At 67.3% G+C, this 54,795-nt stretch carries 57 protein-coding genes, 1 tRNA gene and 1 pseudogene (1 of these 59 only partly in view); 25 read left to right on the top strand and 34 right to left on the bottom strand.

The features are described from left to right. Positions 1-194, top strand: partial view of a DUF5779 family protein gene (locus tag ACP99_RS13980; RefSeq protein WP_049987194.1) — the 3' portion only. It extends 91 nt beyond the left edge of the window; the window shows 194 of its 285 coding nt (coding positions 92-285); its start codon lies off the left edge, out of view; its stop codon occupies positions 192-194. Between the two features lie 52 nt (positions 195-246). Here the strand turns inward: ACP99_RS13980 and ACP99_RS13975 are convergent, their stop codons facing one another. Beyond that, positions 247-1,032: a VOC family protein gene (locus ACP99_RS13975; RefSeq protein ID WP_049987193.1), complete on the bottom strand. Its 786-nt coding sequence runs from the start codon at positions 1,030-1,032 to the stop codon at positions 247-249. Positions 1,033-1,161: 129 nt separating this feature from the next. On the opposite strand from ACP99_RS13975, the gene ACP99_RS20995 reads away from it, so the two are divergent. Then, a complete protein-coding gene (locus tag ACP99_RS20995) occupies positions 1,162-3,468 on the top strand; it encodes a hybrid sensor histidine kinase/response regulator (protein ID WP_081927477.1) in 2,307 nt (768 codons plus the stop codon). A gap of 26 nt (positions 3,469-3,494) precedes the next feature. Here ACP99_RS20995 and ACP99_RS13965 read toward each other — a convergent pair whose 3' ends face one another. From ACP99_RS13965 to ACP99_RS13955, 3 genes are all read right to left on the bottom strand, one after another. After that, complete coding sequence (locus tag ACP99_RS13965) at positions 3,495-4,331, bottom strand: RAD55 family ATPase (RefSeq protein WP_049987192.1); 837 nt, start codon at positions 4,329-4,331, stop codon at positions 3,495-3,497. 87 nt (positions 4,332-4,418) lie between these two features. After that, positions 4,419-4,748, bottom strand: a complete 330-nt coding sequence (locus ACP99_RS13960; protein ID WP_049987191.1) for a cupin domain-containing protein — start codon at positions 4,746-4,748, stop codon at positions 4,419-4,421. Between the two features lie 65 nt (positions 4,749-4,813). After that, the gene (locus tag ACP99_RS13955; protein WP_049987190.1) at positions 4,814-6,448 is read right to left on the bottom strand and encodes a sensor histidine kinase; all 1,635 of its coding nucleotides are present in this window, start codon (positions 6,446-6,448) and stop codon (positions 4,814-4,816) included. 597 nt (positions 6,449-7,045) lie between these two features. Here ACP99_RS13955 and ACP99_RS13950 point away from each other — a divergent pair. Together ACP99_RS13950 and ACP99_RS13945 are read left to right on the top strand one after the other, a co-directional pair. Beyond that, on the top strand, positions 7,046-8,275 hold the full coding sequence (locus ACP99_RS13950) for an HD domain-containing protein (RefSeq protein ID WP_049987189.1): 1,230 nt from the start codon (positions 7,046-7,048) through the stop codon (positions 8,273-8,275). Between the two features lie 79 nt (positions 8,276-8,354). Beyond that, complete coding sequence (locus ACP99_RS13945) at positions 8,355-9,368, top strand: amidohydrolase family protein (RefSeq protein ID WP_049987188.1); 1,014 nt, start codon at positions 8,355-8,357, stop codon at positions 9,366-9,368. A gap of 184 nt (positions 9,369-9,552) precedes the next feature. On the opposite strand, the gene ACP99_RS20085 is transcribed toward ACP99_RS13945, so the two are convergent. Further along, positions 9,553-9,831 carry a hypothetical protein gene (locus ACP99_RS20085; protein ID WP_156105736.1) on the bottom strand — a complete coding sequence of 93 codons (279 nt, stop codon included), beginning with the start codon at positions 9,829-9,831 and terminating at the stop codon, positions 9,553-9,555. 160 nt (positions 9,832-9,991) lie between these two features. Between ACP99_RS20085 and ACP99_RS13940 the strand changes: the two genes are divergently transcribed. Further along, a complete protein-coding gene (locus ACP99_RS13940; RefSeq protein WP_049987187.1) occupies positions 9,992-10,441 on the top strand; it encodes a UPF0179 family protein in 450 nt (149 codons plus the stop codon). 19 nt (positions 10,442-10,460) lie between these two features. Here ACP99_RS13940 and ACP99_RS13935 read toward each other — a convergent pair whose 3' ends face one another. Next, positions 10,461-11,279 (bottom strand): succinylglutamate desuccinylase/aspartoacylase domain-containing protein, encoded by an 819-nt coding sequence (locus tag ACP99_RS13935; RefSeq protein WP_049987186.1) that lies wholly within the window; start codon positions 11,277-11,279, stop codon positions 10,461-10,463. Positions 11,280-11,339: 60 nt separating this feature from the next. Here ACP99_RS13935 and ACP99_RS13930 point away from each other — a divergent pair, with 60 nt between their 5' ends. Further along, positions 11,340-11,834, top strand: a complete 495-nt coding sequence (locus tag ACP99_RS13930; protein ID WP_049987185.1) for a DUF309 domain-containing protein — start codon at positions 11,340-11,342, stop codon at positions 11,832-11,834. Here the strand turns inward: ACP99_RS13930 and ACP99_RS13925 are convergent. From ACP99_RS13925 to udk, 3 genes are all read right to left on the bottom strand, one after another. Then, complete coding sequence (locus ACP99_RS13925; protein WP_049987184.1) at positions 11,831-12,856, bottom strand: AIR synthase family protein; 1,026 nt, start codon at positions 12,854-12,856, stop codon at positions 11,831-11,833. The two genes, ACP99_RS13930 and ACP99_RS13925, sit on opposite strands and share 4 nt — an antisense overlap. A gap of 307 nt (positions 12,857-13,163) precedes the next feature. After that, entirely contained in the window at positions 13,164-14,063 is a 900-nt protein-coding gene (locus ACP99_RS13920; RefSeq protein ID WP_394324870.1) for an alpha/beta fold hydrolase, read from the bottom strand. Continuing rightward, positions 14,060-14,749 carry a uridine kinase gene (gene udk / locus ACP99_RS13915; protein ID WP_049987214.1) on the bottom strand — a complete coding sequence of 230 codons (690 nt, stop codon included), beginning with the start codon at positions 14,747-14,749 and terminating at the stop codon, positions 14,060-14,062. Before udk ends, ACP99_RS13920 begins: the two co-directional genes overlap by 4 nt. A gap of 255 nt (positions 14,750-15,004) precedes the next feature. Between udk and ACP99_RS13910 the strand changes: the two genes are divergently transcribed. After that, entirely contained in the window at positions 15,005-16,402 is a 1,398-nt protein-coding gene (locus ACP99_RS13910; protein WP_049987182.1) for an ABC transporter substrate-binding protein, read from the top strand. Between the two features lie 114 nt (positions 16,403-16,516). Here ACP99_RS13910 and ACP99_RS13905 read toward each other — a convergent pair whose 3' ends face one another. The 5 genes from ACP99_RS13905 to ACP99_RS13885 all read right to left on the bottom strand — a co-directional run bounded on the left by ACP99_RS13905 (position 16,517) and on the right by ACP99_RS13885 (position 20,932). Next, entirely contained in the window at positions 16,517-16,705 is a 189-nt protein-coding gene (locus ACP99_RS13905; protein WP_049987181.1) for a hypothetical protein, read from the bottom strand. Between the two features lie 115 nt (positions 16,706-16,820). Beyond that, positions 16,821-17,603 carry an ABC transporter ATP-binding protein gene (locus tag ACP99_RS13900; RefSeq protein ID WP_081927476.1) on the bottom strand — a complete coding sequence of 261 codons (783 nt, stop codon included), beginning with the start codon at positions 17,601-17,603 and terminating at the stop codon, positions 16,821-16,823. After that, positions 17,600-18,502, bottom strand: coding sequence for an ABC transporter ATP-binding protein (locus tag ACP99_RS13895; protein ID WP_081927475.1), 903 nt, complete (start codon positions 18,500-18,502; stop codon positions 17,600-17,602). Before ACP99_RS13895 ends, ACP99_RS13900 begins: the two co-directional genes overlap by 4 nt. After that, positions 18,495-19,829, bottom strand: coding sequence for a branched-chain amino acid ABC transporter permease (locus ACP99_RS13890; RefSeq protein ID WP_049987180.1), 1,335 nt, complete (start codon positions 19,827-19,829; stop codon positions 18,495-18,497). Before ACP99_RS13890 ends, ACP99_RS13895 begins: the two co-directional genes overlap by 8 nt. Beyond that, positions 19,826-20,932 carry a branched-chain amino acid ABC transporter permease gene (locus ACP99_RS13885; protein WP_049987179.1) on the bottom strand — a complete coding sequence of 369 codons (1,107 nt, stop codon included), beginning with the start codon at positions 20,930-20,932 and terminating at the stop codon, positions 19,826-19,828. Before ACP99_RS13885 ends, ACP99_RS13890 begins: the two co-directional genes overlap by 4 nt. A 149-nt stretch (positions 20,933-21,081) precedes the next feature. Here ACP99_RS13885 and ACP99_RS13880 point away from each other — a divergent pair, with 149 nt between their 5' ends. Next, positions 21,082-21,525, top strand: coding sequence for a disulfide bond formation protein B (locus ACP99_RS13880; protein WP_049987178.1), 444 nt, complete (start codon positions 21,082-21,084; stop codon positions 21,523-21,525). On the opposite strand, the gene ACP99_RS13875 is transcribed toward ACP99_RS13880, so the two are convergent. Together ACP99_RS13875 and ACP99_RS13870 are read right to left on the bottom strand one after the other, a co-directional pair. Further along, on the bottom strand, positions 21,504-22,013 hold the full coding sequence (locus ACP99_RS13875) for a DUF7344 domain-containing protein (RefSeq protein WP_049987177.1): 510 nt from the start codon (positions 22,011-22,013) through the stop codon (positions 21,504-21,506). The two genes, ACP99_RS13880 and ACP99_RS13875, sit on opposite strands and share 22 nt — an antisense overlap. Before the next feature lie 191 nt (positions 22,014-22,204). Next, positions 22,205-23,050, bottom strand: coding sequence for a cytochrome b (locus ACP99_RS13870; protein WP_049987176.1), 846 nt, complete (start codon positions 23,048-23,050; stop codon positions 22,205-22,207). Between the two features lie 292 nt (positions 23,051-23,342). Between ACP99_RS13870 and ppc the strand changes: the two genes are divergently transcribed. Continuing rightward, positions 23,343-26,036 carry a phosphoenolpyruvate carboxylase gene (ppc, locus tag ACP99_RS13865; RefSeq protein ID WP_049987175.1) on the top strand — a complete coding sequence of 898 codons (2,694 nt, stop codon included), beginning with the start codon at positions 23,343-23,345 and terminating at the stop codon, positions 26,034-26,036. Between the two features lie 34 nt (positions 26,037-26,070). Here the strand turns inward: ppc and ACP99_RS13860 are convergent, their stop codons facing one another. Continuing rightward, positions 26,071-26,871, bottom strand: coding sequence for an aldo/keto reductase (locus tag ACP99_RS13860; protein ID WP_049987174.1), 801 nt, complete (start codon positions 26,869-26,871; stop codon positions 26,071-26,073). 159 nt (positions 26,872-27,030) lie between these two features. Here ACP99_RS13860 and ACP99_RS13855 point away from each other — a divergent pair, with 159 nt between their 5' ends. From ACP99_RS13855 to ACP99_RS20080, 4 genes are all read left to right on the top strand, one after another. Further along, positions 27,031-28,692, top strand: coding sequence for a CTP synthase (locus tag ACP99_RS13855; RefSeq protein ID WP_049987173.1), 1,662 nt, complete (start codon positions 27,031-27,033; stop codon positions 28,690-28,692). Continuing rightward, on the top strand, positions 28,692-29,609 hold the full coding sequence (gene guaA, locus ACP99_RS13850; protein WP_049987172.1) for a glutamine-hydrolyzing GMP synthase: 918 nt from the start codon (positions 28,692-28,694) through the stop codon (positions 29,607-29,609). Before ACP99_RS13855 ends, guaA begins: the two co-directional genes overlap by 1 nt. Beyond that, positions 29,606-29,941, top strand: coding sequence for a DUF7126 family protein (locus ACP99_RS13845; RefSeq protein WP_049987171.1), 336 nt, complete (start codon positions 29,606-29,608; stop codon positions 29,939-29,941). The genes guaA and ACP99_RS13845 overlap by 4 nt, the downstream gene beginning before the upstream one ends. A gap of 199 nt (positions 29,942-30,140) precedes the next feature. Next, entirely contained in the window at positions 30,141-30,290 is a 150-nt protein-coding gene (locus ACP99_RS20080) for a hypothetical protein (RefSeq protein WP_156105734.1), read from the top strand. 43 nt (positions 30,291-30,333) lie between these two features. On the opposite strand, the gene ACP99_RS13840 is transcribed toward ACP99_RS20080, so the two are convergent. From ACP99_RS13840 to ACP99_RS13825, 4 genes are all read right to left on the bottom strand, one after another. Continuing rightward, positions 30,334-31,371 carry a dipeptide epimerase gene (locus ACP99_RS13840; RefSeq protein ID WP_049987170.1) on the bottom strand — a complete coding sequence of 346 codons (1,038 nt, stop codon included), beginning with the start codon at positions 31,369-31,371 and terminating at the stop codon, positions 30,334-30,336. 2 nt (positions 31,372-31,373) lie between these two features. Next, on the bottom strand, positions 31,374-32,426 hold the full coding sequence (locus ACP99_RS13835; protein WP_049987169.1) for a DUF1611 domain-containing protein: 1,053 nt from the start codon (positions 32,424-32,426) through the stop codon (positions 31,374-31,376). Between the two features lie 87 nt (positions 32,427-32,513). Next, positions 32,514-33,464: a Vms1/Ankzf1 family peptidyl-tRNA hydrolase gene (locus ACP99_RS13830; RefSeq protein ID WP_049987168.1), complete on the bottom strand. Its 951-nt coding sequence runs from the start codon at positions 33,462-33,464 to the stop codon at positions 32,514-32,516. A 75-nt stretch (positions 33,465-33,539) separates the two neighbouring features. Next, positions 33,540-34,223 carry a helix-turn-helix domain-containing protein gene (locus ACP99_RS13825; RefSeq protein WP_049987167.1) on the bottom strand — a complete coding sequence of 228 codons (684 nt, stop codon included), beginning with the start codon at positions 34,221-34,223 and terminating at the stop codon, positions 33,540-33,542. A 158-nt stretch (positions 34,224-34,381) separates the two neighbouring features. On the opposite strand from ACP99_RS13825, the gene ACP99_RS13820 reads away from it, so the two are divergent. After that, positions 34,382-35,350, top strand: coding sequence for a VOC family protein (locus ACP99_RS13820; protein ID WP_049987166.1), 969 nt, complete (start codon positions 34,382-34,384; stop codon positions 35,348-35,350). Between the two features lie 58 nt (positions 35,351-35,408). Here the strand turns inward: ACP99_RS13820 and ACP99_RS13815 are convergent, their stop codons facing one another. From ACP99_RS13815 to ACP99_RS13805, 3 genes are all read right to left on the bottom strand, one after another. Continuing rightward, entirely contained in the window at positions 35,409-36,530 is a 1,122-nt protein-coding gene (locus tag ACP99_RS13815; protein ID WP_049987165.1) for a hypothetical protein, read from the bottom strand. A gap of 66 nt (positions 36,531-36,596) precedes the next feature. After that, a complete protein-coding gene (locus tag ACP99_RS13810) occupies positions 36,597-37,409 on the bottom strand; it encodes a CehA/McbA family metallohydrolase (RefSeq protein ID WP_049987164.1) in 813 nt (270 codons plus the stop codon). Between the two features lie 95 nt (positions 37,410-37,504). After that, positions 37,505-38,614, bottom strand: a complete 1,110-nt coding sequence (locus tag ACP99_RS13805; protein ID WP_049987163.1) for an NAD(P)/FAD-dependent oxidoreductase — start codon at positions 38,612-38,614, stop codon at positions 37,505-37,507. A 117-nt stretch (positions 38,615-38,731) separates the two neighbouring features. On the opposite strand from ACP99_RS13805, the gene ACP99_RS13800 reads away from it, so the two are divergent. The 3 genes from ACP99_RS13800 (at position 38,732) to dpsA (ending at position 40,677) form a co-directional block, all read left to right on the top strand. Next, entirely contained in the window at positions 38,732-39,436 is a 705-nt protein-coding gene (locus ACP99_RS13800) for an RAD55 family ATPase (RefSeq protein WP_049987162.1), read from the top strand. Between the two features lies 1 nt (position 39,437). After that, entirely contained in the window at positions 39,438-39,851 is a 414-nt protein-coding gene (locus tag ACP99_RS13795; RefSeq protein WP_049987161.1) for a hypothetical protein, read from the top strand. Between the two features lie 280 nt (positions 39,852-40,131). Beyond that, positions 40,132-40,677, top strand: coding sequence for a DNA starvation/stationary phase protection protein DpsA (gene dpsA / locus ACP99_RS13790; protein ID WP_049987160.1), 546 nt, complete (start codon positions 40,132-40,134; stop codon positions 40,675-40,677). Between the two features lie 9 nt (positions 40,678-40,686). Here dpsA and ACP99_RS13785 read toward each other — a convergent pair whose 3' ends face one another. The 3 genes from ACP99_RS13785 to ACP99_RS13780 all read right to left on the bottom strand — a co-directional run bounded on the left by ACP99_RS13785 (position 40,687) and on the right by ACP99_RS13780 (position 41,673). Beyond that, positions 40,687-40,986 carry an amphi-Trp domain-containing protein gene (locus ACP99_RS13785; RefSeq protein ID WP_049987159.1) on the bottom strand — a complete coding sequence of 100 codons (300 nt, stop codon included), beginning with the start codon at positions 40,984-40,986 and terminating at the stop codon, positions 40,687-40,689. Between the two features lie 4 nt (positions 40,987-40,990). Continuing rightward, positions 40,991-41,158, bottom strand: a complete 168-nt coding sequence (locus ACP99_RS20585; protein WP_197052464.1) for a hypothetical protein — start codon at positions 41,156-41,158, stop codon at positions 40,991-40,993. Positions 41,159-41,253: 95 nt separating this feature from the next. After that, positions 41,254-41,673, bottom strand: a complete 420-nt coding sequence (locus tag ACP99_RS13780) for a metal-dependent transcriptional regulator (protein WP_049987158.1) — start codon at positions 41,671-41,673, stop codon at positions 41,254-41,256. A gap of 203 nt (positions 41,674-41,876) precedes the next feature. On the opposite strand from ACP99_RS13780, the gene msrB reads away from it, so the two are divergent. Beyond that, on the top strand, positions 41,877-42,287 hold the full coding sequence (msrB, locus tag ACP99_RS13775; protein ID WP_049987157.1) for a peptide-methionine (R)-S-oxide reductase MsrB: 411 nt from the start codon (positions 41,877-41,879) through the stop codon (positions 42,285-42,287). A 38-nt stretch (positions 42,288-42,325) separates the two neighbouring features. On the opposite strand, the gene ACP99_RS13770 is transcribed toward msrB, so the two are convergent. Beyond that, on the bottom strand, positions 42,326-42,757 hold the full coding sequence (locus tag ACP99_RS13770) for a universal stress protein (protein WP_049987156.1): 432 nt from the start codon (positions 42,755-42,757) through the stop codon (positions 42,326-42,328). Between the two features lie 75 nt (positions 42,758-42,832). Continuing rightward, the gene (locus tag ACP99_RS13765) at positions 42,833-43,828 is read right to left on the bottom strand and encodes a PAS domain-containing protein (RefSeq protein ID WP_049987155.1); all 996 of its coding nucleotides are present in this window, start codon (positions 43,826-43,828) and stop codon (positions 42,833-42,835) included. Between the two features lie 125 nt (positions 43,829-43,953). On the opposite strand from ACP99_RS13765, the gene gatD reads away from it, so the two are divergent. The 4 genes and pseudogenes from gatD to ACP99_RS13745 all read left to right on the top strand — a co-directional run bounded on the left by gatD (position 43,954) and on the right by ACP99_RS13745 (position 48,468). Continuing rightward, positions 43,954-45,207 carry a Glu-tRNA(Gln) amidotransferase subunit GatD gene (gene gatD / locus ACP99_RS13760; RefSeq protein WP_049987154.1) on the top strand — a complete coding sequence of 418 codons (1,254 nt, stop codon included), beginning with the start codon at positions 43,954-43,956 and terminating at the stop codon, positions 45,205-45,207. Between the two features lie 65 nt (positions 45,208-45,272). Continuing rightward, positions 45,273-45,551 carry a hypothetical protein gene (locus tag ACP99_RS13755; RefSeq protein ID WP_049987153.1) on the top strand — a complete coding sequence of 93 codons (279 nt, stop codon included), beginning with the start codon at positions 45,273-45,275 and terminating at the stop codon, positions 45,549-45,551. Further along, positions 45,541-47,073: a hypothetical protein gene (locus tag ACP99_RS13750; RefSeq protein WP_049987152.1), complete on the top strand. Its 1,533-nt coding sequence runs from the start codon at positions 45,541-45,543 to the stop codon at positions 47,071-47,073. Before ACP99_RS13755 ends, ACP99_RS13750 begins: the two co-directional genes overlap by 11 nt. Before the next feature lie 91 nt (positions 47,074-47,164). Further along, positions 47,165-48,468: pseudogene (locus ACP99_RS13745) on the top strand (5'-deoxyadenosine deaminase). Positions 48,469-48,661: 193 nt separating this feature from the next. On the opposite strand, the gene ACP99_RS13740 reads toward ACP99_RS13745, so the two are convergent. Beyond that, positions 48,662-49,402, bottom strand: coding sequence for a DUF4396 domain-containing protein (locus tag ACP99_RS13740; protein ID WP_049987151.1), 741 nt, complete (start codon positions 49,400-49,402; stop codon positions 48,662-48,664). 335 nt (positions 49,403-49,737) lie between these two features. Here ACP99_RS13740 and ACP99_RS13735 point away from each other — a divergent pair, with 335 nt between their 5' ends. Together ACP99_RS13735 and ACP99_RS13730 are read left to right on the top strand one after the other, a co-directional pair. Next, positions 49,738-50,043: a hypothetical protein gene (locus ACP99_RS13735; protein ID WP_049987150.1), complete on the top strand. Its 306-nt coding sequence runs from the start codon at positions 49,738-49,740 to the stop codon at positions 50,041-50,043. 76 nt (positions 50,044-50,119) lie between these two features. Further along, complete coding sequence (locus ACP99_RS13730; protein WP_049987149.1) at positions 50,120-50,464, top strand: SHOCT domain-containing protein; 345 nt, start codon at positions 50,120-50,122, stop codon at positions 50,462-50,464. A gap of 141 nt (positions 50,465-50,605) precedes the next feature. On the opposite strand, the gene ACP99_RS13725 is transcribed toward ACP99_RS13730, so the two are convergent. The 4 genes from ACP99_RS13725 to ACP99_RS13710 all read right to left on the bottom strand — a co-directional run bounded on the left by ACP99_RS13725 (position 50,606) and on the right by ACP99_RS13710 (position 54,258). Further along, positions 50,606-51,193, bottom strand: a complete 588-nt coding sequence (locus ACP99_RS13725; RefSeq protein WP_049987148.1) for a helix-turn-helix transcriptional regulator — start codon at positions 51,191-51,193, stop codon at positions 50,606-50,608. A gap of 234 nt (positions 51,194-51,427) precedes the next feature. After that, positions 51,428-51,502, bottom strand: a tRNA-Glu gene (locus tag ACP99_RS13720). 109 nt (positions 51,503-51,611) lie between these two features. Next, positions 51,612-53,600, bottom strand: coding sequence for a 3-hydroxyacyl-CoA dehydrogenase/enoyl-CoA hydratase family protein (locus ACP99_RS13715; protein ID WP_049987147.1), 1,989 nt, complete (start codon positions 53,598-53,600; stop codon positions 51,612-51,614). Between the two features lie 94 nt (positions 53,601-53,694). Next, positions 53,695-54,258 carry a DNA-3-methyladenine glycosylase family protein gene (locus ACP99_RS13710; RefSeq protein ID WP_049987146.1) on the bottom strand — a complete coding sequence of 188 codons (564 nt, stop codon included), beginning with the start codon at positions 54,256-54,258 and terminating at the stop codon, positions 53,695-53,697. Between the two features lie 124 nt (positions 54,259-54,382). On the opposite strand from ACP99_RS13710, the gene ACP99_RS13705 reads away from it, so the two are divergent. After that, the coding region (locus tag ACP99_RS13705; protein WP_049987145.1) for a GNAT family N-acetyltransferase at positions 54,383-54,795 on the top strand (413 nt) is incomplete at its 3' end.

Genomic DNA, 54,795 nt, shown 5'->3' with positions numbered 1-54,795 from the left:
CGACCGACCCCGAGGTGTGGATCGACGCCGTCGAGTCCGACAACGTCCTCGTGCTCGCCGTCGAGGGCGACCTCAACGAGTTGGCGAAGGGGTTCGCCCGGCCCGTCAGAGACCTCGGCGGATCGCTGACGCACTTCCGCCGGTTCCTCGTCGTCGCGCCGCCGGGCGTCAACATCGACACCGACCGGCTCTGAGCGCGGCGTCACTGGCACCGTGCCGTACTGCGGCTACGACGACTCCCGCGCGCTACGCGCGGAGAAACGTGAGCACGTGCCCGTCGCCGTCGACGACGCGGACGCCGCCCTCGACTGGCTCGGGATCGCCCGGCCACGGCGCGCCGGCCTCGACGGCCGCGTCGGGGTTCGGTGCGGCGAACGCGAGATCGACGTGCAGCCCCCCGCGGGCGTCGGCGATCCCCAACTGCGGCTCCCACAGCTCCAGCGCGACCGGGCCATCGAGGCGGACTCGACGCCGGTCCGAGCCGCGGTCGACTACCTCGAATCCGAGGCGGCGGTAGCGCGCCTCCGCGCGGTCGAGATCCAGCACCTCCAAGACGACCTCGAAGATCCCCGTGAGCGGCGGTGCCGACTCGGCGGCGTCGCGAGATGCGGGCGGACCGTCCCGCGCCGCGGCGTCGGCGGCGTCGGTATCGACGCTCCCGATCTCGACGCAGTTGCCGTCCGGATCGTAGACGTACAGCGAGTCGCTCGACCCGAACGAGAACTCGACGGGGTCGAGGTCGGCGAGTCGGCGTCGCCACCGGGGGTAGGCCGCGGCCGTCGTCGAGAACGCGTAGTGGGTGTGTACGCCGCCGCGCGGCGCGTCCTCTGGTCGGCGAAGCAGCAGCGTGGTGGCGTCGGCATCGGAGGTGCCGACGGGATAGGCGACGGCTGCAGTCTCGTCCGCTGATTCTCTTTCGGTGACGTCAGCGACGCCGTCGACGGGCGTGAGTCCCAGCCGCTCCTCGTAGAACGTCCGGGCGCGGGCCAGCGACTTCGCCTCCAGACCGAGCCGGCGGAGCCCCGTGAGCATACCCCGAGTTGGCGCTCGACCGACAAGGGTGTACTGCCCGTCGTCGACGCTTCGACCGCGTCCAGTGCGGCTATCAGCGGCGATACCCCGGCGCGAACTTATATACCAGTCGTTTGCGTATGACTTCATATGGTTGAGACGACGGGAGCGGCGCGAGACTCCCCGGACGAAATTCGCGTGCTCCACGTCGACGACGATCCCGCGATCGTCGACCTCACGGCCGCGTTTCTGACGCGGTTCGACGAGTCCTTCTCCGTCTACACCTCGACAGACCCGGAGTCGGCCCTCGAACGGATCGAGGGCGAGCGGATCGACTGCGTCGTCAGCGACTACGAGATGCCCGAGATCGACGGGCTCGAACTCCTCGAACGGGTCAGGGCGCTCGATCGGGACGTCCCGTTCATCCTCTTTACGGGCCGCGGTTCCGAGGAGATCGCGAGCAAGGCGATCTCTGCGGGCGTGACCGACTACCTCCAGAAGGAGACCGGCACCGAGCAGTACACCGTCCTCGCGAACCGGATCGAGAACGCCGTCGAGCAGACCCGTTCGCAACGCGCGCTGACCGAGAGCGAGAAGCGGCTCTCGCGGTTCATCGAGCAGTCGCCGCTGGGGACGATCGAGTATGACGAGACGTTCACGATCGTCCGCGTCAACGAGTCGGCCACGGAGATCACGGGGTACTCGGCGGACGAACTCGTCGGGGGCACGTGGCTGCCGATCGTCCCGGAGGAGGAGCGTCGACACGTCGCCGAGATCGAACGGCAGTTGCTCGCGGACCGCGGCGGCTACCAGAGCGTCAACGACATCGTCACGAAGGACGGCGAACGGCGGCTCTGCGCGTGGCACAACCGGGTCGTCACCGACGACGACGGCGACATCATCACCATCTTCTCGCAGTTCGAGGACATCACCGAAGAGCAGCGACAGCGCGAGGAACTCGAACAGACGAACATCCTGCGGTCGACGCTCTTCGAGACGCTCCCGGTCGGCGTGCTCGCGGAAGACGCGGACCGAAACGTCCTCCGCGTCAACGAGCGCCTGCTGGAGCTTTTCGAGGTTCCCGGCGACCCGGAGGACGTCGTCGGGATCGACTGTGAGGCGTTCGCCGAGGAGGTGAGCGAACTCTTCGCCGCCCCGGGCGAGTTCATCTCCCGGATCGACGACCTCGTGGAGGAGCGCGAACCGGTCTGGAACGACGAACTCCTCCTCGAAGACGGCCGCGCGTACGAGCGGAACTACCGTCCCATCGAACTGCCGGCCGGGCAGGGCCACCTGTGGGTTTATTACGACATCACGGAGCGGAAACGGCGCGAAAAGCGGCTCGAATCGCTGAACGAGACCGCCAGAGAGCTGATGACGGCCGAAAGCTGCTCGGAAGTTGCCGAGATCGGCGTCGACGCCGCCGAGACGGTCCTCGACCTCGACGCGAACGTGGTCAACTTCTACGAGGAGGGCGTCGGGCTCGTCCCGGTCGCCTACAGCGGCAGAGTGACCGATCTCATCGGCGAGGTGCCGACGTTCTCGGAGGGCGAGGGGATCGCCTGGCGCGTCTACGAGCGGGGCGAGGCGAAGTCGATCGAGGACGTTCACGCCGACCCCGACGTCTACAACCCCGACACGGAGATCCGGAGCGAGTTGTACGTGCCGCTCGACGAGTACGGCGTCCTCATCGCGGGGTCGCCCACGCCGGACGCCTTCGACGCGGAGGACGTCGTCCTCGCGGAGATCCTCGGGGTCAACATCGTCACCGCGCTCGAACAGGTCCAGCGGAACGAGCGGCTGCGCGAGCGCGAGCGGGAACTGACCAAGCAGAACGCCAGACTCGAGGAGTTCGCGAGCGTCGTCTCGCACGACCTCCGGAACCCGCTGAACGTCGCCGAGGGACGCTTAGAGCTCGCGCAGGCGGAGTGCGACAGCGACCAACTGGAACACGTCGCCGACGCCCACGACCGGATGGCCGAACTCATCGACGACCTGCTCACGCTCGCTCGCGACCGCGACACCGACCTCGACGTCGAATCCGTCTCGCTCGCCGACTTCGTCGACGCCTGCTGGCGGAACGTCGACACCGGCGACGCCGACGTCGCGATCGACGTCTCGGGCGTCGTCGAGGCCGACGAGACGCAACTCAGACAGCTGTTCGAGAACCTGCTTCGCAACGCGGTCGAACACGGCGGCGACGACGTGAATGTGACCGTCGGCACCCTCGAGGACGGGACGGGATTCTTCGTCGAGGATGACGGTCCCGGGATCCCCCCCGACGACCGCGATCGGGTGTTCGAGTACGGGTTCTCGACGACTCACGAGGGGACCGGGTTCGGCCTCTCGATCGTCCAGCAGTGCGCGGCCGCCCACGGCTGGGAGATCCGCGCGGTCGAGGGGAGAGACGGCGGTGCCCGGTTCGAGATCTCCGGCGTGGACATCGAGGACGCCTGATCGGCGTCGGGACCGAGACGTCGACCTCACCGGATCTTTCGCACGTCGCTGACGTCGAACCCGCCCTCGTGGATCTCCGTCTCGAAGCGGACGATGTTCTCGCGTTCGATCTGCGAGAGGACGCCGCGGAACTCCTGGACGACCATCGTTCGGGCGCGCTTCGAGCCGCCTGACTCCCACTCGAACTGGAGAGTCCCGTCGGCGGCGTCGATCAGGTGGCCGAGTTCGGTCTGTTCGAGCGCATCGCGGCTGACGTACGCCAGAACGAGGCCGTCCCACCGGTGTGCGGCCTTGCCGAGCCCGCGGAGCAGCATCGCGATGTCGTTCCACGTCATCTCGCCCGAAATGGCCGCCAGCAGGTCGGTGATGGAGTCGACGACGACGAGGTTCTCCGGGGCGTTCGCGTTGAGGTGACGGCCGAGCGCGGTGAGGACCGAGGCCCGCTCCTCGCGGCCCCCGAGGTCTTGGAGGGTCGTCGTCTCGCCGAGGTACCACTCGCGGGGGACCGGGCTCAACTGGAAGTACTCCGGTGAGAGGTCCCGGACGTGGATGGTGTCCGCCGCGGCGTCGACGAGGTCGTCGTCGAGGACGTAGGACATCTCCCGTCGGAGCTTGGTCTCGTCGTCGGTGAACGAGATGTAGTGGACCTCCTCGGGGAGCCGCGCGGTCTCGTCGAGGTCGCCGTAGTGCAGCTCGAACAGCTCGGGATCGACGTGAGCGACGGCGTTCATCGTCGCGCTCGTGTACATAAACTCCCGCGCGCCCGCGCCCGGTTCGCCGACGAGGAGGACGACCGTCCCGGAGGGCGCGCCGCCGCCGACGACGCTGTCGAAGTGCGAGACGCCGAACGGGATGCGGTCCATACCCGCCCGTCTCGGGCGTCGCCGTTAATCGTTTCGGGCGGCGGGACGGCGCGCCTGGTTGCCTCGGCGGCCTCGCGGAGACCAGGCTCAGGGCAGCGGACAGAGGCTCGCGGTGAACACGACCGTCTCGTCGGTCTCGTTTCGCGCGCCGTGGATCGCGCCGCGGTCGTGGCGGACCGCCCCGGGCGCGTCGACGGTTTCGGTCTCGCCGTCTCGCACGACCACCACCGACCCTTCGAGGACGTGGAAGACGTTCGTGCTCTCGGCGTGCTCGTGCGGTTCCAGTTCCGCGCCGGGCCCGAGCGCGAACGCCTTCACGAGCACGTCGTCGGTGACGACCAGTTCCGCGGTCTGGATCTCCTCTGCGGCGGGGTCGAGCGTCGAACGGACGTCGTCGTACAGATCGAGGTTCGTCATACCTGCCCCGTGTGTCGGAATCGCCTATACGTTGTCGGTCGCTCGCGGGAGGGCCGCCGGCGAACTCACTCGGTCCGGATCTCGAACCGCGCCCCGCCGTCAGTTCCGTCCACCGCGCGGATCTCCCAGCCGTGCGCTTCGACGATCTCCGAGACGATCGCGAGACCGAATCCGGTGCCGTTCGTCGACGTCGTATAGCCCGCCTCGAAGATCTCCTCGCGCTCGTCGGCCGGGATCCCCTCGCCGTCGTCCTCGACGTAGAACCCGGCTCCGTCTGAGAGGGCACCGACCGTCACGACGACGTCGTCGCCGCCGTGTTCGACCGCGTTCCGAAAGAGGTTCTCGAACAGTTGCTGGAGGCGCTCGGGGTCCGCCGAGACGGTCGGCCCGTCGCCGAGGTCCACCGAGAGCGACGCGTCGGCGGCGGCGACCATCCCCCACGACCGCTCGGCGATCCGACCGAGGTCGACGGTCTCGGTCTCGTCGATCGAGACGCCCTCCCGGGCGAGCGTCAGCATCTCCTCGATCAGCTGTTCCATCCGCGCGTGCGCTCGGACCACCGGATCGAGGTGCGTCGTGTCGTCCTGTTCGAGGGCGAGTTCGACGCGCCCCTTCGCGACCTGCAGCGGGTTCCGGAGGTCGTGGGAGACGATGCTCGCGAACTGTTCGAGCTTCTCGTTTTTCGCTTCGAGCTCCTGGCGGTACCGCTCGCGGTGCGTCACGTCGGTCAGGACGATCGACTGTCCGGTCTGCGCGCCGCCCGTGGTGAACGGGTTCGCCGAGACGTTGTAGTACCGCGTCGTCTCGTCCCTCTCGACTTCGAGTATCCCCTCCGAGTCGTCGATCGCGTCGGTCAGTTCCGGAACCAACTCCGCCAGCGGCTCGTCGAGCGAGTCAGAGAGCGACGGGAACAGCTCGGCGGCGCGCCCGTTGTAATCCCGGAGGTCGCCGCTCTCGTCGACGACGACGATCGGGTTGTCCGTCTCGCCGGCGACGCGAACGAACTGGAACCGGTCGAAGTACAGCGAGAACACGCCGACGGAGAAGGCAGCGACGCCGATCGAGGAGTAGGTGATGTCGAGGACCATCGGCGAGACCGCGCCGGCGACGTCGAAGATCACCGGAATCCCGGTCAGCGCGATCAGCGCGAACAGCGGGCGCGTGTCGGAGTTGACGCGGGTGAAAAGCTCCAAGAGCATGAAGAAGCCGACGAACGCGAGCGCGTAGGCCAGCCCCATCGCGATCCAGTGGAACGCGCGATGGCGCATCTCGAGGTAGGCGAACGGCTCCGTCGCCCACTCCGCGACGAAGTACCAGTTGTGGATCGGGTTCGTGAGCTTCACCGCGATTATCACGAGGAAGACGGCCAGGAACGCGCGCCTGACGGTCGGATCTCGGTGTATCGACCGCCCCGTGTACGCCGAACAGAAGTACAGCCACGGGCCGACCGACGCGATGCCGACGACCAGCCCGAGCACGTAGGACGCGTACTGGAGTCCGACCGTCGGCAACGTGAGATACCCGACGTGTGCGGCCGCCCAGCCGCCGCTCGTGAGCAGCAGCCAGAAGAGCCCCCGTCTCGTGTCGTCGTGCTCGATCCGCTTGGTCCGCGGCGCCATCGCAAAGGAGACGACGGCTGCAGCGGCGAAAGCGGACACGTACGCGCCGTACAGCACGCTTTGCGAGAACAGCGGGAACATCCGTATCAGATCGTAGTCCCGAATTAGCCGGGATCACCATCAACCCTCCGAATTGCGTGACAGATGCGACCGTCCCGGTCGGTTCACGGCGTCGGCGTCTCGGTGCGACTGGGGGATCGCTGGCCTCGAACACGCGACAAAAGGGGTGTCGATCGAGTGGACGGGGTGACCGTCCACGACCGGGTGCCTCTGTGGGCCGGTCGCCGAATGGGGTCAGCGAGCGGTCGCGGAGGTACCGTGCGAACGGGTGGTCAGGCCCGTCCGCGAGCGCACCGACGGGCCGAGACGGGAGATCGGCCGGCCGGCGCGGAACCCACGGCGCGAGGCCGAGGACGCCAGTGGGGTAGCGTCCGAAGCCTCCCGCGTGGGAGTGCGGCGTCACCGACCATCCCTCGGTTCGGCCGCGGAGCGACGCCGCGCGGCGCGGCACGACGTCGCGATTCACGCTTGGGTGCGAGGGGACTTCAACCGGGTCGACGGTCAATCCGAATTCACACCTTAGACGGGGGCTAAATCCGGCTAAATTCGGGTAAACCGTCATCGGAGGTGACCGGGTTCGACCGACGGTTTTTGTACGAGGCCGCGCCAACGCGACGTATGACGACGATCAAGGACAGCGTCCACGACCACATCGAGGTCGAGGGCGTCGCCGCCGCCCTCCTCGACACCGAGCCGGTCCAACGGCTTCGACACGTCAAACAACTGGGAACCGTCCAGTTGGTCTACCCCTCGGCGAACCACACCCGGTTCGAGCACTCCCTCGGCGTCTATCACCTCGCCGACCGCGCGCTCTCGCACCTCGGCATCGAGGGTCGGCGCGCGGAGGAGATCCGCGCGGCCGCGCTGCTTCACGACGTCGGTCACGGGCCCTACAGCCACAACGTCGAACCCGTGACTCACCGGCACACGGGGAAGTACCACGACGACGTCTACGAGTTGCTCGCGGCCGGTTCGGTGGGCGAGATCCTGCGCGATCACGGCCTCGACCCCGAGCGCGTCGCCGACCTCGTCGCCGGCGAGGGCCAGTACGGACAGCTGGTTTCGGGCGAACTCGACGTCGACCGGATGGACTACCTCGTCCGCGACGCCCACCACACGGGCGTCCCCTACGGGACGATCGACCACGAGCGGCTCATCCGCGAACTCACGTTCGTCGACGGCGAACTCGTCCTCGCGGAGGGGAACGTCCAGACCGCCGAGTCGCTGTTGCTCGCGCGCGCGCTGATGAACCCGACCGTCTACCAGCACCACGTCGCCCGCATCTCGAAGACGATGCTCCGGCGCGGCGCGGAGCGGTTGCTCGACGTCACCGAGACCGCCGCCGACTCACTCCGACGGATGGACGACCACGACCTGCTCGTCGCGCTGCGGACGACGGACGCGACGGCTGAGACGGCCCGCCGCCTCCGCACCCGCGACCTGTACAAGCGGGCGGTCTGGGCGGAGATCGACGCCGTCCCCGACGACGTCGTCGACGCCGGCGTCGAGACGATCCGGGACCTCGAAGCCGAGATCGCCTCTCGCGTGGACCTGCCACCGTCGCACGTCGTCGTCGACGTCCCCGAGCGCCCCGAGATGACGGAGTCGACCTCGCGGGTGATGGTCAGCGGCGAGATGCGCCGGTTGGGGAAACAGTCGCCGCTGGTGTCGGCGCTGCGGACGGCGCAGCGCCAGCAGTGGCGGCTCGGGGTCTACGCTCCCGCGTCGGAGACGGACGCGGTCGGCCGCGCGGCGGTCGAGACGCTCGGCCTCGACATCGACGGCGCGCTCGTCTCCGACGTCCGCCCGGGCGTGACCGCGACGCTCGACGAGTTCACCGACGCGTGATCTCGATGCCCGACCAGCGTACCACGCCGCCCGGTCGGCTCCGGGAGTTTCAAGCCGCTGTACCGGTGACGGGGTAGCAATGATCGTCGAGGGAACCGTACTGCGTGGCCCCGAACTCGAACCCGTCCGGGGCCGCGTCGTCGTCGAGGACGGCGAGATCGTCGCCGTCGAGGAGGCAGACGTGTATTCGGACGACATCGTGCTCCCGGCTTTCGTCAACGCCCACACCCACATCGGCGACTCGATCGCCAAGGAGGCCGGCGGGGGGCTCTCGCTCGACGAACTCGTCGCGCCGCCGGACGGGCTGAAACATCGGCTGCTGCGGGCGGCCGGCCGCGAGGAGACCGTCGAGGCAATGCGTCGCTCGCTCCGGCTGATGGCCGACACGGGGACGGCCGCGTGTCTGGAGTTCCGCGAGGGCGACGTCGAGGGCGTCGAGTACATCCGCGAGGCGGCGCAGGGGCTCCCGATCGACCCCGTCGTCCTCGGCCGCGAGTCCGAGGACGCGATGCACGCCTCCGACGGGTTCGGCGCGTCCGGGGCGCGCGACGGCGACTTCGACCGACTGCGGAACGCGACCCGCGAGGCCGGGAAGCTCTTCGGAATTCACGCCGGCGAGCGCGACCCCCACGACATCAACCCGGCGCTGGACCTCGATCCCGACTTCGTGGTCCACATGGTTCACCCCGAGTCGATCCACTACGAGCGGGTGGCCGACAACGACGTCCCCGTCGTGGTCTGCCCGCGCTCGAACCTCGTCACCGGCGTCGGCGTCCCGCCGATCCGCGAACTGGTCGAGCGGACGACCGTCGCGCTCGGCACCGACAACGTGATGCTGAACTCGCCGTCGATGTTCCGCGAGATGGAGTTCGCCGCGAAGCTCGCGGACGTCCCCGCCCGCGAGGTCCTCAAGATGGCGACCGTCAACGGCGCGGCGATCGCAGACCTGAACTGCGGCGTCGTCGAGCCCGGTCGCGACGCCAAACTGCTCGTCCTCGACGGCGACTCCGACAACCTCGCCGGGGCGGAGGACGTCGTCCGCGCGGTGGTCCGCCGCGCCGGCGCGGCCGACGTCAAAGACGTGTTGCTGTGAGCGGGGGCTTACGACGTCGTCTCATCATCGACTGCGGTTCCACGCCCGAGAGCGTCATAGAGTTCTTGGAACAGTTTTATTTCAGGATCTCGTAACCGAATCAACCGTTAGAAATTGCGGCGCCTATAGCGATTGATCCATCACAGAGTCCCTGGTGCAATGGTTCCCGTGTGTGCCAACCAAGTCACGAAAGCACACCCCGGATCCGCGGGAGGATTTTGTAGTAGAAGACGATTTCAGCACTTCCGATCCCGATAGCGAGGACGCTGATAATTGAAACAGTGCGTTCGAGTTCGGGAAAAAGACGGGCCATAATCGATGGGCCGAAACCGGTCGTGGGAGCGGTGACGAGGATACCGAAACAGCCCAGGAGTATCAGCGCAATCGGGTGGAGAACCACTAACAAAAGCGCATAGGCACCAACCGTCCTGAGGATACCTGGTCGGGATGATTCGAGCGCCACTGGTTGTGGGTTTTAAACAGGACTGCTATATATCTTATTTACCTTGAGCAATTCTTGATTCGAGTGTGAGAACTTTTCTACGACACCCCCGTCACGCCCAGCGACACAACGTCCCGATCGACGCACAGGCTTAACAGCGCGCGACGAGTACCGCCACCCGATGACCCAGGTCACGCTCATCGGCGATCGGCTCGCGTCGCCGGGGACGGAGTTCGTCTACGGCGGCGAGTCGGCGGCCTGTGAGGGCTGCCCCTACCGACAGCAGTGTCTGAACCTCACGGAGGGCGTCCGCTACGAGGTGACGGACGTCCGCGAGGCCGGGCAGCTACTGGACTGCGCCGTCCACGACACCGGCGTGCGGGCGGTCGAGGTCGAGCCCGCGTCGATCACCGCCAACGTCGCCGCGAAGGGCGCGTACGCGGGCAGCAAGGTGAGCCTGTCCGGCCCCTGCCCGCACACCGAGTGTCCGAGCCACGAGTACTGCGTCCCCGAGGGCGCGGACTTCGAGACGGAGTACCGGATCGACGAGGTCGTCGGCGATCCGCCCCACGAGTTCTGCTATCTGGACAGGGACCTGACGCTCGTCGAACTCGCGCCGCCCGAGGAGTGATCGCGAAGCATCGTCCGCCCTACGCGAGCGTCCCGAGCCGGTCGGCCGCGTAGCCGAACACGTCCTCGTAGCCGTTCGCCGAGAGCAACACCGGGTAGAACTCGCTGTCGGCGCTGAACTCGTCGCCGTCGGCGGCGGCGACGAGGTCGCCCGGCGCGACCCGCTGGAAGTTGTCGACGAAGACGCGGTACTCCTCGGCCGGTCCCTTCGGGATCCGATCCAGCATCCGGAAGACGGTCACCTCGGCCTCGTCGCGGCGGTGCAGCGACAGCGGCGGTTCCTCCTCGCCCTCGACCGGTGCGGGGAGGACGCCGGTGGCCGACAAGAACGCGCGGACGATCCAGTAGGCGTTGTCGGCGGCGCGGTCGGTGCCCTGCAGGCCGCACTCGACCTCGATGGTGTGGGCGTGATCGATGAGCCGTCCGGCCGCGAACGCCCCCGTCTCGACGAGATACTCTATCGGCAGGTGCGGACAGATCGCTCGGGACACCGCGTCCACCTCGTCGACGAGCGCGAACGGTTCGGCGTACGACTGCGTCGAGTGCAGCGACAGGACGGTCTTCCCGCGGAGTTCGCGGACGAGGTCGTGTGCGAGGCGGCGCTCGTGGCTCTCGGCGGTCGCGTCGCCAGGGAACGCGCGGTTCAGGTCCTCGTCGAGGTAGCGGACGCCCGCCTCCAGCGCCTCCTCATTCGCGACGACCAGTTTGACCGGGCGCTCGACGTCCGGTTCGGCGGCGAGGAGGCGTTCGATGGCCCGCTCGCCGCAGGGTTCGTCTCCGTGGACCGATCCGACGACGGCGACCTCGGGTGTCCCCTCCCCGAGTTCGTAGATTCGCATTGCTACCTCGCAAGCGACGGAGGGTCAAATCTCTTTATTTGTCGGGACGAACGGTGAGTCGTGAACGACCACACCCGCGACGACGCCGTCGCGCCCCCGACGGCCGGCGCACCCACCGGCTGGGACCGCGAGCGACGGGTCTCGAACGGGTGGGAGCACGGGACGCTCCGCCGCGCGACGGTCCACGGCGTCCGCCTCTACAACTCGGGCGCGTTCCACGAGTCCCACGACTGTTTCGAGGACGAGTGGTACAACTACGGCTCCGGCACGACCGAGAGCGCCTTCCTCCACGGGATGGTGCAGGTCGCCGCGGGCGCGTACAAGCACTTCGACTTCGAGGACGACTCGGGGATGCGCTCGCTGTTCCGGACGGCGCTGCAGTACCTCGACGGCGTCCCGGACGACTACTACGGCGTCGACGTCGCCGAGGTCAGAGCGACCATCGAAGCGGCGCTCGACGATCCCGAGGCGTTAGCGGGCTGGCGCATCGCACTCGACGGCGAGCGCCCGGAAGCGGATCGGCTCGACCGCGAGTACGCCGAGCGGTTGGACTAGTCGTCTTCGCCGCCGGCCGCCGCTGCGAGGCGGTCGTACGCCGCCCAGGACGGGTCGATCCCCGGATGCTCGATCGTCTCCCCGTCGACGACCACGCCGGACCCGGACTCGACCGTCCCGGCGACGCCGACGGGCGTCCCCTCGGCCTCCAGCGCCGCGACCACGTCGCTCGTGCGGTCGGGGTCGACGGCGAGCACCAGCGTCCCGCCGGTGGTCGCCGCCCACGGGTCGATGCCGAGCGCGTCGCACGTCTCGCGGACGCCGGGACGAATCGGAATCTCGCTCGTCGAGAGGTCGAGTCGGACGTCCGCGCCCGAGGCCATCTCGACGAACGCGCCGTACAGGCCGCACTCGGTCGCGTCGTGCATCGCGTGCACGCCGCCGGCGGCCGCGGCCGTCATCGCGTCGCGGACGCAGGAGGCCTCGTCGAGGCGCGCCTGCGCGGCTGACAGCGTCGCCTCGTCGAGTTCGATCTGGTCGGGAAACAGCGTCGTGAGCAACCCGGTCGCCTCCACGGCGGGCCCCTTCGTCACGAGCACGTCGTCGCCGACGCGCGCCCTGTCCGGGCGGATCACCGAGTCGTGGTCGCCGACCGCGAGCGCCGTCGCGCCGCCCACCCACGGGAACGAACAGCCGGCGTACCGGGCGGTGTGGCCGGTGACGATCGAGACGCCCAGGTCTTCGGCCTCCGCGTGCATCGACTCCCAGAGCGTCGCGAACGACTCGTCGTCGAGGTCGGGCGGGAGCGTGAAGGAGACCGCGAGATGCGAGGGCGGCAGCCCCGAGACGGCGACGTCGGCGAGAACGAAGTCGAGGGCGAAGCGGCCGGCGCGCTCGAAACCGAGGCCCGGGAGAACGGAGACGGGATCGGTGGCGATGGCGACCGCTCGCCCGCCGACGTCCAGCAACCCGAAGTCGACGCCGTGTGTCGGCCCCACCGTGACGTCGTCGCGGTCGGCCCCGAGCCGCGGGAAGACGTGCTCGTCGAAGAACGCGCGGTCGACTTTTCCGAGGTCCGGCATACCGGTACGTCTCGGTGGTTCGATTTCAACGTAGCGCTGTGGGTGCGGCGTCGGCGGAGACCGCGCTCGGCCTCCGAGGCGGGTCGGAAAACGAAGGTGGCCGGGCGGGGGAACCCGGCCAGCGGCTCACGAAGTGGCGCGAGTGCGAGTCCGACGGAGCTCATCCCGTCGGGTCCGACGTCGGTAGGCACGTGATCGGCCTCGCGCCGAGTGGGACTCCCGGCCTCCACCACAAGAAGCTCGCTAAGAGTCGTCCGTACCGATACGTAGCTCACCGGAGCGGTGGGTAGCGTTTCGATCCCGTCGCTCACGGCCCCAGCTCGAACTGGTCGGTGAGTTCGTTCAGGATCCGGTCGGGGAACTCGTGGTGCAGCCAGTGGGTCGCGTCGTCGAGCGTGACCAGCCGGCCCGACTCGCAGAACCGGACGCTCTCGTCGGCCAGCGACTCCAGTAGGAAGTCGTCGTTCGCGCCCCACAGCACGAGTGTCGGCGTCTCCACGCGGGTCGTCCGCGGACGGGAGTTCGCGCGGACGATCGCGCGGTACCAGTTCAGCATCGATCGGTACGCGCCCTCGACCGCCCACGCGGTCCGGTAGCGGTCGAGGTCCGCCTCGTCGAACGTCCCCGGGCGGCTGCTTCGCTCGAACAGGTCCGTGAGCACCCGCCAGTTTCCGGTGCGCGCCAGCCGCTCGGGGAGGTACGGCAGTTGGAAGAAGAGCACGTACCAACTGCGCAGCATCTGCCGCGGGTCTCGCGTCAGCGCTCGACGGAACGCCGTCGGGTGCGGGACGTTGAGGATCGACAGCGTTCGGAGCCGGTCGGGCGCGTGGAGCCCGACCCACCACGCGACGTACGCGCCCCAGTCGTGGCCGACGAGGTGGGCGTCGTCGACGCCGAGCGCGTCCAGCAGTCCCGTCACGTCGCCCGCGAGCGAGTCGACGTGGTACGCCCCGACGTCGGTGGGCTTCTCGCTCGCGTTGTAGCCGCGCTGATCCGGGACGAGCACCCGGTAGCCGGCCTCGGCCAGCGGTTCGACGTACTCGTGCCAGCCGTACCAACACTCCGGAAAGCCGTGGAGCAGAACGACGGGCTCGCCCGTCTCGGGTCCGGCGTCGACGACGTGCAGCGTCACCTCGCCGACGTCGACGAACCGTGAGTCGGCGTCGACGCCGACGTCCGACGCGAGGAGGCCGGTCGACATACTCACTCGTCGGGGTCGACGACGAGTTGGTCCGCGAACTCCTCGGTCGACGGTCGCTCCCAGTCGCGCCCGGACGTGCCCTCGACCTCGGCGTGGATCTTCTCTTCGAGGAGGTCGACGGCGACGCTGTTCGCGCCCTCTGGAACGATCAGGTCCGCGTGCTTCTTCGTCGGCTCGACGAACTGCTCGTGCATCGGTTTCACCGTCGAGAGGTACTGGTCGATGACGCCCTCGAGGTCGCGACCGCGCTCGATGACGTCGCGCTGGATCCGCCGCAGGATGCGGACGTCGGCGTCGGTCTCGACGTAGAGTCTGAGATCCAGCATCTCGTTGATCTCTTCGTCGTACAGCGTGAGGATTCCCTCCAGAATGATGACGTCGGTGGGCTCGACGCGGATCGTCTCGTCGGTTCGGTTGTGGACCTCGAAGTCGTACGTCGGCATCTCGATCGCCTGTCCCTCCAGCAGCGTCCCGAGCTGCTCACGGAGGAGTTCCCACTCGAAGGCCGAGGGGTGGTCGTAGTTCACGCCCTCGCGCTCTTCGATGTCGAGGTGACTCAGGTCCTCGTAGTAGTTGTCGAGCGGGATTCGCGTGACGGAGTCGCCGACGTTGCGGGTGATGAGCCGCGCAACCGTCGTCTTCCCCGCGCCGGTCCCGCCCGCGATCCCGATGACGAACGAGGGGATAGTCATTTTCTGAAGGAGGAGGCTCCGAGCGCTTGAGCGTGGCGGTTCGACGAACGGTTCGCGCGGATCTGTCGACGCGAGCGGCAAACAGGTCCTCTCAAAAAGTCGAGAGGATATGCAACGGCGATTTCGATCAGGAACCGGGGTTCGTGTTGAACCGGGGCTGTCGCCGCGGAACGTTCCGTATCGTTCGTTGACGACACCTGATCACGCAGTGTCGCGACGGGTACATTTATATTGAGGTGTCCCATTTCCGTGCTTATGGCACGTGATATCGTACGACGCAGATTCCTGAAGCAGGTCGGTGCGGCGGGAGCGATCGGCGCGACAGGCGTCGCCGGCTGTATCGGCAGTCCCGGCGACAGTGGGGGAGACAGCGGTGGCGACAGTGGGGGGGACAGCGGTGGCGACAGTGGAGAAGACAGTAGCGGTGACAGCGGCGGCGGCAGTTCGGACGGCCCAGACGGGCTCGTCATCATCGGCTACCCCGAAAGCGGGATTCAGCTGTTCCGCGACTACTACAGCCAGTCGGACGGCGAAGAGGAGATACTCGTTCCGGACGGCCTCAGAGACGGGTCGATGCCGGGACAGGTCGGAAACGATATGGAGAACGTGATCGGGACGGCCCCGGCGGCTGGCGGGCCGAACCAGGAGGCGTTCAACACCCTCTTCCAAGAGGAGTACGACGCCTCGCCGGGCGTGTTCACCTCGCAGTCGTACGACTCGGTCGCGATCCAGTTACTCGCGAACGCCGCCGCCGGAGAGAACGACGGGACGGCGATCCGCGACCAGATGCGTCGGGTCGCCAACCCCGGCGGAATGGAGGTCACGCCGGAGAACCTCGTCGAGGGGATCGAAGCGGCCGCCAACGGCGAGGACGTGAACTACCAGGGCGCGTCCTCGGCGACGAACTTCAACGAGGCCGGCGACCCGGCCTCGGCAGCCTACGCGATCTGGGAGTTCAACGCCGACGAGGGAGCGGCCGAGAACATCGAAGTGCAGAACTTCGAGGGCGAGAACCCCGACGGTTCGGGACCGGCCGCCGACAGCGGCCCCGGCGGCAGCGACCGCGAGATGTCGGTCGGCATCCTCCTGCCGGAGACGGGTGACCTCGCTTCGGTCGGTGCGCCGATGATCCAGGCAGCCGAGCTCCCGGCGATTCAGATCAACGAGGCCAACCCCGCCGGCCTCGAGGTCAACGCCCAGATCGAGGACTCCCAGACCTCTCCGAGCGCCGGGACCGCGGCGGCCGAGTCGCTCGTGAGCGCCGGCGTCCCGAGCGTCTGCGGGTCTGCGTCCTCTGGCGTGAACGTCCCCGTCTCTCAGGAGGTGTTCATCCCGAACGAGGTCGTCGGTTGCTCGCCCTCGTCAACGGCGCTGTCCGTCACGAACCTCGAAGACAACGACTACATCTTCCGGACGGCACCGTCGGACATCCTCCAGGGCCGCGTGATGGCGCAGGTGATGTCCGAACGGCTCGGCGTCGACAACGTCGCGACGCTGTACGTCAACAACGACTACGGCCAGCAGCTCTCCGAGCGCTTCAGCAACGTCTTCGAGGAAACCTTCGACGGTGAGGTCTACAGGCAGGTCGCCTTCAACATCGGCGAATCCTCCTACTCCTCGGTCATCAGTACGGCGCTTTCGGGCCCCGAATAAGGGACGCGGGACCCTCTCGATCACCGTTTTTTGGCGTCGCTACGGAGGCAGTCAGTCGCCGGACTCGCTCGCCCCCCCCCCCGCCAGCGAAGGGCCTCGATCCCCGTCTGCGACTTACAGTCGCGGCCCCGTGTACCGGTAGTACGTGATCTCCCTCGCACACCACGCGCAGCCGCAGCCGTAGTAGCCACTCCGTCCCGTCAGGTAGTCGGGGTGCGCCACCTCGACGTTTCGCTCGAACCGCTCGGCGAGGTCGTGATAGCGGTCGCACTCCTGCCAGAACCGTGCGGCAGCAGCAGACATACGCCTCGAACGGTCCTGACGTCACTTAACTGTTATTTGAGTGTCAGTAGCACCCGCATTCGGTGAGGCAGAGGGACCGACACCGGAGGGACAGAAGCCGCTCTGGCTCGGCGTCTTACCCACCGAGGAAGTCCTTGCGGACCTGCTCGTCGTTCAGGAGGACGTCGCCGTCGTCCATGTAGCGGTTCCGTCCGTTCGCGAGGACGTAGCCGCGATCACAGCGCCGCAGCGCCTCCTTGGCGTTCTGTTCGACCATCAGCACCGCCGTCCCGTCGTCGTTGATCGCGTCGATGCGGTCGAACATATCGTCGACGAAGTCGGGCGCGAGCCCCGCCGACGGTTCGTCCAGGAGCAGCAGCGAGGGCTCCAACATCAGCGCCCGACCCATCGCGAGCATCTGCTGTTGGCCGCCCGACATCGTCCCCGCCTTCTGCGACTGTCGCTCTTCGAGGATCGGGAAGCGCTCGAAGACGGCGTCGAGGGCGTCCTGCGGCACCGAATCGAGGATGTACGCGCCCATCTCCAAGTTCTCTCTGACCGTCAGGGAGGCGAACACGTTGTCGTTCTGCGGCACGTAGCCGATCCCCTCGTGGATGATCTCCTCGGGGCGGAGTCCGGTGATGTCCTCGCCCTCGAACGTCACCGTCCCGCCCATGTGCGACGTGAGCCCGAAGATCGACTTCATCACCGTCGACTTCCCCGCGCCGTTCGGTCCGACGATCGTCACGTACTCCCCGCCTGCGACGTCCATATCGACGTCGGTGAGGATCTGCAGGTCGCCGTAGCCCGCGTCGAGGCCCCGCACTTCGAGCAGCGACTGCCCCTCGCGGTCGGGGACCGTCTTTCGGGACACGTCGCCGTCACCCGACGGAGGGTCCCGTTCGGTGTCTGCGCTCATACGTTCCCCCCGAGGTAGGCCTCGATGACCTCCTCGTTCGCCTGAATCTCCGCGGGTGACCCCTCGGTGAGGACCTGCCCCTGATGCAGGACGATCACTCGCTCGCAGTTCTCCATAATCAGGTCCATGTCGTGTTCGACGAGCAGGAAGGTGTAGCCTTGCTCGCGCAGTTCGTGTACGTGTTCGAGCAGGCGTTTCTCCAGCGACGGATTGACGCCCGCGAACGGTTCGTCCAACAGGAGCATGTCCGGATCGGTGAGCAGCGCGCGTGCCATCTCCAGCAGTTTGCGCTGCCCACCGGAGAGGTTGCCCGCGTACTCCTCGGCGATGTGGTCGATGTCGAAGAACTCGAGGACGTTCCAGACCCGTTCGAGGAGTTCCTCCTCCTGTTCGACGACGTCGTCGCGGAAGCCGGGAGTGACCGAGCGCCAGAGCGCCTCTCCGCGCTGGGCCTTCGGTGCGAGCATTAAGTTCTCCAAGACGGTCATATCCCGCAGTTCTCTCGCGATCTGGAACGTCCGGACGAGCCCCTTGTTCGCGATCGCGTGCGGCCGCTGGCCGGTGATGTCCTCGCCGTCGAACGTGACGGTGCCCGCGTCGGGGGTCAGCATCCCGGTGATGAGGTTGAACGTCGTCGACTTCCCCGCGCCGTTCGGGCCGATGAGGCCCGTGAGCGTCCCGCGCTCGACTTGGAACGACGCGTCGTCGACGGCGGTGATCCCACCGAAGGTCTTTCGCAGACCGTCGACCTGCAACGGGTACTGCTCGGAGACGTCGGGGCCGCCGGAGCCGAGATCCAGCCGGGTCGACGGCTCTTCCGTTGTGGGCGCGCCCGTGCCGCCCGCAGCGCCCGAGGGCTCTGACTCCGCCTCGGCGTTCGTCGCGTCGGTGTCACTCATCGACCTCACCTCCCGCGTCGCCGCCGTCGGTGCTCGCCGTCCCGCGCGCTCGCGACGCGGTCAGGGGAATCCCCGCGGCGGTCTCCTTGCGGTGCCCGAGCATCCCCTCGGGGCGGTTGTGCATCAGCCAGATCAACACCAACCCCATAATGACGAGTTGGAGCTGTCGGACGCTGTCGATCGTGTAGAAGAACAGCGGTGCGGGGTCGAAGTTCGAGACGAGCGGCGCGACCGCCGGGCCGAAGCTCGACGGCGCGTCCGCGTTCGGGATTACCGTGTCGATCAGGTTCTTCAGGTACCGCGGGCCCTGGTACAGGAGCGCGGCGAAGACGGCTCCGCCGAGCACGCTGCCGGTGTTCGAGCCCGCGCCGCCGATGATGAGCGCGATCCAGACGAAGAAGGTGATCCGAGGGCGGAAGAAGTTCGGCGTGACCGCGCCGCTTGTCATCAGCCAGAGGATCCCGACCAGCCCCATCAGCGCACAGCCGAGCATGAACGCCTTGATCTTGAACCGGTTCGTGTTCTTCCCCAGCGAGTTCGCGACGTCCTCGTCCTCGCGGATCGCCTTCAGGACTCGCCCGAAGGGCGACTCGCCTGTTCGCTTCAGGAGCCAGAAGAACGCGGCGACGAAGCCGAGAAGCACCGCGCCGTACACGAGTCCGTCGACGACAGGTTTCGGGTTGTTGGGGATGATCACGGTGAACGCGTCGACGAAGCCGAGATAGGCGTCCCACAGTCCGAAGAACGCGAAGAACGCCTCCAGCGGGTTGGTGAAATCGAGGATGAGCCCGGAGCCGCCGCCGAACCCGACGCGCTCGCCGAACAACTGGAACTGCTGGAGTTCGCCCGAGAGGAACGAAAAGCGGACGATCTCGGACATCGCGATCGTGACGATCGCCAGGTAGTCGGCCCGCAACCGAAGCGCCGGTAAGGCAACCAGCGCTCCGAGCAGGGCCGCGGCGACCATCCCGGCGACGATCCCGACCACCAGCGGCAGACCGAGTCCTCCGACCTGCGCCGCGCCGCCGGAGCCGTACAACGGTTTCGAGACCAGCGCCATCACGTAGATTCCTACGGCCATGAACCCCACGATACCGATGTTGAACAGCCCGGTGTATCCCCAGTGGAGATTGAGCGCGAGCGCGAGCATCGCGAAGACGCCGATGTAGAAGGTCAGCACGGCGATCGTGTTCAACTGACCGCGAACTGAGTAGCCGAGACCGACCCCCACGAGAATGTACACGGCGTACAGCGCGAGGAGGACGACGACGATCAGCCCCGCGTCGCCGCCCGGGATGCGGTCGGCGACGTCGTCGCGGACGCTCATGCCGTCGTCCTCCCGGAGAAGAGCCCTTCGGGTTTCACCAACAGGAGCACGATCATCACGAAGAACGCCGCCGCGCGGGCGAACGCCGAGGGGATCCAGATGACCGAGACCGACGCCGTCAGTCCGATCGCGAGACCGCCGACGATGGCCCCGTAGATCGACCCGATCCCGCCGAGGATGACGGCCGCGAAGATCAAGAGCAGCAGCAGCCAGCCGTCGTTGAACCCGAGCGTCCCCTTCCAGAGGATGAACATGTAGCCAGCGACGCCCGTCAGTCCGCCGCCGATCACCCACACCGCGCGAACGACGCGCTCTGTCGGAATCCCGGTGATTTGGGCGAGGTCCTCGTTGTCGGCCATCGCGCGCATCGCCTTGCCGAGTTTCGTCAGTTGCAAGAGGAGGTGCACCGCGAGCATCAGCGCGCCCGCGACGACGACGAGCGCGACGTCGTGGGCGTCGATGCGGACGAAGCCGTCGACGAGATACAGCCCGACGGCGGGGGGTTGGGCCGTCGTCCCGCGGACGCTTGCACCGAAGACGAACTGCATCAGATAGCGGAGCGCGAACGCCACGCCGATGCTGGTGATGAGAAGCGTGATCCCGTCGGCGTCGCGGATCGGACGGAACGCCGTCCGGTCGACGAACAGCGCCAGCCCCACAGTGACGACCCCGGAGACCAGAATCCCCGCGAGGACCGCCAGCGGCGTCCCGGTGACGCCGATGCCGAGTGACCCGCCGAAGACGGAGCCGCCCGCCCCGACGAGCAGCAGCGCGCCAACGTCGGCGCGCCCCAGACCGGCGACGAGGTACGTCGTCGCCCACCCGGAGAACGCCCCAGCGGTGATGTAATCGCCGTGCGCGAAGTTCGCGAAGTTCAGAATGCTGTACGTCATAGAGAGCCCGATGCCCGCGAGACCGACGACCAGTCCGCGCATCAGCCCGTCCCAGACGAGCGAGCCGACGCCGCTGAAGGAGTGCTGTCCCGTCGCGAGACCTGCGAGCAGGTCAAACAGCAGAACGACTCCAACGAGCGCCAGCAGCACGGACCCCGGCCGTGTGACCGCGAACTGCCGTCCGCGTGTGTACGTCTCGGCAATACCCATTGATAACTATCCTCACGGTATTTGCGGACGGGAAACGATGATAAGTCTTTCTTCCCGTTTCCGGACGCGCGGTAAAATCTGCCGCCGTAGTGTCTGCGGTCGGAGGAGTCGACGACAGTATCAAGCCCTCCCGGCGTTTCGCCGCAACCGTGACGACTCGAACGCGGCGACTCCTCGCGGTCGCGACGGCGGTCGCCGTCGTCGGAACGGTCGGAAGCCTCTGGTTCAGCCTCGGGCTCGGACTCGTCCCGTGTGAGTTGTGCTGGTACCAGCGGATCCTGCTGTACCCGCTGACGGTCGTTCTCGGCGTGGCGACGATGGAGGACCGGCCGGCTGTCGTCCGGACGGTACTTCCGCTTTCGGCTGTCGGCGTCGTCGTCGCCGCCTACCACGTGCTGCTCCAACTGCGACCGACGGTCGGGGCGACCTGTTCGGTCGACGGCGGCTGTTCGTCGGTTCTCTACCCGATGCTCGGCGGGCTACTCACGATTCCGCGGCTCTCGCTGCTCGCGTTCCTCCTCGTGACGGGCCTGTCGGTGGCGGTGTGGCTCCACCGCGACGGCGGGCAGGATCAGTCGTCTCGGAGCCGGTGAACGAGCGAGCTCTCCTGATCGACCAACTGGTAGGCCGCCGAGGCGACGAGCAGCACCGAGAGGCCGCCGCCGACGGCCGCCGGCGGGAGCGTCCGGAGCACCGGCACTCCGACGGCGATCGCGAGCAGCGAGAGGCCGCCGAGGAGCCCGAGGCCGAGGTAGTACTCCGCCCACGAGATCCCGTACTGCGGCACCACCTCCATATAGACGGCCACGTCGCCGGCGTTGTCGGCGATCGTCACCGTCTTCGCGTCGGGATCGTACTCGACGATCCCCAGATCGTCGAGTTTCGGGAGGTGCGTCTGGTGCAGCGAGACGTACACGCTCTGGCGGACGTTGCGCGGTGGCGGCGACTCTCCGGCCTCGACGGCTCCGATCCGCTCTGCGAGGTCCGACACGGTTTCGGTTCCGGCTCCCTCGCGAAGTCGTTCGAGGACGAGCCGACGCCGATCGTTTCGCAGAACGTCGTGGATCTCCGAGGCGTCCAGTGTGCCGTCGTCGGGCGGTGGACGTCCTCGGGTTCGCTCATCACGTACTACTCTCAGAAGTCGTCATACATGAACCTGTCCGAATCGGCAGTCGCCTGCGTTCCGGTCGTGGCCCGTCCGTCGATATCCGCGATAGCCGGTTCGATCCGACGTCGAAACCGGTCTGACGACGTCGAGACGGTTCGAGAGGATTACTCGGTCGGACGCGGCCGCGCGATGAACAGCGTCTCGACGATGCTGAACGGGTTGTACACCGACTGGTGGCACTGGCAGTAGACGTCGTCCTCGGCGTTGAACTTCGCCGACCCCTCGGCTTTGAACTGGGGGACACAGCAGAAGTGCGTACACTTGTTGAGCCACGCGATGAAGCCCTCCTCCGTCGAGGCTTCCAGCCACGGATCGTTCTGCGCCATCTCCATCACGCGGTCGGACTTGATGACCTGAATCGGGATGACGTCCTCGACGTCCTCGGAGCGCCAGCGGCCGGTCGCCGGCTTTCCGAGGCCGTCGGTCCCGACGCCGTTCGACCAGTCCTGATAGTCCTCGAAGTCGTCGACGTGGAGTCGGTCGCCCTCGGAGTACGCCTCGTTCTGCCACTCGTAGCCGGGGCTACCCCCCGATCGGAAGTAGTTGTCCGAGTCGTACTCGGGGTCGATTCCGCCGTAGGATTCGACTCCGCAGAACTGGAACCAGTCGGAACCGTAGGTGACGCCGGAGCCCTTGAAGTCCTCCGTCTCGGCGATGGTGACCTGGATGCCCTGTTGGTCTACGGTCTTCACTTCCGGCCAGACGCCGCGGAGGTACCCCTCGTCGTCGATTTCGACGGGGATCTGCGGCATCCCGCGCGGGGCGGGGCCGTCGGTGTTCTCGATCGCGTACGCGACGGTCGATCCGCCGCCCGCCCCGGCGGCCTGCGTCGCGGAGTTGATCGCGGTCGCACCTGTCGCGCCGACGCCCGCGAGCGCCGCGCCCCCCACGACACCCTTCACGAACCGGCGACGACCCGACTCCGCCGGATACTTGTCGCGCTCACTCATATTCGACAGTTCGTCCCGCCGGTAAAAAGGATGACGAAACCCCCGGTCGGATCGGCACTCCACGAACCATCACCCCGCGGAGATGTTGAGAAGCGACGGCGGGGGGTGGTCCGACCGTGTGCTCTCGACGGCAGGTGATCTCCGAGCGGCCTCGAAGACGTTAGTCGTCGATAGGGGGATCAACGATCGTCGACCGAAACGGTCCGTTCAGGGCCCGATACCCGGTCCCGCGTGGGGTACGGTGATCGCAGACTCGGTGGTTTTTTACTCGGATGAGAGTATACAGCGAGGTATGGAATTACACAGCAGGGACGTCAAGCAGGACGTCCGGGAACTCGGCGCGCTGCTCGGCGACGTGTTGGCCGAGCAGACCTCCGATCAGTCCTTCGAGACCGTCGAAGACATTCGAACGGCCGCGATCGACTACCGAAAGGGCGAACGGGAGTCGAGGGCCGAACTGGATGCGTTGCTCGACGGTCTCGACCCCGACGGCGAGAGCATCGTCGCTCGCGCGTTCACCACGTACTTCGAGCTCATCAACCTCGCCGAGGAGCGCGAGCGCGCCCGCGTCGTCCGCGAGTCCTCGCAGGCGGGCGAACTCGACGACGGACTCGTCGCGACCGTCGAGACGCTCGTCGAAGCCGACGCGGACGCCGACACCGTCCAGCGGGTCCTCGACGACGTCCTCATCGAGCCGACGTTCACCGCCCACCCGACGGAGGCGCGCCGAAAGACCGTGAAGGCGAAGCTCCGATCGATCGCGAGCCGCCTCGAAGAACTCGACGAGCGTCGGCTCACCGACCGGGAGCACGACCAGCTCTGGCGGAAGGTCGACGCCGAGGTCACCAGCCTCTGGCAGACCTCTCAGGTCCGCGAGCGCCGCCCCGAGCCCCAAGACGAGGCGCGGAACATCCAGTGGTACCTCGAATCGATCCTCTTCGACGTCGTCGGCGAGGTGTACGCCGAGTTCGAGGACCTGCTGGCCGAGGAGTACCCCGAGGTCGACGTCCCGAAGCTCTTCGAGTTCCGCTCGTGGGCGGGCTCTGACCGCGACGGCAACCCCTTCGTCACGACCGAGGTGACGACCGACACGCTCGAACGGCAGCGGACGGTGGTCCTCGAAAAGTACAGCCAGGCGCTCAAGCGCCTCTCCGGCGTACTCAGTCAGGACGGCCGCCGCGTCGACGCCGGAGCCGACCTCGAACGGTCGCTGAAGGCCGACCGCGCGCGGCTACCCGGCGTCGCCGACGAGGCCGAGGAGCGTTACCCCGGCGAGCCGTATAGACAGAAGCTGAAGCTGATGCGCGAGCGGCTCCGCCGGATCGAGGACGTCCGCCCCGACGGCTACGGCGAGCCCGAGGAGCTGCTCTCCGACCTCGAGGTGATCGACGGGAGCCTGCGCTCGATCGGTGCCGACGCCGTCGCCGACGAGTACGTCGAACCGCTGATGCGGCAGGTGGACACGTTCGGATTCACCCTCGCGAGCCTCGACCTCCGAGACCACCAGAAGAACCACACCGAAGCCGTCCACGAGGCGCTCGCACAGGAGGGTATCGACTACCGAGACCGCGACGAGTCGGGCCGCGTCGACGTGCTGACGGAGGCGATCCTGCAGGACGAGCCCGTGATCGACTTCGACAGCCCCGGCGACGTCTCGGAGACGGCCGCCCGCGTGCTCGAACGCTTCGAGATGCTCGGCGAGTGGCAGCGGGAGTTCGGCGTCGGCGCGATCGACACCTACTGCATCTCGATGACCGAGGAGCCCAGCCACGTCCTCGAAGTGCTCTTCCTCGCCGATCAGGCGGGCGTCGTCTCGCTGCCGGACCACTGCGGGATCGACGTCGTCCCCCTGCTCGAAACCGAGTCGGCGCTCAACGGCGCGCGCCGGATCATGGGGACGCTCTTCGAGAACGAGGCGTACGCGCAGGCGCTCGCGGCGCGCAACGACGTCCAGGAGATCATGCTGGGCTACTCCGACTCGAACAAGGAGAACGGCTTTCTGGCCGCCAACTGGGACCTCTACAAGAACCAGCGCCGCCTCGCGACGATCTGCGACGACTTCGACGTGCAGATGCGGCTGTTCCACGGCCGCGGCGGGTCGATCTCCCGCGGCGGCGGCCCGATGAACGAGGCGATGCTCGCGCTGCCGAACGAGACGGTCACGGGCCAGATCAAGTTCACCGAGCAGGGCGAGGCGATCGCGGAGAAGTACGCCAACCCCCAGATCGCCGAGCGCAACGTCGAACAGATGCTGAACGCACAGGTCCGCGCGCGGCATCAGGCCATTCGTGAACCCGAGGAGGACGTCCGCGAGGAGTGGCTCGACGCGATGGACGAGATGGCCGCGACCGCGCGCGCGCAGTACCGCGATCTGCTGGAATCCGACGGCTTCGTGACGTACTTCGGGCAGGCGACGCCGATCGGCGTCATCGAGAACCTGAACCTCGGCTCTCGCCCCGCGTCGCGCTCGGGCGAGCGGACCGTCGAGGACCTGCGGGCGATCCCGTGGGTGTTCTCGTGGACGCAGTCGCGCTGCATCATCACGGGCTGGTACGCCCTCGGAACGGGCATCGAGACGTACCTCGAGAACGGCGGCGACCTCGAAACCTTGCAGGAAATGTACGAGGAGTGGCCGTTCTTCCGGACGACGCTGGACAACGCGTCGCTCGCGCTCGCGCGCACCGACTTCGACATCGCGACGTACTACGCGGACCTCGCGGACGACGAACTCCGCGAGGCGTTCTTCCCGCACCTCCGCGAGGAGTACGAACGCGCCCGTGACGTCGTCCTCGACATCACCGGCCAGGACTCGCTGCTCAGACGCGAGTGGCTCGACGAGAGCCTCCGCCGGCGAAACCCCTACGTCGACCCGCTGAACCTGCTGCAGACGCACCTCCTCGACCAGGAGTACCGCACCGACGACGAGGAGCAGACGCTCCGGCTGACGGTCAAGGGGATCGCCGCCGGAATGAAGAACACTGGATAACGGGCTCGTCGGGTCGAGACCCCGGACGGAGCCCCTAGAGCTGATTCCAAGGCGCGGCGTCGAAGTCGACGATGCGGTGTCGCTCCTCGACGGCGTCGACGGCGGCGACGTCCTCGGCGTCCAGGTCGACGTCGAGCGCGCCGAAGTTCTCGCGGATGTGCGCGGGCGTTCCGGATTTCGGAATGGGCGTGACGTTCTCCTTCTCGAGCAGCCACGCGAGCGACACCTGCGCGGGCGTCGCGTCGTGCTTCTCCGCGACCTCGACGATCGCGTCGACCTCCGCGACCCGGTTGCGCGCGATCGGGCAGTACGCGACCAGTCGGTGGCCGTGCTCGACCGCCAGCTCGTGCAGCTCCCGCTGCGGCAGGAGCGGGTGCATCTCGACCTGGTGGGCCGCCAGCGGCGCGTCGAGCCGCTCGATGGCGGCTTCGAGCTGGTCCGGCCGGAAGTTGCTCAGCCCGACGTTCTCGACGACGCCCTCCGCGACGAGTTCGTCGAGCGCGGGCAGGGTCTCCTCGGGGTCGTAGGTCTCGATCGGCCAGTGGACGTACAGCAGGTCGATCGAGTCGACGCCGAGCCGCTCGGCGCTCTCGCGCGCGGTCGAGAGAACGTCGTCGTACGCGAGGTTCGCGGTGTCGAGTTTCGTCGCGACGAAGACGTCGTCGGCGTCGCGGTCGGCGCGCGCGAGACCCTCGGCGACGAGTTCCTCGTTGCCGTAGCTCTGGGCGGTGTCGACGTGGTCGTAGCCGAGGTCGACGGCGGTGGCGACGGCGGTCCTCGCCGTCTCCGGATCGGTCAGTTTGTACGTTCCGAGGCCGAGCGGTGGGAGTGCCATACCCGGGAAGTCGCACGCGACGCCGACGTTATTTTCGGTGTCTGACTCGGTGCGGTGCCCCGGCGAGATCGCCGAACGATCGGGTGGGATGCGTGCGAGGTTCTCGCAGGGGATCGGGCGCTCCGAAACGGTTTTGATGGGCCCTCGCGCACACTCGGTATGCCGAAGGAACCCGACACCGGGTACGACCCGACACTGGGTCGGAAGTTCATTTTCGTGACCGGCGGGGTGATGTCCGGACTGGGGAAGGGCATCACCGCGGCGAGCACCGGCCGCTTGCTGTCGAACGCCGGCTTCGACGTGACCGCGGTCAAGATCGACCCGTATCTCAACGTCGACGCGGGGACGATGAACCCCTACCAGCACGGCGAGGTGTACGTGTTGAAAGACGGCGGCGAGGTCGACCTCGACCTGGGGAACTACGAGCGCTTCCTCGGGGTCGACATGACCTCCGATCACAACGTCACCACGGGGAAGACCTACCAGCACGTCATCGAGAAGGAGCGCGCGGGCGACTACCTGGGCAAGACCGTCCAGATCATCCCCCACATCACGGACGACATCAAGCGCCGCATCCGCGAGGCCGCCGAGGGAACCGACGTCTGCATCGTCGAGGTCGGCGGCACCGTCGGCGACATCGAGGGGATGCCCTACCTCGAGGCGCTCCGGCAGTTCGCTCACGAGGAGGACGACGGCGACATCCTCTTTACGCACGTCACGCTCGTCCCGTACTCGAAGAACGGCGAGCAGAAGACGAAGCCGACGCAGCACTCCGTCAAGGAACTGCGCTCGATTGGCCTCCAACCAGACATCCTCGTCGGGCGCTGCGAGAACGAACTCGACCCCGAGACGAAGGAGAAGATCGCGCTGTTCTGCGACGTGCCGACGGAGGCCGTCTTCTCGAACGCCGACGTCGAGGACGTCTATCACGTCCCGCTGATGGTCGAAGAGGAGGGCCTGGACGAGTACGTGATGGAGCGGCTGGATCTCGACGGCGAGGCGCTTCCGAAACCCGAGCGCGAAAACCGCTGGCGCGAGCTCGTGACCCGCGAGCGGACCGACGAGGTCGACATCGCCCTCGTCGGCAAGTACGACCTCGAAGACGCGTACATGTCCGTTCACGAGGCGCTGAAGCACGCCGGGATCGAGCGCCGGACGGAGGTGAACGTCCTGTGGGTCGACTCCGACGAGATGCTCGACCGCCACGAGAACCGACTGAAGGAGGCCGACGGCGTCGTCGTGCCCGGCGGGTTCGGCTCACGCGGGACCGCCGGGAAGATCAAGGCGATCCAGTACTGCCGCGAGAACGACGTGCCCTTCCTCGGGCTCTGTCTCGGCTTCCAGATGGCCGTCGTCGAGCACGCGCGGAACGTGCTCGGGTTCGAGGACGCCCACTCCGCGGAGCTCGACCCCGACACCGCCCACCCGGTCATCGACATCCTCCCCGAGCAGTACGAGGTCGAGGACATGGGCGGGACGATGCGACTCGGCGCACACGACACCGACATCGAGGCCGGCTCGCTGGCCGCGACGGTCTACGGCGATACGGTCTGTACCGAGCGGCACCGACACCGCTACGAGGTCAACCCCGAGTACATCGAGCAACTCGAGGACGGCCCGCTCGCGTTCTCGGGCCGCGCGAACAACCGGATGGAGATCCTCGAACGGACGGACCACCCGTACTTCCTCGGGACCCAGTTCCACCCCGAGTTCCGCTCGCGGCCCGATCGGGCGAGCCCGCCGTTCGTGGGACTGCTCGACGCGATCGCCGGGGATCTGGACGCCCGCGAACTCTCCGAGGAAACCGAGGTGCAAGCCTGATGGTCAACGTAGAATCTTTCATCACCGACGCAGTGGCAGAGATCGAAGAACAGGTCGGCGACGCGAACGCGGTCATCGCGCTCTCCGGCGGCGTCGACTCCTCGGTCGCGGCCGCCCTCGCGTACCGCGCGATCGGCGACCAGCTCACGCCCGTCTACGTCGACACCGGGTTGATGCGGAAGGGCGAGACCGACCAGATCCGCGAGACGTTCTCCTACATGGACTCGCTGCGCGTCGTCGAGGCGCAGGATCGGTTCCTCGACGCGCTCTCGGGAGTCGTCGACCCCGAGGAGAAGCGTCACGCCATCGGCGAGCAGTTCATCCGCGAGTTCGAGCGCGAGGCGAAAGACGCCGACGCCGACTACCTCGTGCAGGGGACGATCTACCCCGACCGCATCGAGTCGGAGGGCAACATCAAGTCCCACCACAACGTCGGCGGGCTCCCGGAGGTCGTCGACTTCGAGGGCCTCGTCGAGCCCGTTCGCGAACTGTACAAAGACGAGGTCCGCGAGGTCGCCCGCGAACTGGGCCTCGAGGAGATCATCTCCGAGCGGATGCCGTTCCCCGGCCCGGGGCTGGCGATCCGCGTCGTCGGCGAGGTGACCAGAGAGAAGGTCGCCGTCGCCCGCGAGGCGTGTCACATCGTCGAGGAGGAGACCGCCGAGCACGACCCCTGGCAGGCGTTCGCCGCCGTCGTCGGCAAGGCGACCGGCGTGAAGGGCGACAACCGCGTCCACGGGTGGATCGTCTCGGTCCGGTCGGTGGAGTCCCGCGACGGGATGACCGCGCGCGCCCAGGAACTCCCGTGGGAGACGCTCCAGCGCATCCAATCGCGGATCACCGGCGAGAACGAGAACGTCGCCCGCGTCGTCTACGACGTGACGCACAAACCGCCGGCGACCATCGAGTACGAATGATCCTGCTCGCAGGGGCCGACGACGACGGACTCGGCGACGCGCTCGCCGCGCTCGGCGCTGACGTCGTCCGCGTGGAGGGCATCGCGACGAAGCAGTCGCTCGTCGACGCCGGAGTCGGCGATGCGCGGGCGCTCGTGCTCACCGAGATGGACGACGCCTCGGCGATCCCCGTCGCCAAGGAGCTGCGCCCGGACCTCCGAGTCGTCACCTACAGCCGCGACTCGCTGCCGGAGTTCGCCCGCGGGCAGACCGATCTGGCCGTCGACCCCGCGCTCTTGGAGCCGGACGTCGTCGCCGAGGAACTGCTCGACAGCCTGGCCGCGAGCGACTGACGCCGGATCTCGGTGCCGGTCGCACCGCTCTTCGCGCTGTCTCCGGGAAGGATCAGGACGGCCGCTACAGGTGCCATCCGGTGAGCGGCGGTCCCGTCCTCGCATCCGCGAGCGAGCCGCGGACGCGTCACGACAACTCATAGACACCAACTAAGAGTTTTCGACCCAGCAGTCGTGATTCTGCCGTGGCTGGTCGGCGTTGGCGGACAGTCGGCACCCGCGTCGGTGGCGTCTCGGCGTCGGTTCCACCCACCGCGACGACCTCCCGTTCTCCCGCGCCGCCGTGCCGAACAACCGCGACACGACGCGGGACGTCTCTCAGATCACAGCGGCAGTGGCCGCTCGTTGATATATAAACGCTCGTCGAGAATGCAATCGGCTCTCGGGGAATACTACGTCCGCCGCGCGCCCGTCCCCGGGCGGTCGACGTCGGCGAGTCGGATCTCGCTGCCCTCGATCGGGACGCCCGCGTACTCGTCGTCGTCGAGCAGCAGCGCGCCGTCGAGGTCGGCGTAATCGAGGAGCGGCGCGAGGTGGCAGGCGGCCGCGATCGACGCGTTCGACTCGATCATACAGCCGAGCATCACCTCCAGTCCGTGGGCCCGCGCGGCGTGTATCATCCGGCGGGCCTCCGCGAGGCCGCCGGTCTTCATCAGTTTCAGGTTCACGATGTCCGTGCGGTCCGCGACCGCGGGGACGTCCGGCAGCGTCACGCAGGACTCGTCGGCCGCGATCGGCAGCGCCGAGCGTTCGTAGACGAACTTGAGACCGTCGGGATCGGTGGCCGGGACGGGCTGTTCGACGAACTCGACGTCGTAGGCGTCGAGTCGCTCGGTCATCCGCACCGCTTCTCTGGGGGTCCACGCCTCGTTGGCGTCGACGCGGATTCTGGCGTCCGGCGCCTCCTCGCGGACGGCGGCGACGATCTCCTCGTCGCGGTCGGTCCCGAGTTTCACCTTCAGGACGTCGTAGCCGTCGTCGACGGCTTCGCGGGTCTTCTCGCGCATCCGCTCGGTGGTGTCGAGTCCGATCGTGAACGACGTCTTCGGGGCGCGGTCCGGATCCAGTCCCCACTGTCGATACAGCGGGACGTCCAGCCGTTTAGCCGCCAGATCGTGTAGCGCGACGTCGACGGCGGCGCGCGCGGCGGGATTGTCCTCGACGACGGTGCGGAGTTCGCGCTCGATCCGCTCGATCGCGTGGGGATCGCCGACGGATTCGACGACCTCGAGGAGTTCCGGGAGCACGGCTTCGACCGTCTCGGGGGTCTCCCCGTAGTGGCCGGAGGGGGCCGCGCCCCCGACCCCCGTCCGCCCCTCGTCGTCGGTGACTCGGACGACGACGTTCTCGGCGACCTCTTGGGTCCCGCGCGAGATGGTGAACGCGTCCGCGAGCGGGAGCGAGACGCGCTCGAACTCCGTCGAGAGCATCGTCACTCGGCTCCGAAGATCGAATCGAGGATCTCGTCGGCGTCGAAGCGGACGACGTCCGTCGCGGGCCGGCCGAGTTCCTCGGCGTAGGCGTCGACGGCCTCCCGCGCCGCCTCGTCGTCGTCGATCCCCGAGGTGTTCAGCGCGCCGGCGACGACGCCGCCCTCGTGGACGGGCGCGGCCAGGTTCTCGTAGAGATCGACGTACTCGTCGATCTCCGGGAGCGAGAACGACTCGTAGCCGTGGATCACCTCGCGTCCCGCGGTGTGGCACAGCACCATCGAATCGGGCATCGCGCCGTGGAGGATGCCGCAGGTGACGGCCGAGTACGCCGGGTGGACGATGCTGCCTTGCCCCTCGACGAACAGGACGTCGTAGTCGTCGCCGACTTCCAGCAACATCTCCTCGACCGCGCCCGCGGTGAAGTCGGAGATGACGCGATCGATCGGGTTGCCCCACCCGGCGATCATGATCCCGGTCTGCCCCGTCGGGATGAACCCCGCGTCGAGACCGCGCTCGCGGGCGGCCTCGACCAGTTCCAGCGAGACCGTCATCTTCCCGACCGAGCAGTCGGTGCCGACCGTCAGCACGACGTCGGCGTCGATGTCGGCGCTGCGGCCGCCGGCGACCGCCAGGTCCTCCTTGGGCTTTCGCACGTCGCGCAGCGCCACGCCGTGTTCGTCGGCGAGTGCGGCGAACTCCTCGTCCTCCGAGAGGAAGTAATGGAGGCCGGAGACGACGTCGCAGCCGCGTTCGATCGCCGTTCTGACGTCCGGCCGCCAGGAGTCGTCGAACTCGCCGCCGATCGGCGAGATGCCGATGAGGAGCGTGTCGGCCTCGGGCGCGTCCGCCATCGACTCGACGATCGGCACGTCCGGCAGGTCACGGCGGTGGTCGCTCGCGACGGTCCCGGGTCGGTCGCGATCGAGCACGGCGACGACGTCGTAATCGGCGTACTTGAGGACGCCGGTGGCGGTCTTCGCGCGCTCGGGGAACTTCTCGTGGGCGAGCACGACGACCCGTTCCGGGTCGTCGGTCGTCGATGGCTCTGTCATACCTGAACCGACGTCGACAGTGGTTTTAATCCTCTTGATCCGAACGCTCCGAGGGACGACGATCCTTCACGACGGGGACAGCCCCGTTCACAACAGCGACAGCCGAACCGTCCAGAACTCACGAACCGCGCTGTCGAGCGCCTCCGCCGGGTCGCCCGTGGCGTCGACGGCGGCCGTCCGATCGGCGAGGTCGGTGAAGCGCCCGAGCACCGTCTGCTCGCCGAGGACGATCAGATCGCGCTCGGTCGACACGTCGTCGTCACCGGTGTCCGCTTCGGCCGGCGCGTCGCCGTCGGCCGCGTCGAGGTGCGCGTCGATGGCCTCGCGTGCGCGGTCCAGATGCTCGTCGACCTGCTGGTCGCGCCGGCGCTCGAAGCGCGCCTGCGAGAAGCCGCCCTTCGAGTGCGTGCCCATCACGTCGGACTCGACCTCGTCGACGAGCGTCACCGACTCGCCGTCGTAGACGCCGAGCGCGAAGAGGTCCGAGCGGACGAGCGCGACCCACACGGGCTCGACCGGCGCGAACCACGAGCGTTCGATCCGAAACGACGACCCCCACTCGTCGAACGCCGCGGGCGGCGTCGGCGGGTCGAGCGCGGCGGCGACGAGGCCGGCGTCGTCGACGCAGACGAGACACGGAGCGGCGCGGCGGACCAGCGCCGCGCGGTCGCCGAGCGCCTCGGAGACGGACGTCGGCACGTCCTCGCGGACCATCGCCGTCAGCGCCCCCTCCGCGTCGGTCTCGACGGACGCGAGCCGATCGAGGATCTCGTCGCGGCGCGCGCCCCGGAGGGCTTCGGTTCCGCGGAAATCGACGTCGGCCTCGTCGGTATCGGATAGCCGTTCGACACGCTCTTCGAGCCCTTCGATCTTGTCTTCGAGGCGATTGACTTCCGCTTCGGCCTCCTGTCGCTTCCGGGCCGCCTCCGAGCGGCGTTCCTCCTCGGCCGCCGCCCGGCGTTCGAGGTGTCGCTTCTCCTCCTCCAGTTCCTCGATCCGGGCTTTGAGTTCCGCGCGGCCGAGCAACTCGTCGAGCATACTTCGACGCGCGGCCGCGGCCCACTTATACTGTCGGACGTGGCGACGGGGAGATCGACGCCCGCGCCGCGAAGGTCACGAGAGGATCGACGAGAGCAGCTTCCGCTGGCCGGCGGCGAGGTGCTGAGTGAACGTCGAGGCGGCGATGTCGAGCGCGTCTGCGACCTCGCCCGCGTTCGCTCCTTTCGGGTACTCGAAGTAGCCCATCTCGTGTGCGGTCTCTAAGACCTCGCGCTGTCGGTCTGTCAGTTCGCCGCGGTCGATCAAGACGAGTTCCTCGCTCCCGCCGTCGTCGCTCGCTCGGAGGAGTCGGTCGACGGTGACGCCCGACCAGCGCTCCTCGAGCCGGGAGACGACCGAGCGGAGCGTGTCGGCGTCGGGCGCGTGAAAGCTGACCGTCAGCGCGCCGTCCCGGGCGTGGACGTCGCGGACGGGGCAGCCGAACTGCTCGATGCACTCGCAGAAACACGTCTGTCCCTGCGGGCGCTCGAACCGGTAGACGCGCTCTGACCCGTAGGAGAACACCTCCGCGAGGTCGTCGTCCTCCGAGAGGGATTCCCCGAAATCGTCGGGAGCGTCGTTCCCCGTCGATCCCTCGGCCGCCGCGTCGACGACGAACTCCTCGGTCACCGGTTCGCTCGGATCCGCGGGAACCGACTTCGCGACCGACGAGGCGGGGGCTCCGGCCGACGCCGACGCCGAGGCCGCCGGGCAGTCCGGCGGCGATTCGACGGTGATCTCCGCGCGAATCCCATTCACGGCCGGGGGTATGGCGCGCGGGAGTAAGAATCGTTCGGGATTCGTTCTCACGGATATATAAAATACCCAAATATAGGGGTGCGGGCTATTCGCCCACGCTTTCGCTACTATCCCGTGCAGACCACCGACTGCGTCTCTATCCGATACACTCACCGACAATGAAACGACGAAACTCACCGGTCGCGAAGCTCGGTCACGTCGCAGCGCACACTCCCGATCTCGACGAATCCCTCTGGTTCTTCGAGGAGGTGATGGGGTTTCGGGTCACCGAGCGCGACGGCGACACCGCCTACCTCCGCGGGATGCGAGACTGGGAGCATCACACGCTCAGCCTCACAGAGAGCGGACGGCAGGGCGTCGACCACTTCGCGTTCCGCACCGCGAGCGCAGAAGCGTTCGACGAACTCCGAGCGCAGTTCGAGGCCGAGGGCGAGGAGATCACCCACGTCGAGGCGGGCGAGGAGAACGGCATCGGCGAGGCGATCCGCGTCGAGAAGTTCGGTCACAACTACGAGTTCTACTGGGACGTCGAGAAGCCCGGCGCGCCCGAGGGGCAGCGCTCCGGCCTGAAGAACCGCGTCTACAGCGAGTCCGTCGGCAACCGGATCGCCCCGCGGCGGATCGACCACATCCACGTCAACGATCCCGGCCAGAACGCCTTCGACCACGACGAGTGGCTCCGAGAGACGATGAACTTCCAGCTAAACGAGCGCTACGAGGACAAAGAGGGCGAGTACTGGGGCTGGTGGTACGCCGTGACGCCGCTGCCGCACGACATCGCCATCCACCGAGAGCCCGCGGGCGACCCGACGCAGTTCCACCACGTCGCCTTTCACCTCGACAGCCTGCAGGACCTCTGGACGGCGGGCGACATCTGCAGCGAGCACGGCATCGAGATCAATAACAGAAGTAACGGGCCGGCGATGCACGCGATCACCCGCGCGGACTGTATGTACGTCAAAGACCCCGCCAGCGGGCTTCGCCTCGAACTGTTCGCGGGGCCGGGATACCTCAACTTCGAGCCCGACTGGGAGCCCATCGAGTGGAAGGAGGAGTCACTCGGTGGGCCGACTAACCACCAGTGGCACGGCGGCGGCCCGACGTGGGACGGCATCGACTACGTCTAGTCGACACCGACGGTCATTCTCTGAAGCGCGTCGCCCATCCCTCGACGAGCGACTGCGGTCAGACGGTGTTTGCCAGCCAGCGGACGCCCCATTGAATGACGAGCGGAATGACGCCGCCGACGATGACCTGTAGCCACATCGCCGTCGACGCCGGGAACTCCTTGGTGTCTCGTACCTGACCGATCCGGTGTCGTTCGCGCTCGAATCGCTCCAGTTCGTCGGGATCAGTCAGTGCATTCTGCACCTCGTAGGGGTCCCCGACGACGTCGTAGAATCGCTGCTCCAACGACTTCAGCTTCCGACGCCGTCGCTTCCGCATATACCGGTGCAGCGTCAGGAGCGAGAACCCGATCGAGAAGACGCCGAGAGCCCACAGTCCCGTCAGGAGCGCGCTGACGACGCGCTCGGGAGGTTGATACGGCGTGTACAAGTGGCCCGGAAAGACGAACGGGGCGTACAGCAGAACAGTGAGCAACACGACGCCCGCGACAAAGAGGTAAAACGAGTGCTTAAGGAGTTCGCCGATCGGGCGGAGTCCGCCGAGGTTGTGCGGATCGAAGTAGTAGAACTTCACCTCCTCGGCGTCGAACCGCCGCGGGAGCGAGAAATGGAGGCTGGCGTAGATCGCGGCCGTCTCCACCAAGACCGGCGCGTATCCGAACGGGATGACGACGAGCCAGCCGAACAGGCCGGCGAGGCCCTCGTACTCGACGATCGTCGGGATCCGACCGGTGGCAAGCAGATACGCGTAGTAGCCGACGACAGCGGCGACGAAGAGCAGGCGCTTCGGCCGGCGGGGGACGAGTCGCTGGAACGACGTCGAATCGGACGCGACGCGGGATTCGATTCGGATCTCTCGGCACGCCCTCGCGTAGCGATCACGCGCGTACCGATTCGTGAACACCGCGAGGAGGACCGTCGCCGGGAGCGCCAGCCACGAGGGGTTGTCGAAGACGAGGTTCCGCCCGACAGTCAGCTGTTGGATCGAGTGAAGCAGGAACACGTCGAGCAGAATCAGAGAGCCGATGAGCAGGTACGGTCGCGGTATTCGCTGAAATCGATCGATCGCAGGCGCCGACGGATCGATTGCCGGGAGCGTCTGAGCGACCCGGGCTGCGATCCAGTCTGTGGCCTGTTCGATCCAGAGTCGCTCCCCGTACGTCGTGTCACCACCCGACATACTCGGTACGTGTCACGGCGGCGGTACTTCTAGCTGCCTATCGGTCGGCCCCGTAGACGGCTCAGTTCAGCCCGACAGCGGCGACATCCGATACAGCATCCGTGCGGCCTGCACCGCCCCCGTCTTCGCGAGCGCCCCGCTCCGGTAGGCACCGTATTTCGCCAGCGTCCCGCTGCGGTAGGCGCCGTACTTCGCGTAGAAGCCGCTCTTTCTGACGCCGGCACCGGCGTAGTGGCGTGCGGAGGTCGGGATCGGCGTCCGGCGACCCTCCACCTGCGTCGCGCCGTCGCGGATTGCGTCCAACACGACGTCCGTGGTCAGGTCCGCCCGCGTGACGTCGTCGATCTCGATCTCCGTGTACGCGCGGCCGACGTATCCGACCTTGTGCGCGTCGCTGCCGGCGACGCCGGGGTACCCGAACGTGTCGGCGTACCGCCGGGCGCGACGGTTCTTCCAGCCGGTGAACGCCCAGGAGTTGTACACCTCGATCGCGTCGGGATCGACGGTCTCCAGCCGGTTCCGGCGAACGCCGTGTCGGCTGCGCTGGAAGGGGTGCGGGACGATCGCGACGCCGCCGCGCTCGCGGACCCACTCGGCCGTCTCGCCCATCGGTTCGCGCCGCGGCGGCATCTCCTCGACGCCGAGAGCGAGCAGGTGCCCGTCAGCGGTCGACACCTCGACGCCGGGGATGCCGACAAGCCCGTACATCGGAGCCAGTTCGGCGGCGCGAACGGACTCGTGGATGACGTCGTGGTCGGTCACGACGACGGCGTCGAGGCCGATCTCGGCCGCCTGTTCCAACAGGAGCTCCGTCGGCGCGGAACTGTCGTAGGAGGCTTCCGAGTGGACGTGGGGATCGATTCGAACAGTGAGCGACACGACCCTCGGTTAGTCCCGCTCGGAGTAAAGCCTGTCTGCTTTCGTCGGTGGAGTGCGGCGCAATCACACGCGTCGCACTCGCTCTCTCGCTCCGTTTACCCGACTCGCTCCCCGATCCACTCGCCGGTCTCGTACCCGTTCCAGAGCGCCGCGGGAACGCGACCCTCGCCGGCGACCCAGTCTCCGGCCACGTAGAGGCCAGCGTCGGCGACGTCCTCGACGAGCGACCGCTCCTCGGCGGACTCTCCGACGCTGCCACCGAACGGAGCCGTCTCGACGGCGTCGTCCGGAAGCGCGTACCGCCACCCCTGATCGTCCGCCCAGTCCGGGTCGCGATACCGCTCGTCGTCCAGGAGAGTCGCGACGCGGTCCGCGACGTCGTCGACGACGGCAGAGAGCGGGTCGTCGTAGCGCTTAGTCGACCACTCGGGGCTCATCTGCACGACGAGTACGCTCTCGCCGTCGGGGACGTGCCCCGGCTTGCACTCCTCGCGGGACAGCCACCCGATCGCGTGCTCGCGGTCGGGGTTCACGAGTCCGTACCACGGGTACGACTCTCCGAACGGGTAGTGGAGTATGATCGTCCGAATCGTCCGGTAGGAGACGGATTCGACGGCGTCGACGAGCGCTTCGCGGCGGTGATCGTCCCACGCGGCCGCCCGGAGCAACGCGGCGGTCTGCGGCGCTGGCGGCGTCAAGAGGAGGGCGTCGAACGGGCCGTGACTGACGCCGTCGGCGTCGACGAGCGCCCACGGACGCCGTCCCGCGTCGTCCCGGCGGATTTCGGCGACGCGAGTCCGGCGGTGCACCGTCGCGTCCGTGCGATCGAGGAGTCGCTTCGCCAACTGGGTGATCCCCTCAGTCCAAGTGTACTTCTTCGAGTCGCGGCCGTCGCCGGCGGTGATCGTTCCCTCCGCGTCGAACGTCCAGACCGGTTCGTCGATCTCCGCGAGCCCCGCCCGTCCGAGGTCTTCGAGGAGTTCCGCGGTTCGGTCGTCCGTCGCGTTCACGTAGTTCGCGCCGTGGTCGTAGCGGCAGCCGTGCTTTCGCCTCGTGGCGGCCCGCCCGCAGACCCCGCCGCTCTTTTCGAGGATGGTCACATCGGCGTCCGTCTCGCGGAGGGCGTACGCCGCGCCGACGCCCGCCGCGCCAGCGCCGACGATCCCGACGCGCGGCGACCCGCTCGGAGCGTCTCGCTCGGTCATATCCGATCGAGGGACTGAAGCGGCATCACCGTTCGGGCCGCCCCTCCGCGTCCATCTCGTTATTCTCGGTGAGAATCGGCCCGGAACCGTTAAACGGCCGTCGGTTGACGCTCCGATATGCGGATTCCGAGCGGCGTCAGCGGGTTCGACCACCTCATCCAGGGCGGGTTCCTCCCGGGACGACTGTACGTGCTGTCCGGGCCGCCCGGCAGCGGCAAGACGACGTTCACCGCCCAGTTCGTCGCGGAGGGGCTCAGGAACGGCGAGAACTGTCTGTACATCACGATGCACGAGTCCAGGGGGGAGCTCGTCGACGACATGTCGAGCTTCGAGTTCGGCTTCGAGACGCTCGCGGCCTCCGAGCAGTTCCGCTTCGTCAACCTCGCGAACAAGAAGGGAAAGCGGCTGCTGAACCAGTTCTCACAGAGCGGCAACCCCTCCAGCGTGCAGGGGCTGACCGACAAGGTCGTCGCGTTCGTCAACTCCAGAGAGATCGATCGGCTCGTCATCGACTCGACGATGCTTCTCGAACTGTTCTTCACCGACGGCGAAGACGAGATGGCGCGGTTCCTGACGGCGCTGAAGAGCTGTGACGCGACGACGCTTCTCATCTCGGAGATGACCGACCCGAGCGCCTACTCCGACGAGCACTTCCTCGCACACGGGGTGGTGTTCTTCCACAACTACCTCGAAGCGACGGGGATGACCCGCGGGATACAGGTCGTGAAGATGCGCGGCACCGACATCGACTGCGACATCCGGTCGCTCCGGTTCACCGACGAGGGCCTCGTCGTCGACCCGACGAAGCGCGTGGACTTCTGAGATGTACGAGCGCGTCTTCGACACCGACTGGGAGTCGCTGTCCGGCGAGGAGGCCATCCGCCGGACGTACGTCCTCGGCATCGCGGCGCAGTTGGGATACGGAAACCCCGAGGAGCGCTCGCGGATCCGAGCGCTCGCGTCGAGCGCCTACGAGCGGAGCGTCCTCGACCTGGCGTTCGAGGAGGGGAAGCGCGAGGTGCAGGACGTCCGACCGATGCACGACAGCGACGAGGAGACGTGGGAGGAGCTCGTCGAGACCGAGGAGTCGGCCGCCCCGTCCCCGGAGTCGTTGCAACCGACCCGTCGGTCGCGCGAGACGCCCGACGCGGTCGAGCGGCCGTCGGTGCTCGACGGCTACGACATCGACGAACTCGAACGCCTCCGACTGCCGTCGTTTCTCACGCGCGAAGAATGATATCTCTCTGAGGTAATTCGGACACTCGTCACCCGACGTCTCCGCGAAGAGACGCTTCGGTCCTCCCCGGAATCGGCGTGCCGACATCCGATTCTCTTCGAACACATCGTCCATAGTGTGTCTGTTACGTAGTTCTTCGAGAGAACGCTCTGTCGACGGGACGCGACCCGGGTCGAACGTATCCGGAAACGGCGTGGCACAAGCCGAAGTTTTAGGCTGTGCGAAAAATATCTGAATTCTGATAACTTTTAAGTCGATGGCCGGCGTAGCTACGTGTGCAATGAACACGCAGAAGAAAGTCCGACAGACGGCCGGTACCGTGGACGAGAATCCGCTCAGACTCGAGACCGAGAAGGCCGAACAGATCATCGACGCGCTGAACGCGGACCTCGCGGACGCGTACGTCCTCTATCACCAACTCCACAAACACCACTGGAACGTCGAGGGCGCGGAGTTTCTCGACATCCACGTCTTCCTACAGGAAGTGTACGAAGACGTCGAGGATGCCGCCGACGAACTGGCCGAGCGCCTGCAGGCGCTCGGCGGTGTCCCACACGCGAGTATGGCGACACTGGCGTCGGAGGCGTCCGTCGAACCGGAGGACGAGGACGTCTACGACATTCGGACCTCGCTCGCGAACGACCTCGAAATGATGGGCGACATCATCGAGAGCTACCGCCAGCACATCGAACTCGCGGCGGGTCTCGGCGACCACGCGACCGCGGAGATGCTCCGCGAGCAGCTCGAGACGATCGAGGAACACGCCCACCACGTCCACCACTACCTCGAAAACGACACGCTCGTCCTCGAATCGGCGACGAACTGAACCGCTCCGTTAGCGGACTTCCGGGGCCGTCTCGTCGGTTCGACCCGGCAGCGACAGTTCTATCTCGAGTTCGGGGTCGTTGACGCCGTCGAAGTCGATCTCCAACTCGACCGGCTCGCCGAACGCGAACGGTAGCTCCCACTCGTCGGTTTCGAGGGTGAGCGTCTCGCCGCGTTCGAGCTGCTCGCCCAGCGAGATCAAGAACGCCCCGGCCTCGCTCGCGTCGACGCGGAACGTTTGCTCGAACTCACGGCCGGACCGGATGAGCGACTTGTCGCTCTCGGATTCCGCTGAAGCGTCGTCGGTCATCGGTCTATCGATCCACCGTGACGGTCAGATCGCTCGATATCCAGCCGTCTGTGTTCCGGTCCTCGAGGAATATCGACCGGCCGGGACGGCTCTCGCACACGTTGATCTCCGGGCGGGGTTCCGACCCGGTCTCGAAGTCGCCGTCGAGGCGCGCGTTCGTTCCGACTTGCATACTCTAGTTTTAGGTGTGCCTAAACAAAAGTGGTGCGGTTCGATGGGGACGCGTTCGGCGCGGGGCAAAAGCGGTCAAGGCGAACGCTCGCGAGCTCACTCGTCGGGAAACGACTCCCGGTCCAACGTCGTCGCGGACGATGCGTCCGGCATATCCGCCTCGTCCTCGAACAGCAGCGTCACGAGGCACTCCGCGACCGCGGGACTGACGAGATCGGCCATCTCTCTGGCTTCGCGTTCGTACGTGTCGAGGTCGAGAACGTCGCGGAAGAACCACGAGAGGACGACGTACGTCTCGTGGAGCGTCGCCGCCCGCTCTCGGCCCGGGCCGGTGAGCGCCGCGCCCTCGTAGGGTTCGTAGGACACTAGTCCGTCGTCGTCGAGCCGTTGGATCATCTCCGTCGCGGCCGCCGCGGACCGGTCCAGCCGCTCTGCGAGCCGCCCGGTGGAGACTGGCGTTCCCGCCCGGTGTTCCTCGATGAACAGCGCGAGGAGGTACTGTGCGCGGTCGCTCACCCGTCGCCCTCCGCGTCTCTCCGTCCCTCTCGCCGCATATTTTTAGGCTTGCCTAAAAGAATAAAACGGTATCGGTCAGATCGACCGTCCGCGAGCAGGTAGTCGAATTAACACACCGGTCCGAGCGGGACGCGCTGGGCCACCGGACCTGTTCGACCGAATCTCGGGGCGAAGTTCTTCAGGCTCCGCCTCGAAGAGCGCGTATGACGAGCGAGACAGGAAGCGAGGACCTTCCGGACTCCGAGGACGCGTGGCGCGAGCGGCTCACCGACGAAGAGTACGAGATCCTGCGCGAGCGCGGGACGGAGCCGAAGTTCAGCGGCGAGTACCTCGACGTCGACGACGAGGGGACGTTCCGCTGTGCGGGCTGCGGGGCGGCGCTGTTCGACAGCGACACGAAGTTCGACTCGAACTCCGGGTGGCCCTCGTTCTTCGACGCCAACGAGGACGCCGTGGAGACGCGGACGGACACGCGACACGGGATGCGGCGGATCGAAGTGCTCTGCCGGAACTGCGGCGGTCACCTGGGTCACGTCTTCGAGGACGGCCCGGAACCGACCGGCAAGCGCTACTGCATCAACTCGGTCGCGCTGGAGTTCGACCCCGACGAGTAGGCGACGGACGTTCGGGCGGGGTCGGGACTACGCCGAGTTCACTCCTCGGCGAGGTTCGTCGTCAGCACCGGCATCGACGCGCGGGCGACGACTTTCTGCGAGACGCTTCCCATCATGTTCTTCGCGTAGTCGCCGCGGCGCGTGCCCATCGTGATGAGGTCCGCTCCGACGGTATCGGCGTACGCGAGGATCTCGTCGGCGGGGTCGCCCTCGCGGATCGCGGTGGTGACGTCGATACCGACGTCTTGGAGACGGGTCGCCGCGCGGTCGGTCGCCGCCTCGCCTTCGCCCTCGAGTTCGGTGACGACGTCGGTCTTCATCTGTTCGTCCAACGTGAGGAACGCGCGGTCGTCGATGACGTAGAGAACGTGGACCTCCGCGCCGCGTCGGGCGGCGATGTCGGCCGCGGTCTCGACGACCGCCTCCATAGAGTCAGTTCCGTCGGTCGGCAGCAGGATTCGCTCGAACATCTGTCTCTGCGGGACGTTTCGTCTGCGGCACCCTATATTCTCCTTTTTCGTCCCGTCGCCGTCGACGCCCCCGTGCTACCCGTCGGACCCCGAACTCGGCGTGGGAACGCTCTCGGTCATCGAGGGCGCGTCGTCGACGACCTCGAGGAGAGTTCCGAGTTCCGAGCGGATCGCGGGCGGGTCGACGTCGCCCTCGTCGACGAGGTGGAGGAGGTCCCGAAGGGTCTCCTCGACCGTTTCGAGCGCCTCGCTGCGCGCGTGCTCGCCGGTGACGTCCTCGGCGATCCCGAGGACGACCTCGGTTCCGCCCGGCGACAGTTCGACCGGGTACTTCACGACGCGTTCGACCCGCTCGCCCGACGTGCCGTCGACGTGCTGATCGGTGACGACGAGGGGGTTCCCCGTGTCGAGGACGAGTTCGTCCTCCGCGCGGAACCGCGCTGCGACCTCGGGGTCGCCGACGACCGACGGTTCGAGTTCGCCTTCGATCTCCTTGGGCGAGCGGCCGAACCCGGCCGCGCCGGCCCGGTTGACGAACCGGTAGGTCCCCGCGGTGTCCTTCACGAAGATGCACTGCGGCAGTCGATCGAGGACCTGTCTGAGCCGGCGTTCACTCTGTTCGACCGCGCGTTCGGCCCTGTCGCGCGCGCAGGCGTTGCGGACGCGGTTGGCGAGGACGTCGAAGCTGTCGGCGGTGCCGCCCTTCCGGAGGTAGTCGGTGACGCCCGCGGAGATGGCGTCGCTGGCGATCTCCTCGGACCCCTTGCCGGTGAAGAGGATGAACGGCAGGCGGGGAACGCGTTCGCGGACGCCGTTCAGGAGTTCGAGGCCGTCCATCTCGGGCATATCGTAGTCGCTGACGACGCAGTCGAAGGCGTCGATCCGACCGAGCGCGGCCGTCGGGTCCGTGCACGTCTCGACGCGGATTTCGGGGCGTTCCTCGTCGCCGTCGCGAGAGAGTCTGAGCGCCGTCAGCTCCGCGAACGAGGCGTCGTCGTCGACGTGCAGCACGTCGATCGGTCGGTGTTCCTCGACCGCAACGAGCGCGTTGATTCCCCCGGTCCGGTTCATATCTGTCGAACGACACTCCGACGCATAGGTGTTTTCCTCGGCGAACGCCTGTCTCGACCGAGGGGGAACGACGCCGTCTGGTGCGAACGAATGGATTCAAGTCCGCGCCCCCGGTACCGACGCGTATGAACCCCGGAGACCGCGTCCGCGTCGAGCGCGCGGGCGTCACGAACGAGGGCGTCCTGATGCCCTCCTCGACGCCGGACCACCTCGTCGTCAAGCTCGACGGCGGGTACAACGTGGGGATCGCGCGCGAAGACGCCGACGTCGACGTCCTCGAGTCCGACGTCTACGACGTCGAGTCCGCACAGTCCGAGTCCGCGGCGAGCGAGATCGCCTTCGACGACGACCTCCCGACGATCTCGCTCATCTCGACCGGCGGGACGATCGCCTCGACGGTCGACTACCGCACCGGTGCGGTGACGGCCCAGTTCGACGCCGAGGACGTGCTCCGCGCCGTCCCCGACCTCGCGGCCCGGGCCAACTACCGCGGCCGCGTCGTCACGAATATCCTCTCGGAGAACATGACGCCCGCGGTCTGGAAGGAACTCGCGGAGGCCGTCGCCGAGGAGATCCGCGCGGGTGCCGACGGCGTGGTCGTGATGCACGGCACCGACACGATGCAGTTCTCCGCGTCGGCGCTCTCGTACATGCTCGACACGCCGGTCCCGATCGTCTTCACGGGAAGCCAACGCTCGGCGGATCGACCCTCCTCGGACAACGTGATGAACGCCGTCTGCGCGGTCGAGGCCGCCAAGGCAGACGCCGCGGAAGTGCTCGTCTGTATGCACGGCTCCACCTCCGACGACGCCTGCGCGCTCCACCGCGGGACCCGCGTCCGCAAGAACCACACGTCCCGCCGGGACGCCTTCGAGACGGTCGGCGCGGAGCCGCTCGGAACGGTCGATTACGACACCGAGACCGTCGAGTTCCGTCGCGCTTTCGCCGAACGCGGCGCGGTCGACCTCGACGTCAGCCTCGAACTGAACGAGGACGTCGACCTCCTGAAGTTCACGCCCGGACTCGACGTCGACCGCTACGCGGCGATGCTCCGGGACGCCGATCTCGACGGACTCGTCGTCGAGGGGACCGGCCTCGGTCACGTCCACACGGACCTGATCCCGGTGCTCGAAGACCTCGTCGACGACGGCGTCGTCGTCGCGATGACGAGTCAGTGTCTGGAGGGCCGCGTCTGCGACCGCGTCTACGACACCGGCCGCGACCTGCTCGACGCCGGCGTCGTCGAGACCGGCGACACCCTCCCCGGCACGGCGAAGGTGAAGCTGATGTGGGCGCTCGAACACTGCGAGGACCCGGCCGACGCGATGGAGCGCTCGCTCGCGGGGGAGTTGCAGCAGCGCTCCGTCCCGTGGACCTAGCGGCGGACGCGACGTCCGCCAGCATCGAATCAGCGGACCCTCCGGGCGCTCCCACCGACTGACCAATGACCGACACTCACGTCGCCGACACCGACGACGACCGGGCCGAGCGAGCCGACCACGTCTGCGCCGACTGCGGCCGCCGGTTCTACACCGAGGACCTGCTCGTGCTGCACCGCGGCGTCACGCACCCCGAGGCGCTCGACGCGGCCGAAAGAGACGCCTACCGCGAGGCGTACGCCGCCGAGGAGCGCGCGATCCGCTCGTTCCGCCTCCGCGCGCTGGGGATCCTCGTGCTCCTGTACTTCGGCTTCCTCTTCCTGTACGTGATCTATGCCTCGTGAACGCTCCGCCCGCGAGTCGGTGACGGCCAGATGGACCGTCAGAGCAGCGACACTCGGCCTCGCGCTGGTCGGCGCGCTGCTCCTCGCGCGAGGCGTCGCCGCGAGCAACGCCGCCGTCGGACTGTCCGAGGCCTCCCGGGACGCGCTGGCGATTCCTCGCTGGCTCTACGTCGCGACCGGCGGCGCGGCGATCGGGGCCTCTGCGCTTCTGGCCGGGTTCGTGACCGACCGCGGGTTCGTCGAGCGCGTGCACGGCTGGCGGCGGGACCTCTCGGCGGGCGGTCGCGGGCGCACGCTCGCGACGGCAGTGGGCGCGATCGTCGGCCTCGTCCTGCTCGCGCTCGTCGTCTACCGCGGGATCGCGGGACCGCAGCTCTCGACGATCAACTTCGCGGTCGTCGTGGTCTTCGCCGGGGGCCGCGCGGGGCTGACGATGGCGGCCTACGCCGTCGGCAACGCCTGGCCCGCGCTGAACCCCGCCCGGACGCTCTCCTCGCGGCTGCCGAACGGGTTCCTCACCTACCCCGACCGGCTCGGCCGCTGGCCCGCCGCCGCGGGGATCCTGCTGCTCGTGTGGATCGAGACGACGACCGGCGTCACCGACACGCCCCGGACGCTCGCGACGTTCGCGGCGGCATACGTCGCCCTCAGCGTCGTCGGCGCGGTGCTCGTCGGCGGCGACGCGTGGTTTCGGAACGTCGATCCGGTCGCGACCTTCTTCCGGTTCTACGGCCGGGTGGCCCCGCTCGCGTGGGAGGGCGGGCGGCTCCGCGCGTCGCTGCCGGCGATGCGCCTCGTCGAGATCGACGAACGGTCCGAGTCGGTCGCGGGGCAGTCGGAGCCGGGGGGCGACGCCCGGACCGCGGCGGAGGGCACGGCCGCGACTGACGGCTCGGGAACGACCCGGCAGCGACTCGTGACCGGGTTGGGCGACGTCGCCGTCGCCGTCGCGCTCGTCTGGGAGCTCACGTTCAGCGGCTTCGTCACGACCGAACAGGGCGCGGCGACGGTCCGGGCCGTCGCGAGCGTCGGGCTGCCGCCGATGCTGGTCTACGCCGCCCTCTTCCTCGGCGGTTTCGCCGCGTTCTACGGCGCGTACCTCACGGCGGCGCACGTCTCCGTCCGACGCGTGCTGACGACGCGGACGCCGCGCGAGCTCGCGGTCGCCTTCGCGCCGCCGCTCGTCGTCGTCGCCGCGGGCTACCACCTCGCGCACTACTTCGCGTTCTTCCTCTCGCTTTCGCCCTCCCTCACGGCCGTGCTCGCAGACCCGCTCTCCGCGCCGACGAATCCGATCGTCCTCACGCTGCCCGCGTGGGTCTCGGCGCTGAACATCGCGTTCGTGCTCGGCGGCCACCTCGTCGCCATCTGGGTGGCGCACTCGATCGCCTACCGGCTCTTTCCTAGCCGACTGCAGGCGATCCGGAGTCAGTACCCGTTCGTCTTCGTGATGATCGGCTACACCGTCGCGAGCCTGTGGCTCATCTCGCTGCCGACGGCGACGCCCGCGTTCCTCGGGTGAGCGGGACGTCTCTGTCTCCGCGGCTGTCTGACGCCTCCGTCACCACCGCGAACGCAAGGCACTTGTCTTCCCGCCCACTCCGAGCGGTGGGATGCTACTGGCAGGAACGGTCGTCGCCGATCCCGACACCGTCTACGAGGAGGGCGCGGTCGTCGTCGACGACGACGAAATCGTCGCAGTCGGACCGCGGTCTTCGGTCGAAGACGCTCACGCCGACCACCCGGTCCGGGAGTTCGACCTGCTCTCGCCGGGGCTCGTCGGCGGCCACGTCCACTCCGTCCAGAGCGTCGGGCGGGGCATCGCCGACGACACCGCGCTCCTGGAGTGGCTCGCAGAGCACGTCCTCCCGATGGAGGCGTCGCTCGGCCGCGAGGAGATGCGCACGGCGGCGGAACTCGGCTACCTCGAACTGCTCGAAAGCGGCACCACGACCGCCATCGACCACCTATCGGTCAACCACGCCGAGGCGGCGTTCGAGGCCGCGATCGACCTCGGCGTCCGCGGGCGACTGGGCAAGGTGCTGATGGACAAGCGCGCCCCCGAGGGCCTCCGCGAAGACGCCGAGGAGGCGCTCGACTCGACCGAGCGACTGCTGGAAGCGTACCACGGCGCGGCCGACGATCGGATTCGGTACGCCGTCACGCCGCGGTTCGCCGTGAGCTGCACCGAGGCGTGCCTCCGCGGCGCGCGCGAGATCGCCGACCGCTACGACGGCGTTCGGATCCACACCCACGCCAGCGAGAACGCCGACGAGATCGCGACCGTCGAGGCCGACACCGGGATGCGGAACGTCGAGTGGCTCCACGAGGTCGGACTCACCGGCGAGGACGTCGTGCTCGCCCACTGCGTCCACACGGACGAGCGCGAGCGGGAGATCCTCGCGGAGACGGGCACGCATGTCACCTACTGCCCCTCCTCGAACATGAAGCTCGCCTCCGGCATCGCGCCGATCGTCGACTACCTCGACCGCGGAATCGACGTCGCGCTCGGCAACGACGGGCCGCCCTGCAACAACACGCTCGACCCCTTCACCGAGATGAAACAGGCGAGCCTCCTCCAGAAGGTCGACCGCCTGGACCCGGAGGTCACCCCCGCGCAGGTCGTCTTCGAGATGGCGACGCTCGGCGGGGCCCGCGCGGCGGGCTTCGAGTCCGTCGGGGCGCTCCGCCCGGGGTGGAAAGCCGACGTGATCGCGCTGGACACGGACCTGACGCGCGCGACGCCGCTGTACGACCCGCTCTCGCATCTCGTCTTCGCGGCGCACGGCGACGACGTGACGTTCACGATGGTCGACGGCGACATCGTCTACGACGAGCCTTCGGCGGCCTCCAGACCGGCGACGCCGACGACATCCGCGAGCGGGCGCGACGGGTCGCAGACGGGCTTCGGGAGTAGGTAGAACACCCTTCGGGCATCGAACAGGGTTCCAGTCGTGTAATCTGATCACTGAAGCCGCAACCGATCGAACACGAAACAGCCGCGGCCCGATGGTACGTGCCTCGAAACACTGGCCCTGGTGGCGACGGATAGTGTCGACAGCGATATGTAACGTGTCGTTCGTCGATCCAAACGTCCGATCGCAGCGGCGTCAATCCGCTGTCTGTGCCGATGGTCTGGGCTGACTGCTTCCCATCTCGGCGGGATTCTTCATTCCCTCTTTGACGCCGAGCGACACGAGCGCGACGTTCACGGGGAAGGCCGCGAGGAAGCCCAAAGACAGAGAGAACGCCAGCGCCGTCCAGAACAGGAGATCACCCATATGTGCCCGTGAGGCGAGCAGGAGGTCCGACCCGATTGCGGTGATCTCCATAATCGTAATCGAAGGCGTTTCGCTGTAGAGGGCGTCTTTCATCGCTTCCCAGAAGGCGACGCCCTCCTGCATCAGCGGGCCGACGGTGAGCGCATATCCGAACAGGTACGCAAATCCGAACGTGATGGCCGCGACCCAACCGACTGCCAACGCGAGGATGCCCTGCGCGAGCGTAATTCCGACGACTTCGCCGGCCCCACAGCCGGAGTAACAGTGCGCCGTCGACCGGACCCCGCGTCGCCACAGCGAATCTCGACTGATCTGCGTTCGGCCCGCATACCAGTAGAGTGCGAGCCCGAACGGCCCCGAGTACAACACGACCAGCGCCCAGACGCCCTTCATCATCGACGGCAAGGGCTGATTGTTCCTGTGGATATCCCACAGCAGCGTTCCGACGGCGGCACCGACGAGGAGGACCCACACGGCAGCGACTCGCGGATCCGAGAGGATCGGTGTGACTACGTCCCGAATGGGAGCGAACACGTGTTCGAGCCGGGTGAATAGTTGGTTCAGTAGCATCGATTGTGGATCGAAAATCCGTATGGTGTCGTTCTCGGCACGCGTGGCCGGAGTGCCCGACAACTCGCTGTGGAGGGTCTACTAATCGATCCTCGTTTAACGGGCTTTTGCTCACACCCCCTCCCCCTGAATCGAGTTCCGAGTCGCGTTTGCTATCGAAACGTCGCCTGTGTTCAGGCCCCGACTGAGGTGGTCGAATTCGCCAGCGGTGAACGGTCTCTGTCGTGAGAAACGTTTAAATCGTCTCATAAACGCTCTCGAACGATCTGGTGAACGGATTCACACCCAGAGTGATAACCACCGAGCGGGCGTATGAGTAACCGAGGAGAACGACAATGACCACTCAAAAAATCCGACCTTGGCTGCTCGTCGCGCTCGCGGTTGTCGCACTCGCGGTCGCCGCACCCGTGGTTAGCGCCCACGGTGACGAACCGATGGCTGAAGACGCCCACCCCGACGACAGAATGGCAGACGGCTGGACTGCTTGGATGGAAGAACAGATGACCGAGCATATGGGTCCCGACGCGGTCGCGTGGATGGAGTCTCAGATGGGGACGACTGCCGGAGAGATGAGACCGGAGATGGCCGACAACAGAGCGAAGCACGGAGTGGGACCCCGAGCCGGGGCCGGTCACTGCTGATCGGACCCTGTTCGCTCCGCAGTCTCCATTCGGGAATCGACCGAAGAACGGACGCGATACCACGGAACACGAACCTATGACCGAACAACGTACCTCGATACGGACGACCGGATTGAAGATCGGACTCCTCGCCCTTTCGGCACTTATCGGTGCCAGCGGAACAGTCGTCGCACAGGGAGGTGGCGGTATGATGGGAAGCGGTTGGGGTAGTATGGGCGGCTTCGGAGTATTCCCCGGCGGGATGTTCCTCGGGCCGGTACTCCTGATCGGGCTCATCTTGGCACTCGTCTATGGTGTCAGTCGAGGGACCGAAAGCGAGCAGAGGGATACTGCACTCTCGAAGCTCCGCGAGCGCTACGCGCGAGGCGAGATCACCGACGAAGAGTTTGAAGAGCGGAGACGCCGGCTAGAAGAGCCCTGAGTACCGTAGTCAACTCAGCTTTCACGAAGACCGTGTCGACTGGCAGAAACGTCTCGCCTCTTTCACGGACCGAGGAGACGTACTCGTCGGTGCGGTGGAACCGTGGTCTTCGCTACCCAGAGCGAGAGCCGCTCAATCCGCTCACCGGTCGCTGAGATCGTCACTCGGATAGATTCTGTACGTCCGACCCTGCCGTTCCCGATACAGTAATCCGCGCTGTTCGAGAGCGCTGACCGTCTGGCTCACCTTGCTCTTCGAGAAGTCCGAGCGGTCTCGGAGTTCGATCTGTGTGATCCCCGGCGAGGTGAGGACCGGTTCGAGAACCCGTCGTTCGTCTTCCGGCAACAGGTCGAGTACGCGGGCTCTCGGTTGCGCTTCTGGGGCTACCGAATCGGTCGCCGGAGCCTCGAAAGCATCCGACTCACTCTCGGGAGGCGTGCCCGACGGCGATGCTCCCGTCTCCCCGTCTTCCTGCTGTAGCGTCTCGGAACGTTCCGACCGAAACACGAGATACCCGCCACCGATAACGGCTGCGGCGACGAGCGTCCCGAACACGTACCAGAGTGGGTTCGGTCCGTGCATTGTGCCGACCGATCCGCCCATCATCGACCCCATCGTCTGGTCGAGTTCCCGCTGCCGTTGATAGGCTTGCCAGCTGAGTGCGCTTCCGCCTAGGACGACGGCGCTCACGATCCCCACGACGACGATATCCGCACGACGTCGGTTCATACGCTCACGCTCACCCCGACGGGATCGTGCGTCGTAATCATACTTGGGCTTCGAACGCAACAGGTGAACTTGTTGTGATTCACTGTCCGGAACGTCGCCTCGGAGATGGCGACTTCGTGGGGATATGAACCGCGCTCGCCACGCGTTGCTCGCTGGCTCACATCCACTTGCTCGCATTCGGTCTCATAGAACCGAGAGACGTAGAGGTCTCTCGAAGGTCTTGGTTTCGCAGAATGCTCGGTCAGGGATTTGAACCCTGGTCCTCGGCTCGAAAGGCCAAGATGATTGGCCGGACTACACCAACCGAGCCTGCATCCCTACGTGGCGGGTATATTCGTTTAAAGATTCCGTTACAGAAGCGGTGCGGCACTGTTTCGCGTACGTCTCGGCGCGGCGCTCTACGGACGGCCGAACCGACTCACTTCCCCTCGAACTCGGGCTCTGAGTCACCCATGTACGCCGTCATCCCGGCCATCAGGTCCTCGGTGTCGAAGAGCAGACCGAAGGACTGCGCCTCGACGTCCAAGCCGGCGTCGAAGTCGTCCCAACTTCGGTGCATCGCGCGCTTCGTGTACCGGTGGGCGATCGGCGGGCCGGCGGCGAGGTCCCGCGCGAACTCGAAGGCCCGCTCGTCGAACTCCTCGTTCGGAACGACCTCGTTGACGAAGCCGTAGTCGGCCATCGTCTCCGCGTCGTAGCGGTCGGCGGTGAAGATGATCTCCTTGGCGCGGCCCATCCCGACGATGCGCTGCAGTCGGGCCGTACCGCCCCAGCCGGGGATGAGCCCGAGGTCGTGCTCGGGCTGGCCGAACTCCGAGCGCTCGGAGGCGATGCGGAGGTCCGCCGCCATCGCGAGTTCCATCCCGCCGCCGAGGCAGTAGCCGTCAACGCCCGCGACGACCGGGAGCTCGGAGGATTCAAGCCGCTCGTAGGCCTCCTGTCCGAGCCGCGAGATGTCGGCCGCGCGGTTGACGTCGCCCGCGCCGCCGGCCATCGCTTGGATGTCGGCCCCGGCGGAGAACGCGCGCTCGCCGGTGCCGGTGATCAGCACCGCCCGGACGTCCTCGTCGGCCTCGAAGCGCTCGATCGCGTCGGGCAGTTCTTCGAGGATCGTCTCGGTGATCGTGTTCATCCGGTGCGGTCGATCCAAGACGACGTGGCCGACGCGTTCGCGTACCTCGACGGTGATCGCGTCGTAGTCGTAGCCGTCGTCGCCGGTGGCGTCCGTCACTTCCTCGGACGCGTAAAAGCTGTTCCCGGACTCGACCAGTTCGCGGAGGTACGAGACGGCCTCGTAGCGCTCCTCCCCGGTCTCCTCGTACCGCTCGTCGAGTACGTCGAGGAGTTCGGAGAGGTCACGCTCGTCGAGCATCCGCGCGGGGCCGTCGGCCCACCGCGCCCCGAGTTCGACCGCCGTGTCGATGGCCTCGGGGCCGGCGACGTCCGCCTCGATTAGACCGGCGACCTCGTTGGCGAGGACGGCGAGGAGCCGGTCGGCGACGTCGTCGCGGACCTCGTCGGAGGGAACCTGCGCGCCGTCGCCCGACTCGTAGTCGTAGAATCCGGCCCCGGTCTTCTTGCCGAGATCGCCCGCTTCCACCTTCGATTCGAGCAGCGGGCAGGGTCGGTAAGCGTCGCCGAGGATCTCGTGCATATATTCGAGAACGTGGTAGCCGACGTCGATGCCGACGTGGTCGGCCAGCTCGAAGCTCCCCATCGGGAGCCCGAGCCCGTACTTGGTCGTCGAGTCGACCTCGGCGATCGTCGCGTCGCCGCTCTCGACGAGCCACGCCGCCTCGTTCATCAGCGGCGTGAGCACGCGGTTGACGATGAAGCCCGGACTGTCCTTGTGGACGCGAACGGGCGTCTTGCCCATCGCTTCCGCGAGATCCGTCACGAGGTCGAGCGTCTCCTCGCTCGTTTGCGACCCCGAGATGACCTCGACGAGCTCCATCCGGATCGGCGGGTTGAAAAAGTGCATCCCGCAGAACCGCTCGGGTCGATCCGTTTCGTCCGCTAGTTCGGTGATCGAGAGACTGGAAGTGTTCGTCGCGAAAACGGTCTCGTCGGGCGCGGCCGCGGCGAGGTCCCCGTACACGTCCTTTTTGATCTCCATCTTCTCGGGGACGGCCTCGATGACGACGTCGACGTCTTCGACGGCCTCTGTGAGATCCACGTGCGTCGAGAGCCGCTCCAGCGTCGTCTCGGCGTCCGACTCCGAGATCTGGCCCTGTTCGACGAGCTTGTCGAGCGACCACTCGATCTGCTCGTACCCGTTCTGCACGAACTCCGGTTCGATGTCGCGGAGGCGAACCTCGAACCCGGCGAGGGCGGCCACCTCCGCGATGCCGTGACCCATACTCCCCGCACCGAGAACCGCGATCGCGTTGACGTCGTCGATCTCCATACTCAGTTTCTCGACGGCTCGGTGTTTCAACGTTTCCTTCGCTCGAAAAATAAACTCAAGTAGAGTTTCATCCGCGCCGACCGGACCACGAGCGTCAGTCGACGACGCGCCACAGATACCGACTCGCGTAGCTCCGGTACGGTCGCCACCGCTCGGCGTGGTCGACCATCCCCTCGCGGTCGTCCTCCTCGAAGCCGTACAGTTCGGCCATTCCCTTACGGATCCCGAGGTCCTCCACGGGGAACACGTCCGGTCGGCCCAAGACGGAGATCAGGTACATCTTCCCCGTCCAGACCCCGACGCCGCGGATGTCGGTCAACCGATCGATCACCGTCTCGTCGGCGACGCCGTCGAGCCCCTCGCGTGTGAGATCACCATCTTCGAACGCGTCGGCGACGTTCCGAACGTACTCGATCTTCTGCCCGGAGAGTCCGACGTCCCGGAGCGTGGACTCGTCGGCCTCGCGTACGCCCGCCGGCGTCACCTCGATACGGTCGAACAGGCGCTCTCGGATCGCCGCCGCCGATTCGACCGAGAGCTGCTGGTTCACGATCGCGACGACGAACCGCTCGAACTCGTCTTCGGCGGTTCCGATCGGTAGTTCTCCGTGCTCGTCCACCAGCGACCCCAGCTCAGGATCGGTCCGTATCGGTTCCATCGGGGGAGTATGAGGATCGCCCGGACAAAGGCGCGTCGCTCGGGAGCGGCGGCGACGCCCGATCGCGGTCCGGGCGTGGCTCGCAAGCAGACGGATATATCCGTCCGTCGGCCGAATCGAGCGTATGGAGCGTTCCGACGCCGGCGAATCGGCCGTCGGGGGGCCGAAGGAACCCGCCGTATCGATCGACTGCCCGGACCCCGCCGAAGTCGACGCGCTCGTCGACCTGTGGGTCGACCTCGCGACGGATCAACGGGCGCACGACTCTCACATTCTGCCGGAAGCGAACCGGGCGGTCGTCCGCGACACGCTCGCCCGCCAGGCGGTGGGCGGCGGGGTCCGCGTCGCCCGCCTCGCGGACGAGACCGTCGGGTTCGTGAGCTTCGACGTGGAACGCGGGGCCTACGAGCAAGAGGAGACCCGCGGCGTCGTCCGCAACGTCTACGTCGACCCGGAGTACCGAAACGAGGGCGTCGGGACCGCGTTGATGGGTGCGGCCGAAGCGGCGCTCCGGGAGGCCGGCGCGACGGTCGTCGC

This window comes from Halobellus rufus, assembly GCF_000739575.1.
GTDB classification, from domain to species: Archaea; Halobacteriota; Halobacteria; order Halobacteriales; family Haloferacaceae; genus Haloquadratum; species Haloquadratum rufum.
This window is presented reverse-complemented; position numbering and strand designations above follow the sequence as displayed.

Coding starts and splice junctions, on each gene's coding strand:
- ppc (WP_049987175.1), top strand. CDS start 23,343: ATGGAATTACACAGCAGGGACGTCAAGCAGGACGTCCGGGAACTCGGC.
- ACP99_RS13765 (WP_049987155.1), bottom strand. CDS start 43,828: ATGAACCGGACCGGGGGAATCAACGCGCTCGTTGCGGTCGAGGAACAC.
- msrB (WP_049987157.1), top strand. CDS start 41,877: ATGACGAGCGAGACAGGAAGCGAGGACCTTCCGGACTCCGAGGACGCG.
- ACP99_RS13955 (WP_049987190.1), bottom strand. CDS start 6,448: ATGTTCCCGCTGTTCTCGCAAAGCGTGCTGTACGGCGCGTACGTGTCC.
- ACP99_RS13770 (WP_049987156.1), bottom strand. CDS start 42,757: ATGTTCGAGCGAATCCTGCTGCCGACCGACGGAACTGACTCTATGGAG.
- gatD (WP_049987154.1), top strand. CDS start 43,954: ATGAACCCCGGAGACCGCGTCCGCGTCGAGCGCGCGGGCGTCACGAAC.
- ACP99_RS13710 (WP_049987146.1), bottom strand. CDS start 54,258: ATGGAACCGATACGGACCGATCCTGAGCTGGGGTCGCTGGTGGACGAG.
- ACP99_RS13725 (WP_049987148.1), bottom strand. CDS start 51,193: ATGAACCGACGTCGTGCGGATATCGTCGTCGTGGGGATCGTGAGCGCC.
- ACP99_RS13945 (WP_049987188.1), top strand. CDS start 8,355: ATGATCGTCGAGGGAACCGTACTGCGTGGCCCCGAACTCGAACCCGTC.
- ACP99_RS13740 (WP_049987151.1), bottom strand. CDS start 49,402: ATGCTACTGAACCAACTATTCACCCGGCTCGAACACGTGTTCGCTCCC.
- ACP99_RS13905 (WP_049987181.1), bottom strand. CDS start 16,705: ATGTCTGCTGCTGCCGCACGGTTCTGGCAGGAGTGCGACCGCTATCAC.
- ACP99_RS13870 (WP_049987176.1), bottom strand. CDS start 23,050: ATGAGTGAGCGCGACAAGTATCCGGCGGAGTCGGGTCGTCGCCGGTTC.
- ACP99_RS13785 (WP_049987159.1), bottom strand. CDS start 40,986: ATGACCGACGACGCTTCAGCGGAATCCGAGAGCGACAAGTCGCTCATC.
- ACP99_RS13960 (WP_049987191.1), bottom strand. CDS start 4,748: ATGACGAACCTCGATCTGTACGACGACGTCCGTTCGACGCTCGACCCC.
- dpsA (WP_049987160.1), top strand. CDS start 40,132: ATGAACACGCAGAAGAAAGTCCGACAGACGGCCGGTACCGTGGACGAG.
- ACP99_RS13895 (WP_081927475.1), bottom strand. CDS start 18,502: ATGAGTGACACCGACGCGACGAACGCCGAGGCGGAGTCAGAGCCCTCG.
- ACP99_RS13755 (WP_049987153.1), top strand. CDS start 45,273: ATGACCGACACTCACGTCGCCGACACCGACGACGACCGGGCCGAGCGA.
- ACP99_RS13860 (WP_049987174.1), bottom strand. CDS start 26,871: ATGGCACTCCCACCGCTCGGCCTCGGAACGTACAAACTGACCGATCCG.
- ACP99_RS13975 (WP_049987193.1), bottom strand. CDS start 1,032: ATGCTCACGGGGCTCCGCCGGCTCGGTCTGGAGGCGAAGTCGCTGGCC.
- ACP99_RS13815 (WP_049987165.1), bottom strand. CDS start 36,530: ATGTCGGGTGGTGACACGACGTACGGGGAGCGACTCTGGATCGAACAG.
- ACP99_RS13925 (WP_049987184.1), bottom strand. CDS start 12,856: ATGCCGGACCTCGGAAAAGTCGACCGCGCGTTCTTCGACGAGCACGTC.
- ACP99_RS13830 (WP_049987168.1), bottom strand. CDS start 33,464: ATGCTCGACGAGTTGCTCGGCCGCGCGGAACTCAAAGCCCGGATCGAG.
- ACP99_RS13950 (WP_049987189.1), top strand. CDS start 7,046: ATGACGACGATCAAGGACAGCGTCCACGACCACATCGAGGTCGAGGGC.
- ACP99_RS13940 (WP_049987187.1), top strand. CDS start 9,992: ATGACCCAGGTCACGCTCATCGGCGATCGGCTCGCGTCGCCGGGGACG.
- ACP99_RS13855 (WP_049987173.1), top strand. CDS start 27,031: ATGCCGAAGGAACCCGACACCGGGTACGACCCGACACTGGGTCGGAAG.
- ACP99_RS13965 (WP_049987192.1), bottom strand. CDS start 4,331: ATGGACCGCATCCCGTTCGGCGTCTCGCACTTCGACAGCGTCGTCGGC.
- ACP99_RS13715 (WP_049987147.1), bottom strand. CDS start 53,600: ATGGAGATCGACGACGTCAACGCGATCGCGGTTCTCGGTGCGGGGAGT.
- ACP99_RS13820 (WP_049987166.1), top strand. CDS start 34,382: ATGAAACGACGAAACTCACCGGTCGCGAAGCTCGGTCACGTCGCAGCG.
- ACP99_RS13835 (WP_049987169.1), bottom strand. CDS start 32,426: ATGACAGAGCCATCGACGACCGACGACCCGGAACGGGTCGTCGTGCTC.
- ACP99_RS13840 (WP_049987170.1), bottom strand. CDS start 31,371: ATGCTCTCGACGGAGTTCGAGCGCGTCTCGCTCCCGCTCGCGGACGCG.
- ACP99_RS13735 (WP_049987150.1), top strand. CDS start 49,738: ATGACCACTCAAAAAATCCGACCTTGGCTGCTCGTCGCGCTCGCGGTT.
- ACP99_RS20995 (WP_081927477.1), top strand. CDS start 1,162: ATGGTTGAGACGACGGGAGCGGCGCGAGACTCCCCGGACGAAATTCGC.
- ACP99_RS13800 (WP_049987162.1), top strand. CDS start 38,732: ATGCGGATTCCGAGCGGCGTCAGCGGGTTCGACCACCTCATCCAGGGC.
- ACP99_RS13900 (WP_081927476.1), bottom strand. CDS start 17,603: ATGAGCGCAGACACCGAACGGGACCCTCCGTCGGGTGACGGCGACGTG.
- ACP99_RS13935 (WP_049987186.1), bottom strand. CDS start 11,279: ATGCGAATCTACGAACTCGGGGAGGGGACACCCGAGGTCGCCGTCGTC.
- guaA (WP_049987172.1), top strand. CDS start 28,692: ATGGTCAACGTAGAATCTTTCATCACCGACGCAGTGGCAGAGATCGAA.
- ACP99_RS13730 (WP_049987149.1), top strand. CDS start 50,120: ATGACCGAACAACGTACCTCGATACGGACGACCGGATTGAAGATCGGA.
- ACP99_RS13805 (WP_049987163.1), bottom strand. CDS start 38,614: ATGACCGAGCGAGACGCTCCGAGCGGGTCGCCGCGCGTCGGGATCGTC.
- ACP99_RS13795 (WP_049987161.1), top strand. CDS start 39,438: ATGTACGAGCGCGTCTTCGACACCGACTGGGAGTCGCTGTCCGGCGAG.
- udk (WP_049987214.1), bottom strand. CDS start 14,749: ATGACTATCCCCTCGTTCGTCATCGGGATCGCGGGCGGGACCGGCGCG.
- ACP99_RS13750 (WP_049987152.1), top strand. CDS start 45,541: ATGCCTCGTGAACGCTCCGCCCGCGAGTCGGTGACGGCCAGATGGACC.
- ACP99_RS13890 (WP_049987180.1), bottom strand. CDS start 19,829: ATGAGCGTCCGCGACGACGTCGCCGACCGCATCCCGGGCGGCGACGCG.
- ACP99_RS13845 (WP_049987171.1), top strand. CDS start 29,606: ATGATCCTGCTCGCAGGGGCCGACGACGACGGACTCGGCGACGCGCTC.
- ACP99_RS13885 (WP_049987179.1), bottom strand. CDS start 20,932: ATGGGTATTGCCGAGACGTACACACGCGGACGGCAGTTCGCGGTCACA.
- ACP99_RS13910 (WP_049987182.1), top strand. CDS start 15,005: ATGGCACGTGATATCGTACGACGCAGATTCCTGAAGCAGGTCGGTGCG.
- ACP99_RS20585 (WP_197052464.1), bottom strand. CDS start 41,158: ATGCAAGTCGGAACGAACGCGCGCCTCGACGGCGACTTCGAGACCGGG.